General features: G+C 66.3%; 57 protein-coding genes, 1 tRNA gene, 1 pseudogene and 1 riboswitch (1 of these 60 cut by a window edge). Of the genes and pseudogenes, 34 read left to right on the top strand and 25 right to left on the bottom strand.

The features are described from left to right. Positions 1 to 95: 95 nt before the first annotated feature. The 4 genes from thiC to AX672_RS01965 form a co-directional block, all read right to left on the bottom strand. Positions 96 to 1,994 carry a phosphomethylpyrimidine synthase ThiC gene (gene thiC / locus AX672_RS01950; RefSeq protein ID WP_066647392.1) on the bottom strand — a complete coding sequence of 633 codons (1,899 nt, stop codon included), beginning with the start codon at positions 1,992 to 1,994 and terminating at the stop codon, positions 96 to 98. 43 nt (positions 1,995 to 2,037) lie between these two features. Next, positions 2,038 to 2,148, bottom strand: a riboswitch (TPP riboswitch). Positions 2,149 to 2,167: 19 nt separating this feature from the next. Then, a complete protein-coding gene (locus AX672_RS01955) occupies positions 2,168 to 3,061 on the bottom strand; it encodes a MipA/OmpV family protein (protein ID WP_231731121.1) in 894 nt (297 codons plus the stop codon). Between the two features lie 71 nt (positions 3,062 to 3,132). Beyond that, positions 3,133 to 3,558, bottom strand: coding sequence for a DUF2141 domain-containing protein (locus tag AX672_RS01960; RefSeq protein WP_066647397.1), 426 nt, complete (start codon positions 3,556 to 3,558; stop codon positions 3,133 to 3,135). Continuing rightward, positions 3,488 to 4,312, bottom strand: a complete 825-nt coding sequence (locus AX672_RS01965; protein WP_066647400.1) for a sterol desaturase family protein — start codon at positions 4,310 to 4,312, stop codon at positions 3,488 to 3,490. The genes AX672_RS01960 and AX672_RS01965 overlap by 71 nt, the downstream gene beginning before the upstream one ends. Before the next feature lie 142 nt (positions 4,313 to 4,454). On the opposite strand from AX672_RS01965, the gene crtY reads away from it, so the two are divergent. From crtY to AX672_RS01990, 5 genes are all read left to right on the top strand, one after another. Continuing rightward, positions 4,455 to 5,654 (top strand): lycopene beta-cyclase CrtY, encoded by a 1,200-nt coding sequence (gene crtY / locus AX672_RS01970; RefSeq protein WP_066647406.1) that lies wholly within the window; start codon positions 4,455 to 4,457, stop codon positions 5,652 to 5,654. Continuing rightward, positions 5,651 to 7,129, top strand: coding sequence for a phytoene desaturase (locus AX672_RS01975; protein ID WP_066647409.1), 1,479 nt, complete (start codon positions 5,651 to 5,653; stop codon positions 7,127 to 7,129). The genes crtY and AX672_RS01975 overlap by 4 nt, the downstream gene beginning before the upstream one ends. Continuing rightward, positions 7,126 to 7,707 (top strand): TIGR00730 family Rossman fold protein, encoded by a 582-nt coding sequence (locus AX672_RS01980; protein ID WP_066647412.1) that lies wholly within the window; start codon positions 7,126 to 7,128, stop codon positions 7,705 to 7,707. Before AX672_RS01975 ends, AX672_RS01980 begins: the two co-directional genes overlap by 4 nt. Next, on the top strand, positions 7,704 to 8,654 hold the full coding sequence (locus AX672_RS01985) for a phytoene/squalene synthase family protein (RefSeq protein ID WP_066647415.1): 951 nt from the start codon (positions 7,704 to 7,706) through the stop codon (positions 8,652 to 8,654). The genes AX672_RS01980 and AX672_RS01985 overlap by 4 nt, the downstream gene beginning before the upstream one ends. Positions 8,655 to 8,737: 83 nt before the next feature. Further along, positions 8,738 to 9,136: a hypothetical protein gene (locus tag AX672_RS01990; protein ID WP_168727290.1), complete on the top strand. Its 399-nt coding sequence runs from the start codon at positions 8,738 to 8,740 to the stop codon at positions 9,134 to 9,136. Positions 9,137 to 9,145: 9 nt separating this feature from the next. Here the strand turns inward: AX672_RS01990 and AX672_RS19165 are convergent, their stop codons facing one another. Then, positions 9,146 to 9,274, bottom strand: coding sequence for a hypothetical protein (locus tag AX672_RS19165; RefSeq protein ID WP_269454018.1), 129 nt, complete (start codon positions 9,272 to 9,274; stop codon positions 9,146 to 9,148). A gap of 212 nt (positions 9,275 to 9,486) precedes the next feature. Here AX672_RS19165 and AX672_RS02000 point away from each other — a divergent pair, with 212 nt between their 5' ends. Continuing rightward, entirely contained in the window at positions 9,487 to 11,310 is a 1,824-nt protein-coding gene (locus AX672_RS02000; protein ID WP_066647419.1) for an ABCB family ABC transporter ATP-binding protein/permease, read from the top strand. Positions 11,311 to 11,445: 135 nt separating this feature from the next. On the opposite strand, the gene AX672_RS02005 is transcribed toward AX672_RS02000, so the two are convergent. Further along, the gene (locus tag AX672_RS02005) at positions 11,446 to 12,336 is read right to left on the bottom strand and encodes a hypothetical protein (protein ID WP_168727291.1); all 891 of its coding nucleotides are present in this window, start codon (positions 12,334 to 12,336) and stop codon (positions 11,446 to 11,448) included. Between the two features lie 167 nt (positions 12,337 to 12,503). Between AX672_RS02005 and recQ the strand changes: the two genes are divergently transcribed. The 6 genes from recQ to AX672_RS02035 are packed head-to-tail and all read left to right on the top strand — an operon-like array spanning position 12,504 to position 17,795. Further along, positions 12,504 to 14,261, top strand: coding sequence for a DNA helicase RecQ (recQ, locus tag AX672_RS02010; protein ID WP_066647427.1), 1,758 nt, complete (start codon positions 12,504 to 12,506; stop codon positions 14,259 to 14,261). Positions 14,262 to 14,271: 10 nt separating this feature from the next. After that, positions 14,272 to 14,694, top strand: a complete 423-nt coding sequence (locus tag AX672_RS02015) for a TIGR01244 family sulfur transferase (protein ID WP_066647429.1) — start codon at positions 14,272 to 14,274, stop codon at positions 14,692 to 14,694. Between the two features lies 1 nt (position 14,695). Beyond that, the gene (locus AX672_RS02020; RefSeq protein ID WP_066647430.1) at positions 14,696 to 15,046 is read left to right on the top strand and encodes a hypothetical protein; all 351 of its coding nucleotides are present in this window, start codon (positions 14,696 to 14,698) and stop codon (positions 15,044 to 15,046) included. 21 nt (positions 15,047 to 15,067) lie between these two features. Continuing rightward, positions 15,068 to 16,042, top strand: a complete 975-nt coding sequence (locus tag AX672_RS02025) for a sterol desaturase family protein (protein ID WP_066647432.1) — start codon at positions 15,068 to 15,070, stop codon at positions 16,040 to 16,042. Beyond that, positions 15,976 to 17,562 (top strand): GMC family oxidoreductase, encoded by a 1,587-nt coding sequence (locus tag AX672_RS02030; RefSeq protein WP_066647435.1) that lies wholly within the window; start codon positions 15,976 to 15,978, stop codon positions 17,560 to 17,562. Before AX672_RS02025 ends, AX672_RS02030 begins: the two co-directional genes overlap by 67 nt. A 47-nt stretch (positions 17,563 to 17,609) precedes the next feature. Then, entirely contained in the window at positions 17,610 to 17,795 is a 186-nt protein-coding gene (locus AX672_RS02035; protein WP_066647437.1) for a hypothetical protein, read from the top strand. Positions 17,796 to 17,895: 100 nt separating this feature from the next. Here AX672_RS02035 and AX672_RS02040 read toward each other — a convergent pair whose 3' ends face one another. The 4 genes from AX672_RS02040 to AX672_RS02055 all read right to left on the bottom strand — a co-directional run bounded on the left by AX672_RS02040 (position 17,896) and on the right by AX672_RS02055 (position 20,628). Then, entirely contained in the window at positions 17,896 to 19,326 is a 1,431-nt protein-coding gene (locus AX672_RS02040) for an ammonium transporter (protein WP_066647440.1), read from the bottom strand. A gap of 44 nt (positions 19,327 to 19,370) precedes the next feature. Then, positions 19,371 to 19,709 (bottom strand): P-II family nitrogen regulator, encoded by a 339-nt coding sequence (locus tag AX672_RS02045; protein ID WP_066647772.1) that lies wholly within the window; start codon positions 19,707 to 19,709, stop codon positions 19,371 to 19,373. Positions 19,710 to 19,852: 143 nt separating this feature from the next. Continuing rightward, positions 19,853 to 20,068 carry a putative signal transducing protein gene (locus AX672_RS02050; RefSeq protein ID WP_066647443.1) on the bottom strand — a complete coding sequence of 72 codons (216 nt, stop codon included), beginning with the start codon at positions 20,066 to 20,068 and terminating at the stop codon, positions 19,853 to 19,855. Next, a complete protein-coding gene (locus AX672_RS02055) occupies positions 20,068 to 20,628 on the bottom strand; it encodes a pyridoxamine 5'-phosphate oxidase family protein (RefSeq protein ID WP_066647446.1) in 561 nt (186 codons plus the stop codon). Before AX672_RS02055 ends, AX672_RS02050 begins: the two co-directional genes overlap by 1 nt. Before the next feature lie 45 nt (positions 20,629 to 20,673). On the opposite strand from AX672_RS02055, the gene AX672_RS02060 reads away from it, so the two are divergent. Next, entirely contained in the window at positions 20,674 to 20,898 is a 225-nt protein-coding gene (locus AX672_RS02060; RefSeq protein WP_082730324.1) for a type II toxin-antitoxin system CcdA family antitoxin, read from the top strand. Between the two features lie 82 nt (positions 20,899 to 20,980). Here AX672_RS02060 and AX672_RS02065 read toward each other — a convergent pair whose 3' ends face one another. From AX672_RS02065 to AX672_RS02075, 3 genes are all read right to left on the bottom strand, one after another. After that, a complete protein-coding gene (locus AX672_RS02065) occupies positions 20,981 to 21,751 on the bottom strand; it encodes a hypothetical protein (protein ID WP_066647449.1) in 771 nt (256 codons plus the stop codon). Between the two features lie 16 nt (positions 21,752 to 21,767). Further along, a complete protein-coding gene (tldD, locus tag AX672_RS02070; protein ID WP_066647775.1) occupies positions 21,768 to 23,192 on the bottom strand; it encodes a metalloprotease TldD in 1,425 nt (474 codons plus the stop codon). Between the two features lie 93 nt (positions 23,193 to 23,285). Next, positions 23,286 to 23,516 carry a zinc-finger domain-containing protein gene (locus tag AX672_RS02075; protein WP_066647778.1) on the bottom strand — a complete coding sequence of 77 codons (231 nt, stop codon included), beginning with the start codon at positions 23,514 to 23,516 and terminating at the stop codon, positions 23,286 to 23,288. Between the two features lie 51 nt (positions 23,517 to 23,567). On the opposite strand from AX672_RS02075, the gene AX672_RS02080 reads away from it, so the two are divergent. The 8 genes from AX672_RS02080 (at position 23,568) to AX672_RS02115 (ending at position 33,289) form a co-directional block, all read left to right on the top strand. After that, the gene (locus AX672_RS02080; protein ID WP_066647451.1) at positions 23,568 to 24,137 is read left to right on the top strand and encodes a hypothetical protein; all 570 of its coding nucleotides are present in this window, start codon (positions 23,568 to 23,570) and stop codon (positions 24,135 to 24,137) included. Positions 24,138 to 24,188: 51 nt separating this feature from the next. Next, positions 24,189 to 25,112, top strand: a complete 924-nt coding sequence (locus AX672_RS02085; protein WP_066647453.1) for an ABC transporter ATP-binding protein — start codon at positions 24,189 to 24,191, stop codon at positions 25,110 to 25,112. A gap of 46 nt (positions 25,113 to 25,158) precedes the next feature. Then, positions 25,159 to 26,673, top strand: a complete 1,515-nt coding sequence (nadB, locus tag AX672_RS02090; RefSeq protein ID WP_082730325.1) for an L-aspartate oxidase — start codon at positions 25,159 to 25,161, stop codon at positions 26,671 to 26,673. A 146-nt stretch (positions 26,674 to 26,819) separates the two neighbouring features. Then, positions 26,820 to 27,905 carry a serine hydrolase gene (locus AX672_RS02095; protein WP_443026227.1) on the top strand — a complete coding sequence of 362 codons (1,086 nt, stop codon included), beginning with the start codon at positions 26,820 to 26,822 and terminating at the stop codon, positions 27,903 to 27,905. Positions 27,906 to 27,979: 74 nt separating this feature from the next. After that, positions 27,980 to 28,693, top strand: coding sequence for a 2OG-Fe(II) oxygenase (locus AX672_RS02100; RefSeq protein WP_082730326.1), 714 nt, complete (start codon positions 27,980 to 27,982; stop codon positions 28,691 to 28,693). Positions 28,694 to 28,751: 58 nt separating this feature from the next. Then, a complete protein-coding gene (gene polA / locus AX672_RS02105; RefSeq protein ID WP_066647784.1) occupies positions 28,752 to 31,505 on the top strand; it encodes a DNA polymerase I in 2,754 nt (917 codons plus the stop codon). Positions 31,506 to 31,515: 10 nt separating this feature from the next. Then, a complete protein-coding gene (locus AX672_RS02110; RefSeq protein ID WP_066647456.1) occupies positions 31,516 to 31,758 on the top strand; it encodes a hypothetical protein in 243 nt (80 codons plus the stop codon). A gap of 34 nt (positions 31,759 to 31,792) precedes the next feature. Beyond that, on the top strand, positions 31,793 to 33,289 hold the full coding sequence (locus AX672_RS02115; protein WP_066647458.1) for a lipopolysaccharide biosynthesis protein: 1,497 nt from the start codon (positions 31,793 to 31,795) through the stop codon (positions 33,287 to 33,289). Here AX672_RS02115 and purH read toward each other — a convergent pair. From purH to AX672_RS02135, 4 genes are read right to left on the bottom strand one after another with little or no spacing between them, the layout of a single operon-like run. Beyond that, the gene (purH, locus tag AX672_RS02120; RefSeq protein WP_066647460.1) at positions 33,286 to 34,857 is read right to left on the bottom strand and encodes a bifunctional phosphoribosylaminoimidazolecarboxamide formyltransferase/IMP cyclohydrolase; all 1,572 of its coding nucleotides are present in this window, start codon (positions 34,855 to 34,857) and stop codon (positions 33,286 to 33,288) included. The genes AX672_RS02115 and purH overlap by 4 nt on opposite strands. A 37-nt stretch (positions 34,858 to 34,894) precedes the next feature. Then, positions 34,895 to 36,631 carry a heparinase II/III family protein gene (locus tag AX672_RS02125; protein WP_231731122.1) on the bottom strand — a complete coding sequence of 579 codons (1,737 nt, stop codon included), beginning with the start codon at positions 36,629 to 36,631 and terminating at the stop codon, positions 34,895 to 34,897. Beyond that, positions 36,631 to 37,299 (bottom strand): ribulose-phosphate 3-epimerase, encoded by a 669-nt coding sequence (gene rpe, locus AX672_RS02130; RefSeq protein WP_066647482.1) that lies wholly within the window; start codon positions 37,297 to 37,299, stop codon positions 36,631 to 36,633. Before rpe ends, AX672_RS02125 begins: the two co-directional genes overlap by 1 nt. 44 nt (positions 37,300 to 37,343) lie before the next feature. Beyond that, positions 37,344 to 38,708, bottom strand: a complete 1,365-nt coding sequence (locus AX672_RS02135; RefSeq protein WP_082730327.1) for an RsmB/NOP family class I SAM-dependent RNA methyltransferase — start codon at positions 38,706 to 38,708, stop codon at positions 37,344 to 37,346. Between AX672_RS02135 and AX672_RS18105 the strand changes: the two genes are divergently transcribed. Beyond that, positions 38,688 to 38,855, top strand: a complete 168-nt coding sequence (locus tag AX672_RS18105; protein WP_082730336.1) for a DUF1674 domain-containing protein — start codon at positions 38,688 to 38,690, stop codon at positions 38,853 to 38,855. The genes AX672_RS02135 and AX672_RS18105 overlap by 21 nt on opposite strands. Before the next feature lie 21 nt (positions 38,856 to 38,876). On the opposite strand, the gene AX672_RS02140 is transcribed toward AX672_RS18105, so the two are convergent. Together AX672_RS02140 and tsaD are read right to left on the bottom strand one after the other, a co-directional pair. After that, positions 38,877 to 39,848 (bottom strand): NAD(P)H-dependent glycerol-3-phosphate dehydrogenase, encoded by a 972-nt coding sequence (locus tag AX672_RS02140; RefSeq protein ID WP_066647485.1) that lies wholly within the window; start codon positions 39,846 to 39,848, stop codon positions 38,877 to 38,879. After that, complete coding sequence (gene tsaD, locus AX672_RS02145) at positions 39,845 to 40,879, bottom strand: tRNA (adenosine(37)-N6)-threonylcarbamoyltransferase complex transferase subunit TsaD (protein ID WP_066647488.1); 1,035 nt, start codon at positions 40,877 to 40,879, stop codon at positions 39,845 to 39,847. The genes AX672_RS02140 and tsaD overlap by 4 nt, the downstream gene beginning before the upstream one ends. Positions 40,880 to 40,918: 39 nt before the next feature. Between tsaD and hemC the strand changes: the two genes are divergently transcribed. From hemC to AX672_RS02160, 3 genes are read left to right on the top strand one after another with little or no spacing between them, the layout of a single operon-like run. After that, positions 40,919 to 41,830 carry a hydroxymethylbilane synthase gene (hemC, locus tag AX672_RS02150; RefSeq protein WP_066647491.1) on the top strand — a complete coding sequence of 304 codons (912 nt, stop codon included), beginning with the start codon at positions 40,919 to 40,921 and terminating at the stop codon, positions 41,828 to 41,830. Beyond that, positions 41,827 to 42,501, top strand: a complete 675-nt coding sequence (locus AX672_RS02155; RefSeq protein ID WP_066647493.1) for a uroporphyrinogen-III synthase — start codon at positions 41,827 to 41,829, stop codon at positions 42,499 to 42,501. Before hemC ends, AX672_RS02155 begins: the two co-directional genes overlap by 4 nt. 30 nt (positions 42,502 to 42,531) lie before the next feature. After that, the gene (locus tag AX672_RS02160) at positions 42,532 to 43,458 is read left to right on the top strand and encodes a hypothetical protein (protein WP_066647495.1); all 927 of its coding nucleotides are present in this window, start codon (positions 42,532 to 42,534) and stop codon (positions 43,456 to 43,458) included. Here AX672_RS02160 and AX672_RS02165 read toward each other — a convergent pair. Next, positions 43,455 to 44,254: pseudogene (locus AX672_RS02165) on the bottom strand (DUF72 domain-containing protein). The gene AX672_RS02160 and the pseudogene AX672_RS02165 sit on opposite strands and share 4 nt — an antisense overlap. A gap of 150 nt (positions 44,255 to 44,404) precedes the next feature. Beyond that, positions 44,405 to 44,479 (bottom strand) — tRNA-Gly (locus tag AX672_RS02170). Between the two features lie 189 nt (positions 44,480 to 44,668). Here AX672_RS02170 and AX672_RS02175 point away from each other — a divergent pair. The 3 genes from AX672_RS02175 to AX672_RS02185 are packed head-to-tail and all read left to right on the top strand — an operon-like array spanning position 44,669 to position 46,391. Next, complete coding sequence (locus AX672_RS02175; protein ID WP_066647498.1) at positions 44,669 to 45,565, top strand: tetratricopeptide repeat protein; 897 nt, start codon at positions 44,669 to 44,671, stop codon at positions 45,563 to 45,565. After that, positions 45,562 to 46,188 (top strand): LON peptidase substrate-binding domain-containing protein, encoded by a 627-nt coding sequence (locus tag AX672_RS02180; RefSeq protein ID WP_066647499.1) that lies wholly within the window; start codon positions 45,562 to 45,564, stop codon positions 46,186 to 46,188. The genes AX672_RS02175 and AX672_RS02180 overlap by 4 nt, the downstream gene beginning before the upstream one ends. Positions 46,189 to 46,202: 14 nt before the next feature. Then, positions 46,203 to 46,391, top strand: a complete 189-nt coding sequence (locus AX672_RS02185; protein ID WP_082730337.1) for a Trm112 family protein — start codon at positions 46,203 to 46,205, stop codon at positions 46,389 to 46,391. Here the strand turns inward: AX672_RS02185 and AX672_RS02190 are convergent. Then, on the bottom strand, positions 46,371 to 47,588 hold the full coding sequence (locus AX672_RS02190) for a UbiH/UbiF/VisC/COQ6 family ubiquinone biosynthesis hydroxylase (protein ID WP_066647503.1): 1,218 nt from the start codon (positions 47,586 to 47,588) through the stop codon (positions 46,371 to 46,373). The genes AX672_RS02185 and AX672_RS02190 overlap by 21 nt on opposite strands. A 110-nt stretch (positions 47,589 to 47,698) precedes the next feature. Here AX672_RS02190 and AX672_RS02195 point away from each other — a divergent pair, with 110 nt between their 5' ends. The 4 genes from AX672_RS02195 (at position 47,699) to ribA (ending at position 52,735) form a co-directional block, all read left to right on the top strand. Beyond that, positions 47,699 to 49,987 carry an FtsK/SpoIIIE family DNA translocase gene (locus tag AX672_RS02195; protein ID WP_066647506.1) on the top strand — a complete coding sequence of 763 codons (2,289 nt, stop codon included), beginning with the start codon at positions 47,699 to 47,701 and terminating at the stop codon, positions 49,985 to 49,987. Between the two features lie 101 nt (positions 49,988 to 50,088). Next, positions 50,089 to 50,676, top strand: a complete 588-nt coding sequence (locus AX672_RS02200; protein ID WP_066647510.1) for a LolA family protein — start codon at positions 50,089 to 50,091, stop codon at positions 50,674 to 50,676. A gap of 194 nt (positions 50,677 to 50,870) precedes the next feature. Continuing rightward, the gene (locus AX672_RS02205) at positions 50,871 to 51,665 is read left to right on the top strand and encodes an exodeoxyribonuclease III (protein WP_202189209.1); all 795 of its coding nucleotides are present in this window, start codon (positions 50,871 to 50,873) and stop codon (positions 51,663 to 51,665) included. After that, complete coding sequence (gene ribA / locus AX672_RS02210) at positions 51,662 to 52,735, top strand: GTP cyclohydrolase II (protein ID WP_066647513.1); 1,074 nt, start codon at positions 51,662 to 51,664, stop codon at positions 52,733 to 52,735. The genes AX672_RS02205 and ribA overlap by 4 nt, the downstream gene beginning before the upstream one ends. On the opposite strand, the gene AX672_RS02215 is transcribed toward ribA, so the two are convergent. Together AX672_RS02215 and AX672_RS02220 are read right to left on the bottom strand one after the other, a co-directional pair. Next, entirely contained in the window at positions 52,732 to 53,394 is a 663-nt protein-coding gene (locus AX672_RS02215; protein ID WP_066647521.1) for an HAD family hydrolase, read from the bottom strand. The genes ribA and AX672_RS02215 overlap by 4 nt on opposite strands. Further along, the gene (locus AX672_RS02220; protein WP_066647531.1) at positions 53,391 to 54,059 is read right to left on the bottom strand and encodes a YggS family pyridoxal phosphate-dependent enzyme; all 669 of its coding nucleotides are present in this window, start codon (positions 54,057 to 54,059) and stop codon (positions 53,391 to 53,393) included. The genes AX672_RS02215 and AX672_RS02220 overlap by 4 nt, the downstream gene beginning before the upstream one ends. Positions 54,060 to 54,120: 61 nt before the next feature. Between AX672_RS02220 and AX672_RS02225 the strand changes: the two genes are divergently transcribed. Further along, positions 54,121 to 54,630 carry a thiamine phosphate synthase gene (locus tag AX672_RS02225; RefSeq protein ID WP_066647533.1) on the top strand — a complete coding sequence of 170 codons (510 nt, stop codon included), beginning with the start codon at positions 54,121 to 54,123 and terminating at the stop codon, positions 54,628 to 54,630. On the opposite strand, the gene AX672_RS02230 is transcribed toward AX672_RS02225, so the two are convergent. After that, positions 54,627 to 55,316 carry a hypothetical protein gene (locus AX672_RS02230; protein ID WP_168727292.1) on the bottom strand — a complete coding sequence of 230 codons (690 nt, stop codon included), beginning with the start codon at positions 55,314 to 55,316 and terminating at the stop codon, positions 54,627 to 54,629. The two genes, AX672_RS02225 and AX672_RS02230, sit on opposite strands and share 4 nt — an antisense overlap. Before the next feature lie 172 nt (positions 55,317 to 55,488). On the opposite strand from AX672_RS02230, the gene AX672_RS02235 reads away from it, so the two are divergent. Beyond that, positions 55,489 to 55,684 carry the 5' end (the start) of a DUF3576 domain-containing protein gene (locus AX672_RS02235; protein ID WP_066647541.1) on the top strand. Its footprint extends 239 nt past the window's final position, so only the first 196 of its 435 coding nucleotides appear in the window; it begins with the start codon at positions 55,489 to 55,491; its stop codon lies off the right edge, out of view.

Genomic DNA, 55,684 nt, shown 5'->3' on the forward strand with positions numbered 1-55,684 from the left:
ACAAATCATGCTCGGACGAACCCAGAGCGGTGGCCTCATGAATAGTGGGGTCTAGACAGACTCGTAGTCAGCGGCAGACGGCGAATCTGCCCATCTCAATCCCGCTCCCGACCCCCAGCCCCCATATACAACTCGCTCCCCGTTTCGCGGAACTTGGCGGCCATCTCCTCCATCCCCCTGATCGCCGCCGCCTTGCTCGCCGCCGCAGTCTCCGCGCCGGTCGGCCCCGTCGCGATGTAGCCCTCCACACCCTGGTTCTGCTTCCCCGCAAAATCCCGCACTTCCTGCGTGATCTTCATGCTGCAGAACTTCGGCCCGCACATCGAGCAGAAATGCGCGGTCTTGGCGCCCTCGGCAGGCAACGTCTGGTCGTGGTATTGCTCGGCCGTATCCGGGTCCAAAGACAGGTTGAACTGGTCCCTCCACCGGAATTCGAAGCGTGCGCGGCTGAGCGCGTCGTCGCGCAGGCGGGCCGCCGGGTGGCCCTTCGCCAGATCGGCCGCGTGGGCGGCGAGCTTGTAGGTCACCACGCCGACCTTCACATCGTCGCGGTCGGGCAGGCCGAGGTGCTCCTTGGGCGTCACGTAGCAAAGCATTGCTGTGCCGTACCAGCCGATCATCGCCGCCCCGATGCCGCTGGTGATATGGTCATATCCGGGCGCGATGTCGGTCGTCAGCGGCCCGAGCGTGTAGAAGGGTGCCTCGCCGCAGACCTCGAGCTGCTTGTCCATATTCTCCTTGATCTTGTGCATCGGCACATGGCCGGGGCCTTCGATCATCACCTGCACATCCTGCGCCCAGGCGCGGTGGGTGAGCTCGCCAAGCGTATAGAGCTCGCTGAACTGTGCTTCGTCATTGGCGTCGGCGATGCTGCCGGGGCGGAGGCCATCGCCGAGCGAATAGGCGATGTCATAGGCCTTCATGATCTCGGTAATCTCGTCGAAGCGTTCGTAGAGGAACGATTCGCGGTGATGCGCGAGGCACCATTTCGCCATGATCGAGCCGCCGCGCGAGACGATGCCGGTGACGCGCTTGGCGGTCATCGGGATGTAGGCGAGGCGCACGCCGGCGTGGATGGTGAAATAATCGACGCCCTGCTCGGCCTGCTCGATGAGGGTATCGCGGAAGATTTCCCAGGTCAGGTCTTCGGCCACGCCGCCGACCTTCTCCAGCGCCTGATAGATCGGCACGGTGCCGATCGGCACGGGCGAATTGCGGATGATCCATTCGCGCGTGTCGTGGATGTTGCGGCCGGTCGAGAGGTCCATCACCGTGTCGGCGCCCCAGCGGATCGACCAGACGAGCTTGTCGACTTCCTGCGCGACGTCGGAGGCGACGGCGCTGTTGCCGATATTGGCGTTGATCTTGACGAGGAAATTGCGCCCGATCGCCATTGGCTCCGATTCGGGGTGGTTGATGTTCGACGGGATGATCGCGCGGCCGCGGGCGACCTCATCGCGGACGAATTCGGGCGTGACGTAATCGGGGATGGCAGCACCGAAGCTTTCGCCGTCGCGGGCGATGGCCTCGCGCAGCATCTCGCGGCCGAGATTCTCGCGGGTCGCGACATATTCCATCTCGGGCGTGATGATGCCGCGCCGGGCATAATGCATCTGGCTGACGTTGGCGCCGGGCTTGGCGCGCAGCGGCCGCTTCACGACATGCGGGAATTGCGGGACGCCCGCCGAGCGATCGGGGCCGGACAGGCCATTGTCCTCAGGCCGGATCTCGCGCCCGTCATAGCTTTCGACATCGCCGCGCGCGACAATCCAGTCGCGGCGGATCGCGGGCAGGCCCGCAGAAATGTCGATCAGCGCGTTCGGGTCGGTATAGGGCCCGCTGGTGTCATAGACATTCAGCGGCGGCTCGCCCGAGCTGGGCTCAAGGTCGATCGCGCGCATCGCGACTTTCAGCGGGCCGACATGGATCTTGCGGCTGCCGCGAATGGGGCCAGTGGTGACGCCAATTTCGGCGCGGGCAGGGATGTCGGCCATCGTTCAATCGCTCCAAATAATGCGGAGCGAGGACGGATTTCGGGACTGAAAGCCGCTCCCTCCCTCCGCCCGTGCTAACGGGATCAGGTTCGGCGGGTCGCAGGCTCGTGCCTGCCTCTCAGGCGCCGTGTCAGCGCCGCCCCGGGGAATGAAGCCCTTCTAATCGCAGCCGATCAGAATGTATAGCCAAGCCCGATTGCGCCCACGAACTGGTTGGGGCTGCCCGCCACGCTGACGATCGGGCTGCGCGCGAAATCGCCCTGCAGCCGGCTGTAGCTGCCGACAACATACAGCCCCAGCCCGTGCCGCAGATCGCCGGTGAGCGAATAGGTGCCGAGCGCCGAGACATTGTAATTCTTGAACCCGCCGCGCGCGTTGGTGAACACCGGCAGGCCGCTGCGCAGCGATTCAGGCGCGCTGACGGTGAAATAGCTGCGCGCATAGCCATCGCCCGCCCAGGTGCCCGACAGCGAGACGCCGACATAGGCCTTGCGGCTGAGCGGGGTGCCGTAATTGACGGTCGGCGTAATGGTGTAGCTGTTGTGGATGCCGGTCGTATCGGCAAGCACGGTCACGCTCGCGCCGAGCGTGTCATAGGGGCTGGTGAACACGCCGGTCTTGGCGATGCCGAAATAGCCGCCCGCTTCGAAGGCGACCTTGCGCCCGTCGAGCTGCCGGACGCGTTGGTCGACGCGGCGCCCGACGCGGTTGAAGTTGACGTTGACCACCGGGCCGAACTGGATGTCGAGCCCGTGCGTCGACCGGTCGCGGAGCACATCGACGCTCAGCACCGTCCCGCGCGAGGCGAAGTTGAAGCCGGACACCCGGCCCCGGATCGCCGCTGCCGGTACGATCACATAATTGTTCGATCCTTCATAGCTTGGCACCACGGCAATGCCGCCGCCGATGGTAATGGTGTCGCGACCGGTATCGGCATTGGGATCGACAGGACCGGAAATCGCGGCGCGATTGCCACCGGCGCTCTGCGCCTGCGCAGGTGCTGCGCCCAGTCCAATCAACAACAAGGCGGGCAGAACGCAGGCACGCGGCGGGCAGTTAGGAATCACGGACGGTCTCCGGGCTGAAAATCAGTCACCACAACGCCGCGTCAGCGCCAAAGGCTCCGTGCCCGTTGCGATTACAGAAAATACCGCATTTCGATCGTTTGTGTGACGGGCGACGATTCGATACCGAACTCGGCGGATCGGAATCGCGGCGGCCCGAAATGGATCGCCGGGTTGCGCGAAAAGCCGAATCCTTCGCGCGGGATGCCCAGCAATGTGTCGAGCTTCGCATTGTTGTTCGCGTCGTGGATCACAGCGACGGCATATTGGCCATAGGGCAGTCCGGCGAAGTGCACGTCGCGCTCGCTTGCCGGCACCGAACGCGTGATGGCGTGCGCGTCATCGACGCAGCCCGGAAAATTCTTCGGGTCGGCGGTCAGGCAGATGCGCAGCACGCCCTTGGCCGAACGCAGCCGGTCGATCCGCACGTCAAGCGAGCCGGTCGGCGCGGCCCCCGTCGCCAGCGCGACCAGTGTGAGCGCTGCTCCCAGCCGCCGCATGAACACCGCCCCCCGCGGTGCGCCGTGCGGTTGCATCGAAGCTGCCGAGCCCTCGGTCGGTGCCGCAGAGCCGGTCCCAGAATCTGAAATATAGCCCATAATTCCCCCTATACTCCGTGTGATGGCGCTGATGATGACTGGCCGTGATCAACCATCTCCCCAATGGCCCGGTCCAGATGAACCTAGGGAAAATCTCCCATCCCATATGATTGGTGACGCCCATCACCGTCATCACCGTCAGCACGACGACCAGCGCGCTGACGTGGATGGGCACCGCGAGCACAAGCAGCGGAATGACGACCGCCCCGGTCAGTGCCTCGATCGGGTGGAACGCCATCGCGGCCCAAGCGGTCGGCGGGCGGCTGGCGTGATGGACGGCGTGGGCCAGCTTGAACAGCTTCGGCTGATGCATCCAGCGATGCGTCCAGTAGAACCAGCTGTCATGCGCGAACAGGTAAAGGAAAATCGAAACCGGCCAATACCATAGAGGCCATGCCGAAAGATCGGTGTAGATCGCCGTCCAGCCGCGATTCTGCCACCCCCAAGCCAGGATGCCGGCCGGAATGCCGTAAATGGCGGCACTGGCGAGGCTCCAGCCGATCTCTCGGCGGATCTGGCGGTCGAGCCCGGCATAAAGGCCGGGATGCCGCAACCGCGTCGCCGCCGCAAAGGCGCCACTGACGAGCAGATAGCGCGTGCCGACGATCGCAATCATCGCGACGGTGGATATGGCGACAGCGAGCAAAATCGACATTTTCACTTCTTATGCGCTCCGAGTCGCCGATGGAAGCACGACAAGGTGCCAATGGGCCGAATAGCGCGCCCATGCCCACCAAAGATCGTCGGCGCGACACGAAAGGGTTTCACACGGCCCCCGCATTGGTTAGGCCAAGCCGATGGCAGCCACGATCCAGTGCGATCTCGCGATTGTCGGCGGCGGGCTCGCCGGCGGGCTGATCGCGCTCGCGCTCGCCCGGAAGCACCCCGATCTCGATGTACGGCTTATCGAGGGCGGGCCGACGATCGGCGGCAACCATCTCTGGTCGTTCTTCGCGACCGACATCGCGCCAGGGGATCGCTGGATCGTCGAGCCGCTGATCTGCTACGACTGGGCATCCTACGACATCGCCTTCCCGGCGCATGGGCGGACGATCGCCGCGCACTATCATTCGATCGAGTCCGAGCGACTCGATGCGGTGGTGCGCGCGGCGCTGCCCGCGCACGCGGTGATGACGGGGCAGCGCGTGGCAGAAGTCGGCGCGACCGGCGTGCTGTTGGAGGGCGGCGACCGGATCGATGCCAAGGGCGTGATCGACGCACGCGGCGCCGGCGACTATGCCACGCTCGATCTCGGCTGGCAGAAATTCGTCGGCCGCGAATATGCGCTGCGCAAGCCCCATGACGTGGCGCGACCCGTGGTGATGGATGCAACGGTGCCGCAGATCGACGGCTATCGCTTTGTCTATGTCCTGCCATTTTCGGAAACGCGGCTGTTCGTCGAGGACACTTATTACAGCGACACCCCCGATCTCTATCGCCCCCAGCCGGGCGGGCAAAACAGTGACCCGATCGGGACGCGGCTCGACGATTATGTCGCCAAGGGCGGCTGGGACGTCGACCATGTCGTGCGCGAGGAACAAGGCGCGCTGCCGGTCGCGCTCGGCGGCGATTTCGAAGCCTATTGGCGCAGCGGCGGCAAGGGCGTTGCCAAGGCCGGGATGCGTGCGGCGCTGTTCCACCCGACCACCGGCTATTCGCTGCCCGATGCGGTGCGCACGGCCAGCCTGATCGCGCGCGCAACCGATCTGTCCGGCGCCGGGCTGCATGCGCTGACGCATGGCTTCGCCGCGCAGACATGGAAGGGGCGCGGCTTTTATCGCATGCTCGACAAAATGCTGTATCGCGCTGGCGAGCCCGAGGACCGATACCGCATCCTCGAACGCTTCTATCGGCTCAATCCCGCGTTGGTTGGGCGCTTTTACGCAGGACAAACCACCATGATCGACCAAGCACGCATCTTGCTGGGCAAGCCGCCCGTCAAGATATCCGCCGCGATTCGCGCGATTGCCAGTTCGCCGCGGAGTAGCAAGGCATGAAGTCGGCCGTCGTCATCGGCGCCGGTTTCGGTGGCCTCGCGCTCGCCATCCGCCTGCAATCGGCAGGCGTGCAGACCACGATCGTCGAAGCGCGCGACAAACCCGGCGGGCGCGCCTATGTGTGGGAAAAGGACGGCTTCGTGTTCGACGCCGGCCCCACCGTCATCACCGATCCGCCGTGCATGCAGGAGCTATGGGCGCTGTCGGGCCGGTCGATGGACGATGACGTGCAGCTCGCCCCCGTGATGCCCTTTTACCGGCTGAACTGGCCCGACGGCACCAATTTCGACTATTCGAACGACGAGCCGCAGCTGGCCGCCGAAATCGCCAAGCTCGATCCCGCCGATGTCGATGGCTATCGCCGGTTCCTCGAATATTCGTCGGGCGTCTATACCGAGGGTTATCGCAAACTCGGCCATGTCGCCTTCCTCGACTTCGCATCGATGGTGCAGGCAGCGCCCAGCCTGATGAAATATCAGGCATGGCGGTCGGTCTATTCGATCGTGTCGAGCTACGTCAAAAGCCCGAAGCTGCGCGAGGCGCTGTCGTTCCACACGCTGCTGGTCGGCGGCAATCCGATGACGACGAGCAGCATCTATGCGCTGATCCACAAGCTGGAAAAGGACGGCGGCGTCTGGTTCGCGATGGGCGGCACCAACAAGCTGATCGCAGGCATGGTCACCCATTTCGAGCGGCTGGGCGGCGTGCTGCGGCTGGCCGATCCGGTCGCGTCGATCGACACGCTCGGCGACCGGGCAACGGGTGTGACGACCAAAAGCGGCTGGTCGGTGCAGGCCGATGCGATCGCCAGCAACGCCGATGTCGTCCACAGCTACCGCGACCTGCTGAAGGGATCCCGCAGCGCCCAGCGCACCCGCGCAAGGCTCGAGCGCAAGAGCTATTCGCCGTCGCTGTTCGTCGTGCATTTCGGGCTGAAGGGCACATTCCCTGGCATCCCGCACCACATGATCCTGTTCGGGCCGCGCTATAAGGGGCTGCTCGACGACATTTATAACCACGGCGTGCTGGCCGAGGATTTCTCGCTCTATCTCCACCACCCGACCGTGACCGATCCGTCGATGGCGCCCGAGGGGCATTCGACATTCTACGCGCTGGCGCCGGTCCCGCATCAGGGCAAGTTCCCGGTCGACTGGGCCGAAATCGGCCCGATTCTCGAACACCGCATTCTCGACGAGATCGGCAAGCGGCTGATCCCCGACATCCACGATCGCATCGTCACGAAATTCCATTATGCGCCGAGCGATTTTTCGGCCGATCTCAACGCGCATCTGGGCAGCGCCTTCAGCCTTGAGCCGACGCTGCTGCAATCGGCCTATTTCCGCGTCCACAACCGTGACGACCATATCCCGAACTTGTATTTCGTCGGCGCGGGCACGCATCCGGGCGCGGGGATTCCCGGCGTGGTCGGGAGCGCAAAGGCGACGGCGAAACTGATGCTGGAGGAAGGGCGGTGAAACGCCTCGCCGTCTATTGCGGCTCCGCCTCACCTGCCGATCCGGTCTATATCGAGTCGGCCCGGGCCGTCGGCCGGTCGTTTGCCGAGCGCGGGATTGGCCTCGTCTATGGCGGCGGGCGGCTGGGGTTGATGGGGGCAGTCGCCGATGCGGCCCTCGAAGCCGGCGGCGACGTGATCGGCATTATCCCTCAGGCTTTGGTCGATGCCGAAGTCGCGCATCGTGGCCTCACCGAACTCCACGTCTGCCGCACGATGCACGAGCGCAAACAGGCGTTCACCGATCTGTCCGACGGCTTCGTCACGCTGCCTGGCGGCACCGGCACGATGGATGAGCTCTGGGAAGCGCTGAGCTGGGCGCAGCTCGGCTATCACGCCAAGCCGGTCGGCGTGCTCAATGTCGCGGGCTTTTATGACGGGCTGATCGCCTTTGCCGCGAAGATGGGCGAAGTCGGCTTCATTCGCCCGCAGCATCAGGGACTGATGATCGTCGACACCACGCTCGACGGCCTGCTCGCCAAGATGGCGAACGCTGCGCCGATCACTACCATCCAGCAGATCGGCGCCCGCGACCTGTGACTCGCGCCGAAGTCGTCGAGGCAGCGCGGGTATCGATCGCGCGCGGATCGCGCAGCTTTGCCGCTGCGAGCAAGCTGTTCGACAAACCGACGCGCGAACGGGCCTGGCTGCTCTATAGCTGGTGCCGCGCGTGCGACGATATCGCCGACGGGCAGGATCATGGTCATGGCATGACGATCGTCGATGATCCGCAGGCGCGGGTCGCGCGGCTGGGCGTGCTGACCGAACTGGCGCTGGCGGGCGAGGCGACCGGTGATCCGCCGTTCGAGGCACTGCGGCTGGTCGTCGCCGAAACTGGCCTGCCGCACGGGTTCGTGCGCGATCATATTGCGGGCTTCGCGCTCGATGCCGAAGGCTGGCGGCCAAGGACCGAGGACGATCTGCTGCGCTATTGCTACCATGTCGCCGGCGTGGTCGGCTGCATGATGGCGGTGGTGATGGGAGTCGATCCGGCCGACGACGCGACGCTCGACCGCGCATGCGACCTGGGGCTGGCGTTTCAACTCGCCAATATCGCCCGCGACATCGACGAGGATGCCAGCGTCGGTCGCTGTTATCTGCCGACCGACTGGTTGGCGGAAAAGGATATTCCCGTTGCCGAGCTGATGGCAGCGAAGCACCGGCCCGCGCTGACCGAGTTGGTCGCGCGGCTCACCGATCGCGCGGCGGCGTTCGAGCAGAGCGCGCGCGGCGGCACGCCGGCGCTTCGCTTTCGCTCGGCGTGGGCCGTGCTCGCAGCGGCCAAAATCTATGGCGATATCGGGCGCAAGGTGGCAGCGCTCGGCGGGCAGGCATGGGATGCGCGCGTCACCACCTCGGCGCGCGAGAAGCTCGGCGCGATTGCGCTGTCATGGCGTCAGGCGCGAGCGCGCGCGCAGCTTTACCGTGCAAGCCCGCGCGCTGCGCTCTGGCAGCGGCCCCGGCATCGGATCGAAGAACGCGCCTAACGCTGCGTCAACCGTGTATCGTCCGCATTCGGTGAGACTTGCCGGGCTAGAGCCAAGGGCCAAAGGGGTAAGGACGAATCGGCGTGTCGTTCAATGAAGCATCGTCAAGAATGCGGGTGCCGCGCCGGATCGCGATGACGCCGGTGCGCCCGACCGCGCTTGCCACGCTGCTTCGGCGGCGCGCGGTGGCAGCTTCGTCAGGACTCGACGATCTGGAATCGATGCTGCGGGAGCGGATTCTGGGGTCACTACCGACGCAGCTGGGTTCAGCTGCCGGCGACTGTGCCCCGCCACGTGCGGAACCGGCGGTAAAGATTATCACCATGGCGCCGCGAAAACCGGTCGTAGCCGCTCCGCAAAGAATTGACGGGATGCAGCGTGGCTGGGGAAGCGAGAACGATCCGACGCCGGCAAACGCAGGCGCCCGGACAGCCGCCGGTCAACCCGATCGCGCGCGCGGGCTGTCGCTCTTTTCCGACTGACCGATTGGTTCAGCTGCGGGCGCGGCGAATGGTGGCCGTGCGACGGTCGGCCATCCGCACCCCGGCTTCGCGACAGGACGCCGCAATCACCGGATAATCGATGTCGCTGTTGCGGACGATCGCGGTTGGCATCGCCATCTGGCACGCGTGATCGAGGGATAGCGGACCGGCACGATCCGCGCCTCGGCACAGGCCTGTTCGTCGTCTCCACACCCCAGGATTGCCATCACATAATAGAGCGGTCCCATCGTGCTGCTCCCATCTGGAGCCGATTCAATCGTTCAGACGCGGGCCGGGTTCCCTGCGGCGGAGCTTTCGCGCGCGGGCATCGCATCCTACATGCGGTGGAGATGCCACCCACCGCTTCCCCCCAAGGCAAGACCGCCGAGCCGCCGCTGTGGCCGATGCTGCGGCGCTTCCTGCCCTATCTCTGGCCCAAGGATCAGCCGGGGCTGCGCATCCGCATCATCCTGTCGCTGCTGCTGATCGTCGCGTCGAAGCTGGTACAGGTCTATGGCGCGCCCTTCGCGCTGCAGGGCGTCGTCAACGACATGGCGAAAGGCGATCGCGGCGCGACGACGCTGATCCTTGCGCTCGTCGTCGGCTATGCGGCGGCGCGGTTCGGGAGCGTGCTGTTCGACAATCTGCGCAACGCCGTGTTCGAGCGCGTCGGGCAGGACGCGACCCGGCGGCTGGCGGCGACGGTGTTCCGGCATCTGCACATGCTGTCGTTGCGCTTCCACCTCGAACGCCGCACCGGCGCGGTCACCAAGGTTGTGGAGCGCGGCACCAAGAGCATCGACACGATGCTCTATTTCCTGCTGTTCAACATCGCCCCGACGGTGCTCGAGCTGGTGCTCGTGCTCCAGATCTTTGGCTCGACCTTCGGGGCGTGGCTGGTGATCGGCACTTTGGTGATGGTCGGTGTGTACATCGCCTTCACCCGCATCGTCACCGACTGGCGCAACGCGCTGCGGGCGCAGATGAACGATCTAGACACTGGCGCCGTCGCGCATGCGGTCGATTCGCTGCTCAATTTCGAAACGGTCAAATATTTCGGCGCCGAGGAGCGCGAGGCGATCCGGTACGACAAGGCGATGGCCGCCTATGCCACGGCGGCGGTCAAGAACCAGAATTCGCTCGCGTGGCTCAACATCGGCCAGGCGCTGATCACCAATGTGATGATGGCGCTCGGCATGGGGCTGGTGGTCTGGGGTTGGTCGCAGGGCCGCTTCAACGCAGGCAATGTCGTGCTCGTCTCGACCCTGCTCGCGCAGCTGTTCCGCCCGCTCGACCTGCTCGGCATGGTCTATCGCACGATCCGGCAAGGCGTGGTCGACATGGCGGCGATGTTCGACCTGATCGACGCGCCCGCCGAAGTCATCGATGCGCCGGGCGCGCGCGATCTGGTGGTGACGTCGGGGCATGTCCGCTTCGAAAATGTCGTATTCGATTATGACCCCGAGCGGCGCATCCTGAAAGGCATCGATCTCGACATTCCGGCGGGCGGCACGCTGGCGGTGGTCGGCCCGTCGGGCGCGGGCAAGTCGACGCTCGCGCGGCTGCTCTATCGCTTCTATGATCTCACGAGCGGGCGGATCACGATCGACGGGCAGGATATCGCCAAGGTCACGCAGGCGAGCTTGCGCGCCGCGATCGGCATCGTCCCGCAGGATACGGTGCTGTTCAACGACACGATCGCCTACAACATCGCCTATGGCCGCGAAGGCGCGACCCAGGCCGAGATCGAGGCGGCTGCGCGGGGTGCTGCCATCGCCGATTTCATCGCCGCCCAGCCCGGCGGCTATGACGCGCGGGTCGGCGAGCGCGGGTTGAAGCTGTCGGGCGGCGAGAAGCAACGCGTGGCGATCGCGCGCACCCTGCTCAAGAACCCGCCGATCCTGATTCTCGACGAAGCCACCAGCGCGCTCGACAGCCGGACGGAGGGCGAGATTCAAGCGACGCTTGAGGCGATTTCGAAGCGCCAGACGACGATCGTCATCGCGCACCGGCTGTCGACCGTGGTCAACGCCGACGAGATCGTCGTGCTCGAGGCGGGGCAGGTCCGCGAGCGCGGGACGCACACCGCGCTGCTGCGCAAGGGCGGACTCTATGCGGAGATGTGGAACCGCCAGGCGCAGGAGCGGGCGGAGGAAACGCTGGCAGCGGAGTAGCGCATCAATCCATTCGGCCCAAACCGTTCGTGCTGAGCATGTCGAAGCACCGTCCTTCTTTTTCCCACCGACGGACAACAAGAACCGCCCTTCGACAAGCTCAGGGCGAACGGTGCGGGTGACGGTTCCTGATCGCTATGCGCAACTCAACCGGATCAGCTTCGCGCGCTTGTCGAACACGATCGACGAACAGCCCGCGAGCGCGTCGCGACCGATGATCAGCACGTCGCGGCGCTTGCCGCCGCCTTTGGCAGTGACCACCACTTCATCCGGATCGGCATCGGCATCGGCGATGCCGGCAACCGAGCCGCTGTCGCCGATCCGCACCGGCACGCTGTCGAAGCGGAGTGGTCCGATGGCCAGGGTGCGGGCGAGCTTCAGCGTGCGGATCGGGCGGTCGATGCCGAACGCGACTTCGGCCTTGCCGGTTGCCCCCACCAGCTGGCCGCCAAAATCGGCGGCGATCGCGCTGCCCGCACCTGCCGTCGCCAGCGTCTGGGCATGTTGCGGATCGAACAGGATGTTCACGTCGCGCCCCGCGACCTTGATCCGGCTATAGGTTGGCTGGAACGGGCGCTGGACCAGCGGCAATGTCGCGACCCGCTCGCCGGGGCGAGGATTGCGCAGTTCGAAGCGGATTACGTCGGCAGGCAGCCCGCCGGGTCCGACGGCACCTTCGCCCTGCGGTTCATAGCGGCGATCAAACCAGACCACGCGGCGGCGGAAGTTCATCGTGCCGAAATCAAATCGCGTGACGCTGGTCTGGCCGCCGACCTTGACCGGCCCGACCTTGACCGCAAAGCCGAACAACCCGCCCCGCAACCCGATCTGTTTTGCGAAATCGGGATTGAGCGTAGGTGCCGCCGGCGCCCAGGGCGTGATCCGGATACGCGCGGGGCTGCCGCCGACGGTTGCGTTGACGAGCCCGTCGCCGCGCACCACCAGCGGCTGCGCGGGCCTGGCCGCGCCGACCAGCCCGGTCAGCGCACAAGCGGCGAGCAGCATCTTCAGTCGACGTGTCGGCATCGCAGCTTCTCCCGGCGCGCCCGGCGCCCATTGCATGTCACCCGCGCATATCAGGCGCGCACCATGGCCAAAGCAAGGCCGCGCATCGACGCGGCTGGGCGGCCAATCGCCAATGTGGTTTCGATGCCGCTTGCGGGCCGGGGCGCTTCGCCGGTAGCGGGTCCGGCATGCCCTCCGCGCGCGCGATCCTGCAACAGACCTTCGGCTTTCCCGATTTTCGCGGCGTTCAACGCGCGGTAGTCGATCGGGTGATGGCGGGCGAGAATACGCTGGCGGTGATGCCGACCGGGGCGGGCAAGTCGTTGTGCTATCAATTGCCGGCCGTGGCGCTGCCGGGGACGTGCATCGTCGTGTCGCCGCTGATCGCGCTGATGCACGACCAGCTCCGTGCCGCCGAAGCCGTCGGCATCCGCGCTGCCACCTTGACGTCGGTCGACACCAATCAGGCCGAGACGATCGCGCGGTTTCGCGGCGGTCAGCTAGACCTGCTCTATGTCGCGCCCGAGCGTGCCTCCAACGACTCGTTCCGCAATCTGCTGACCCAGTCGAAGCTCAGCCTGTTCGCGATCGACGAAGCCCACTGCGTCAGCGAATGGGGGCATGATTTCCGCCCCGACTACCGGCTACTGCGGCCGTTGCTCGACCGGTTCGCGGATGTGCCCCGGCTCGCGCTGACCGCGACCGCCGACGCGCACACCCGCGCCGACATTCTCGAGCAGCTCGGCATTCCCGCCGACGGCCTTGTGATCGCGGGGTTCGACCGGCCCAACATCCGCTATGCGATCACCCCGCGCGACAATGTCGGCGCGCAGCTTGCAGCGCTTGCTCGCGCGGTGCCGGGGCCAGGGATCGTCTATGCGCCCACGCGCGCCGCGACCGAGCGGCTGGCCGCGCAACTCGTCCGCACCGGGCGGCCGACGCGCGCCTATCACGCCGGGCTCGACCCCGCCGTGCGCGCGCGCAACCAGGCCGATTTCGTGGCATCCGAAGACATGGTGATGTGCGCGACGATCGCCTTCGGCATGGGCATCGACAAGCCCGACGTCCGCTTCGTCGCCCATGCCGGGCTGCCCAAGTCGGTCGAGGCCTATTATCAGGAAACCGGCCGGGCGGGGCGCGACGGCGATCCGGCGCAGGCCCATCTGTTCTGGGGTGCCGAGGATTGGGCGCAGGCGTGGCGGCGCGTCGGCGAAATCGAGCCCGAACGGCAGGCAGCGGCGCGCGCGCAGCTGAACGCGCTGCAGGGCCTGATCGAGACGCCGGGATGCCGCCGCGCGGTGCTGCTGCGCCATTTCGGCGAGTCGCCGCCTGAGACTTGCGGCAATTGCGACAATTGCCTGTCGCAGCCGGTGCTGTTCGACGCGACCGAGCTCGCGCGCAAATTCCTGTCGGCCGTCTATCGCACCGGCCAGAGTTTCGGCCTTGGTCACATCGAGAAAGTCCTGACCGGCGCGACCGACGAGCGCGTCGAAAAGCTGGGCCATGATCAACTCAGCGTGTTTGGGATCGTCACGGGCGACGACGCCAAGCTGATCAAGCCCTTGTCGCGCGCGTTGCAGGCGCGCGGGCTGCTGACCCCGACCGAGCATGGCGGGCTGCAATTGAGCGGCAGCGCGCGTGCCGTGCTGAAAGGCGAACAGAGCGTCGAGATCGTCGCCCCGCCGCCGCCCCGCCGCCGTCGCCGCGACTCGGCCGACGCCCAGCCCGACGATCCGCTGTTCGACGCGTTGCGCGCCAAGCGCCGCGAACTGGCGCAGGCGGCCAATGTACCGCCCTATGTCATCTTTCACGATTCGGTGCTGCGCGAGATGGCGGCGCTCAAACCCGCGAGCCGGGCCGCGCTCGCGCAGATCAGCGGCATCGGCGCGCGCAAGATGGAAGCCTATGGCGACGCCTTCTTGTCGGTGATCCGCGAAGCAGGCTAGGCTTGCGCACATGATCATTCCGCTCGACCCGCAATTCGCCGTCGCTCCCCAGATTACGCCCGGCGACGTTGTTGACATTGCCCGCGCCGGCTATCGCGCGATCATCAACAACCGGCCCGAGGGTGAGGAGCCTGGCCAGCCCGAGGGTGCCGCAATTCGTCAGGCAGCCGAGGCGCTCGGGCTGGTCTATACCGAAATTCCGGTGACTCATGCGGGGTTCGCCCATCCGCAGCTTGATGCGACGACCGCAGTGATGGCCGATGGCCCAGTGCTCGCCTTTTGCAGGTCGGGGACGCGCAGTTGCATGCTCTGGGCGCTTGCAAGCGCCAAGGCCGGTGCGGAACCCGCCGATCTGTTCCGCAAGGCAGCGGCGGCGGGGTATGACCTGTCGCCGGTCGCGGGCATGATGCAGGCATTGGCGGGCGGGCACTGAAATGCCGGGCCTGTGGCTTCAGCTGGGTGGGTCGCTGGTCGCGATCCTGATGCTGGCGGGGCTGGCGGCGCTGCTCGGACTGGGGCGGACGCCACCGATTGCGAGCGAGGATTTTGCCAGGGCCGAGGCGGAAGCGATGCTGTCGGGCTTTGAAGCCGTCCGCGCGGTCGTCGCCGCCGATGGCCGGAGCGCGCTGGTCCACGGCCGCGACGGCAGCGTCGCGGTGCTCAAGCGCCACGGCGCCCATCTCGCCGCGCGCCGGGTGCGCCCCGATGCCGTCCGCGAAACTGCCGATGGCTGGCATATCGAGACCGGCGAAGCGCTGTTCGGCGCCGTCTTGGTTCGGCGCTGACACTGGTGTAAGCAAGCGGCCATGGCGCTTCCCAACCCCACCGATCTTGCCGTTCCTGGCTTTGTCGCGCTGGTGCTGATCGAAATGGTCGCGGTGAAGCTGACTCACCCTGAGCGCTACGAGCCGCGCGATACGCTGACCTCGCTCAGCCTGGGCCTCGGCAATGTCGTGTCGGGCGTGATCTTCGGCGGACTGCTAGGCGCCTTTGCGCTGTGGGTGTGGAACTACCGGCTCTTCGACATCGGTTGGCAATGGTATTGGTTCGTCATCGCCTTCGTCGTCGACGACTTCTTCTATTATCTGGTCCACCGCGCCGGGCATCGGATCCGCTGGCTTTGGGCCAGCCATGTCATCCACCATTCGAGCCAGCATTATAATCTGTCGACAGCGCTGCGGCAGACGTGGACCGGGCCGATTTCGCTCGGCATCGTGATCAAGATTCCGCTGTTCCTGATCGGCTTTCACCCGGCGATGCTGGCGTTCGTCGGCGGCCTCAACCTGATCTACCAATTCTGGATCCACACCGAGGCGATCGACAAGATGCCGCGCTGGTTCGAGGCAGTGATGAACACGCCGAGCCATCACCGGGTGCATCACGCGACCAACCCGCGTTATCTCGACAAGAATTATGCCGGTGTTTTCATCGTCTGGGACAAATGGCTCGGCACCTTCGAGCCCGAGCGCGCCGACGATCCACCGCGCTATGGCATCGTCAAGAATCTGGGCAGCTTCAACCTGCTCTGGGCAGCGTTCCATGAATGGATCGGCATCGCCAGAGACGTCTGGGCAGCGCCCACGCTCAAGGCCAAGCTCGGCTATATGGTGATGCCGCCGGGCTGGAGCCACGACGGAAGCCGCGACACGTCCGAGATCATCAAGGCACGCTGGCTGCAGCGGCAACAACAAGAACAGCAATTGGGGAGCGACGCGTGGAAGAAACCGACATCGTCGTCATCGGCGGGGGATCCGGCGGGAGTGCCGTCGCTGGGCGGCTGAGCGAAGGCGGCAAGTATAAGGTCACCTTGCTCGAAGCGGGGGGCAACAACACCGGTTACCGCACGCGCATTCCCGGCATGATCGCGTTCCAGACGCCCGCGACCAACTGGGCGTTCGAAACCGTGCCGCAGGTCGGGCTCAACGGGCGGCGAGGTTATCAGCCGCGCGGCAAGGGGCTCGGCGGGTCATCGGCGATCAATGCGATGATCTATATCCGCGGCAATGCCTGGGATTACGATAACTGGGCCGCAATGGGCTGCGACGGCTGGCGCTACGACGACGTCCTCCCCTACTTCAAGCGCGCCGAAAACAATGTCCGCGGCGCCGACGACTTCCACGGCGACGGCGGCCCGCTCCACGTCAGCGAACAGGTCTCGCCCAATCCCGGCACGATGGCGTTCATCGAAGCCGGTGCGAGCCTGCAGATCCCGCGCAACGACGATTTCAACGGCGCGCGGCAGGACGGCATCGGCCTCTATCAGGTCACGCAAAAGGGCGGCGAGCGCTGGAGCGCGGCGCGCGGCTACATCGAGCCCAATCGAGGTCGCCCCAACCTGCGCGTCGAGACCGGCGTCACCGTCGAGCGCGTGCTGTTCGACGAGGGGCGCGCCTGGGGCGTTGCCTATCTCCAGAATGGCGAAGCGAAGGAGCTGCGTGCGCGTCGTGCGGTCGTTTTGGCGGCGGGCGTGTTCGGCACGCCGCAGATTCTGATGCTGTCGGGGATCGGCCCGGCCGCGCATCTCGCTGAGCACGGCATTGCCGTCCGTATCGATCGCGGCGAGGTCGGCGGCAATCTCCAGGATCACCTCGATTATGTCGCGTCCTATGAATGCGACGACACGCGCTTCCTCGGCCAGACGCTGAAAGGGCAGCTCAATGGCCTCAAGTCCTTCTGGGACTGGTTCACCAAGCGGCAGGGCGCCATGACCACCCCCTATGCCGAGGGCGGGGCCTTCCTGAAGGTCGATCCCGATTCGCCCTGCCCCGACGTCCAGCTCCATTTCGTGATCGCGGCGCTCGAGGATCATGGCCGCACCAAGGTGAAGGCGCATGGTTTCTCCGGCCATGTCTGCGTGCTGCGGCCCGAGAGCAAGGGCACGGTGCGGCTCGCGTCGACCGATGCGCGCGCCGCGCCGCTGATCGATCCTGCCTTTCTGACCGATCCGCGCGACATCGCGCTGATGAAAAAGGGCGTGAAGGCGATGTATCGCATCCTCGAATCGCCGCCGATGACCGATTTCAAGGCGCGCGACCGCAATCCGATCGATCTGAACGATGACGACGCGCTCGACCGGCTGATCCGTGCGCGGGCCGACACCATCTATCATCCGGTCGGCACTGCGCGGATGGGGTCGGACGATGCGGCCGTCTGCGACCCGAAGCTGCGGGTACGCGGGGTCGAGGGATTCTATATTGCGGACGCCTCGATCATGCCCAAGCTCGTCAGCGGCAACACCAACGCGCCGTCGATCATGATTGGTGAACGCTGCGCTGATTTCGTCCGCGCCGATCTGGGGTGATGGGGCCTGGGCTTTCGCGCACGCCGCAAAGCCCCTAGGCAGAGCAGATGGCAAAGACCAACTGGCGCCGCATCGGGCTTGTCGCGACAATCCTGTTCGTGCCGGGCGGCTTCCTGCTCGGCGCGTCGATGGCCGCGCGGCGGATGCGCAAGGATGTGCCCGCGCCAGCGCCCCCACCATCTGCCGATTCCGATGGCGACCCGCCCGCCACCGATCCGGCCGCTGACCACTGACAAAAAAGGGGCCGGGGCGTTGCCGCTCCGGCCCTAGGGCGTCCGCAGGAGGAACCCCGGTTGGGCCGCGTCGCACCCCCGTGCGCGCGGCCCGATCTCGTCAATAATTATAGGCGCGCTCGCCATGTTCGTTGATATCGAGCCCTTCGGCTTCGACTTCGTCGCTCGGCCGCACGCCGACCGTGTATTTGAGCGCGAGGAACAGCACCGCGCTGACGGCGCCCGACCAGAGCAATGTGATCGCGACTGCCTGCAGCTGAACCAGCAGCTGCGCCGAGATGCTGTACGCCTCGGGCGTCACCGCGACGGCCGGGAAGACGGTGTAGTCGAAATAGCCCTGCCCGCCGAGCTTGGGATCGGCAACGATCGCGGTGCCAAGCGCGCCGACGATCCCGCCGACGCAGTGCACGCCGAACACGTCGAGCGAATCGTCATAGCCGAGGCGGTTCTTCACCGTGGTCACGAAGAAATAGCAGATCGGCGAGACGACGAAGCCGAGCACGATCGCCGTCATCGGCGCGGCATAGCCCGACGCCGGCGTGATCGCGACCAGCCCGGCGACTGCCCCGGTCACCGCGCCGAGCAGCGACGGCTTCTTGTGGACAAACTGCTCGATCAGCGCCCAGCTGACCGCCGCTGCCGCCGTTGCGACATAGGTGTTCACGAACGCGACGGCAGTGACGCCATTTGATTCGAGATTAGACCCTGCATTGAAGCCGAACCAGCCGACCCACAGCAAGCTGGCACCGATCATCGTCATCGTCAGCGAATGCGGCGGCATCGGCTCCGACTTATAGCCCTTGCGCTTGCCGATGATCAGGCAGCCAACGAGGCCCGCAATGCCGGCGTTAATATGAACGACCGTGCCGCCGGCGAAATCGAGCGCGCCCTTGCCGAACAGATAGCCGGAATCGGTAGGCGCATCGGGCAGGAAGTCGGGACCCGCCCAGTACCAGACCATATGCGCGATCGGGAAATAGACGAGCGTCATCCACAGCACCATGAAGATCATCAGCGGGGTGAACTTCACCCGTTCGGCAAAGGCGCCGACGATCAGCGCGGGCGTGATGCACGCGAAAGTCATCTGGAACACGAAATAGGCAAGTTCAGGAATGTAGACATTGTTCGAGAAAGTAGCAGCGTAGGTCGAGCCGGTGACGCCGCTCAGAAATGCCTTCGACAGCCCGCCGAAGAAGTGATTGTCGCCGCCGCTGGTGAACGCAATCGAATAGCCCCAGCCGCACCACACCAAGGTGGCGATGCTGACGATCATGAACACCTGCATCAGCACGCTGAGCATGTTCTTGGTGCGCACCAGCCCGCCATAGAAGAGCGCAAGCCCCGGCACCGACATCATCAGCACCAGTGCCGACGATACCAGCATCCACGTCGTGTCGCCCTTGTTGACCATGCCAGCCTGCGCTGCGGCGTCGGGCGCCTTGACGAGTGCGGTTTGCGCAAAGGCGGGCGCTGCCGCAGCAACGGCAGCGAGCGTGCCACCGGCGATCGCAATCTTCAGATATTTGTTCATAGTCCCCCTCACTGTCCCGCTGCCAGCTCGCGTCACCGACCGATTCACAGGGCCGTCTCGTCGGTTTCGCCGGTGCGGATGCGCACCGCCTGGTCGATGTCGAGAATGAAGATCTTGCCGTCGCCGATCGCCCCGGTCTGCGCCGCTACCTGGATCGTCTCGGCCACGCGCGGCGCCAGATCGGCGCTGCAGGCAATCTCGATCTTGATCTTGGGCACCATCGACGTGGTGTATTCAGCGCCGCGATAGATTTCGGTCTGCCCCTTCTGGCGACCGAAACCACGGACTTCGGTAACGGTCATGCCCGCGGCACCGATCGCGGTCAGCGCTTCGCGCACCTCGTCGAGCTTGAACGGTTTGATGATCGCGATGACTAGCTTCACATTGATCCCCCGGCTGTTGCCACGGAAGATCACTTCGCAATTTGCGTGCCAGACGTAACTTTACGTTAATCTCTACGAATTTGAATTAAGATCATGTCGTGACGCGGTGCATTTTTGTGCAACTGCGAACAATTGCCCAAATTTTAGGCAGCTGAGCCCCGTGCCGCCGCGACGATCGCCTGTGCGTCGGCCAGGTCGGTATCATCGACCATGACCCGCACCGGAATGAAATATTGGCTGCCGTCGGCGATGCTCGCGCCTTCGTCGAAGGCGATGGCAGGAATGCCCTGCGCGTCGAGCGCACCGATCAGGATATTGGCCTCGTTCTTCGAAAAGCGGCCAAGTTCGGCAAGCGCCATCAGTCGGCCCAGCCGGGGATCACGGTCTGCACCGTCACCGGCAGGCCATCGATGCTCTTCGTCCGCTCGGCGATCCGCGCGAGGCGTTCGACGGGGTCCTGCTGGGCATGATATTTGACCAGCGTGCGGCGCTCGCCGTCGAGCGTCATGCGCGGTACGCCCCAGCCACAGCTTTCCTGCACGCTGTCGACGCTGATGTCGAAGATCTGCCGCGCGCCAGGCAGGCGCGGGAAGTTTTCGGCAAGCTGGTCATACTCAGGCGTTCCCGCCACCACCGCGCGCCCGCGACCATAAAGCCGCAGGATCAGCGCAGGATTGTCGAACGCGCAGAACATGATCGTGATACGGCCATCGGCGGCGAGATGCGCGTGCGTCTCATTCCCCGATCCGCCGAGATCGAGATAGCCGACGCGATTGTCGCCCAGCACGCGAAACGCATCCATGCCTTTGGGGCTGAGGTTGATCCGCGCGCCCTCGGCTGCGGTCGCGACGAAGAAGATCGGCTGCCGCGCAATGAAGGCGCGGTGATCGTCGTTCAGGGCAGTGAAGAACTCGGACATCGTTGCCTCGCTTGTTTCCAGCGCGACCTAGCTTATTCTCCGTCCATGTCGATCGCCAATCCACCCCGTATGCCCGTCACGTTTGAAGCCAAAGTGATGACGGTGGAACTCGCCGCAGAACTTGGGATCGACGTTCAAGCAGTCTGCGAAGCCGCGCTTCGTGCCGAGGTTGCTCGCCGTTTCGCGGAAGAAAATCGCGATGCGATCGAAAGCATGAACCAATGGCTGGACGTGCACGGCTTGCCGCTGGAAAAATATCGCATGTTCTGATCGCCGATCGCAATGCTGATCCTGGCGGTCGGCCTAGCTATCTTGGGGCTCGCCGCGACCTGAACCTCCATGCCGCCCACCCTCAGCCGTCAATCCGCTCGGCTGGCAAAGCCCCACAGTGAAATGCGACTTCGCGCATTTCCGATATCAGCGGTTTGCGGCCCGCAGCCGCCACATATTCCATCCGCACAAGGTGATGCGGACGCGCAACCGTAACATAGCCGATGATCGAAAAACTGCCGTCAACCGGCGCAAGATTGGTTCGGAACGTCTCGTGACGGCCCGTCAGCGTGTCGAGGATCGCGCGTCCCTCGACAACCCAGCTTACCGCCCGGTTGCGCGTGGCGCCCGTGCCCCGCCAGCGATCGAGCATCGCGCCGCTCATCCGCAACCCATCGCGCCACGGCACGGCCTGCACAATAATCTCGAGGCCCGGCCCTTCAGGTATCGCGACACCGGAAAGCGCTATCTCTTCCTGAACGCTGCCGTCGGGGGCCAGCTTGACTGCCGAAGGGCCGTCGAACCGGAAATGCACCGGCGGCACGGGCCCGCTATGCTGCGTCTCGACCGGATGGAGCGTTGCTGCATCGACAAGGAACTGATCATCGCCCGTCGGTGACGTCATCACGCCGCGATGCAACGCCTGGATCAGCGTGCGACCGCGATACTCGATCCGCTCGATATTGACGTTGGTGACGCTGGCCTGTGGGCGCCCCAGCCCAATAATCCAACTGCCCGACATGCGGCAGACATCGCTCGGACGAGCCACCGTCCAAAACGGGCTTGGTGGCATGGTGGCAGCTCCCGCCGCCTGGAGCAGCGCCGCGATCATCACATTGGCGAGCGGTCCCATTTATCCTTTCCGCCCCTCAAACCGCCGTGCCGCCCACCGTCAGCCCGTCGACTAGCAGGGTCGGTTGCCCCACACCCGCGGGCACGCTCTGGCCGCCCTTGCCGCACATGCCGACGCCTTCGTCGAGCGCGAAATCGTCGCCGATTCCGATCACGCGGGTGAGCACGCTGGGCCCGTCGCCGATTAGGGTCGCGCCCTTGATCGGAGCGCCAATCTTCCCGTTTTCGACGCGGTAAGCCTCGGTGCAGCTGAACACGAACTTGCCCGACACGATATCGACCTGCCCGCCGCCGAAGCTCTTGGCGAAAATGCCCTTTTTCACACGCGATAGCAGCTCGGCGGGGTTGTCGCGCCCGGCTTTCATGAACGTGTTGGTCATGCGCGGCATCGGCGCGTGCGCGAAGCTTTCACGGCGGCCATTGCCGGTCGGCGCGACGCCCATCAGCCGCGCATTGAGCCGGTCCTGGATATAGCCTTTCAGGATCCCGTCCTCGATCAGCGTCGTTTCCTGCGTCGGCGTGCCTTCGTCGTCGATCGACAGCGACCCGCGCCGGTCGTTGAGCGACCCGTCGTCGACCACCGTCACGCCGGCGGCGGCGACGCGTTCGCCGATGCGGCCCGAAAAGGCGCTCGTGCCCTTGCGGTTGAAATCGCCTTCCAGCCCATGACCGATCGCTTCGTGAAGCAGGATGCCTGGCCAGCCGGGGCCGAGCAGCACGGTCATTTCACCGGCTGGCGCATCGACCGAGTCGAGGTTCACCAGCGCCTGCGCGAGCGCTTCGTCGATTGCACGGTTCCACACCTCGGGCGACGTCACCTGATCGTAGAGATAGCGCCCGCCGATGCCGAAGGTGCCGGTCTCGCGGCGGCCATTCTGCTCGACAACGATCGAGACGTTGAGCCGCACCAGCGGGCGGACGTCGGTCGCGACGAAGCCGTCGGCGCGGACGATCTCGACGACGCTCCACGATCCCGACAGCGAAACCGATACCTGCGCCACCCGGGGATCGCGGGCGCGCGCGGCGGCGTCGATCGTCTGGCACAGATTGACCTTGTCGGCGAACGGCATCAGGTCGAGCGGATCGGCGCCGGTGTAGAGATGGCGATTGGTGCCCGGCGGCGGCGGTGCCTTGGGGCCGGTTGCGGGATCGATCAGCGCCATCGTCTCGGCCGCGCGCTTGATCGCTGCACCACTCAGCTCGCTCGAATGGGCGAACGCCGTGGTCTCGCCCGACACCGCGCGCAGGCCAAAGCCCGCGTGCGAATCATAGCTCGCCGTCTTCAGCCGACCATCGTCGAATCCGAAAGCCTCGGCCTTGCGATATTGGAGATAGAGCTCACCGTCATCGGCACGGGCGAGCGCTTCGGCGGTCAGGCGCCGGGCTTCGGCCGGGTCAAGCGATGCATAGAGGAAGGCGCGGGGATCAGGCAGGTCGGTCATCGCGCCAAGGTAGGGCGCGCGCGGCACAAGTAAACCTGGGGCGGCATCGTCGCGGCAAAATCGGGTTGGTGGCCGCTTCCACCAAGTCGCTCGTCAGTGACTGGCGCCCGCGGGGATATCAGCCAGCGTTGCCGGATCGATGCCATCCGCAGGACCGCCGATCAGGATGAAACGCCGGTCGCAATAGCCGCAATCGACATAGCCCCGTTCGTCGATTTCAAGGAAGACGCGCGGATGGCCAAGCGCGGCCGGAATGCCGGCATGCGCGCCGTCGCAGGATACGCGGGGTGCGGCAACGCGCGTGGTTTCAGGTGGCGGGACCATCATCGACGCGATAGCAACGACGGCGGACCGCAGCAACACAGGATCGCGCGCATGGCATCGAAGCCTTTCAGCTTTATCGTTGCAGCGTTGGCGGCGATCGCACCGATCGCACAGGCGCAGGGCGAGCCCAATCCCGTGACGCTGACGTCGATCCGTGCCGGATTGGCGGGCAGCTGGAAAGGGCAGCTCGAATATCGCGATTATCAGGCCGATCGCTGGTTCGGGTTGCCGGTTCAGGTGCGGATCGAGATCATGCGCGACGGTCTGACGCTGATCCGCCATGCCGATTTCGACGATGGGCCGAAGACCGGGATTGTCACCATCACCAGCATTGCCTTGCTCGACCCCGCGACGAATCGCGAGCAAAGCGTGAGCTTTCGCAAGGGGCGCGATGCCGAGCTGGGCACCGCCACGCTGCGGCTGACGCGGGCCGAGGCCGCCGATCGCTGGACGATCGAGGAAGTGCAGGATGGCCGCGACGATGACCGCCCCGCGCGCATCCGCGAAACCACCAAACGCGACGGCGCGACGATGGTGACGCTGAAGGAAGTCGATTTCCTCGACGACCAGACCGAGACGTGGCTGACGCGCAACCGCACCACGCTGACGCGGGTGTCCTGACGCACGACGAAATTATTTGGCGCGGCTGGCCGGGCGGCTTAAGCGACAGCGATGACCGACGCCGCCATTTCGATCGACCGCCTCTCCAAAACCTATGCCGGCGGCAAGCGCGCGCTCGACGAAGTGTCGTTCGAGGTTCCGCGCGGGCAAATTTTCGGGCTGCTCGGGCCGAATGGGGCGGGCAAGTCGACCCTCATCAACATCCTCGCCGGCCTCGTCAACAAAACCAGCGGCAGTGCGTCGATCTGGGGCTTTGACATCGACGCGCACCCGCGCAATGCCAAGGCCTCGATCGGGATCGTCAATCAGGAAATCCTGTTCGACCCGTTCTTCACGCCGTTCGAAACGCTTGAAATCCAGGCCGGGCTTTACGGCGTGCCCAAGGCCAAGCGGCGGTCGATGGAACTGCTGCGCGCGGTGCATCTGGAGGACAAGGCCAAGGCCTATTCGCGCACTTTGTCGGGGGGCATGAAGCGGCGGCTGATGGTGGCGAAGGCGATGGTGCATGCGCCGCCCGTGCTGGTGCTCGACGAGCCGACCGCGGGGGTCGATATCGAACTGCGCCAGCAGCTCTGGGCTTATGTCCGCGAACTCAATGCGGGCGGCGTCACGGTGGTGCTGACGACGCATTATCTGGAGGAAGCCGAAGAGCTTTGCGACCGGATCGCGATCATCAACCACGGCAAGCTCATCGCCAATGAACCTACGCGCGCCTTGGTGGGTATGGCGACCGAGAAGCTCGTCGAAGTGACGGTCGACCGCGACGTTACGGCGGCGCCCGCGCACGCCGCCTTCCACAAGATCGAGCTGAAGGGCGAGCGGGTGCTGTCGATAACCTATCAGAAGGACCGCGTGAACGCGGGGCAGGTGCTCGCGGCGGTGCAGGCGAACGGCTATGGCATCGTCGACGTCTCAACCCGTGAGGCCGATCTGGAGGATGTGTTCCTCAATCTGACGCGGGCGTCGAACGCGTGAGCGGGGGGCCGAGCCACACCACCGACGTTCTCATCATCGGCTCTGTATAAGAGACAGGTTCAAGGTCACCGTGCTCGCCAAGGGTCGGCTCAACGAAGGGTCGACCGCCTGGGCGCAGGGCGGGATCGCGGCGGTGCTGGAGGAAGGCGATACCTTCGACAGCCATATCGAGGACACGATGGTCGCGGGCGCAGGCCTCAACGACCGCGCGACCGTCGAATTCGTGGTCGAAGGCGCGCCGCGCGCGATTGCGCGGCTGGTCGAACTGGGCGTGCCGTTCAACATGGACGGCAACACGCTCCACCTGACCCGCGAAGGCGGACACAGCCACCGCCGCATCGTCCATGTCAACGATGCGACCGGGTGGGCGGTGCAGGAAGCGCTCCAGCACGCCGCCGAAATCCACCCCAACATCACGCTCGTCCCCGACATGGTCGCGATCGATCTGGCGACCGGCAAACATGAGGAACGCTATTCGGGATCGGGGCACGTCTGGGGCGTCTATGCCGTCAACCGAACCACGGGCCGGGTCGAGCTGTTCACGGCGCGCGCGACGATGCTTGCGACGGGGGGCGCCGGGCGGACCTATCTTTACTCGACGGCGCCGCGCGGCGCGACGGGTGACGGCATCGCGATGGCGTGGCGGGCGGGGGCACGCGTCGCCAACATGGAATTCATGCAATTCCACCCGACCTGCCTCTATAATCTTGAGGTCAAGAATTTTCTGATCACGGAGGCGGTTCGCGGCGAGGGTGGCCAGTTGCTGCTGCCGGACAGCGGCTACCGCTTCATGCCCGATTTCGATCCGCGCGCCGAACTCGCCCCGCGCGATATCGTCGCGCGCGCGATCGATCATGAGATCAAGCGGCTCGGGCTCGACTATGTCCATCTCGACATCAGCCATAAGGGCCCTGATTTCGTCCGCGAACACTTCCCGACGATCCACGAAAAGCTGCTTGGGCTCGGCATCGACATGACCGTCGATCCGATCCCGGTCGTCCCTGCCCAGCATTATACCTGCGGCGGCATCGTCATCGATCGCGACGGGCGCACCGACCTGCCCGGCCTCTATGCCGCGGGCGAATGCAGCGAAAGCGGATTGCACGGTGCCAATCGCCTGGCGTCCAATTCGCTGCTCGAGTGTTTTGTCATCGGCGAAAGTGCCGCGCGCCACATCGCCGCCAATTGGGACGACCTGCCGCCGCCGCCGTCGATCCGCGCGTGGGACGAAAGCCGCGTGACCGACAGCGACGAAGAAGTGGTGATCAAGCAGAACTGGACCGAAATCCGCCGCTTCATGTGGAATTATGTCGGCATCGTGCGCACCTCCAAACGGCTCGAACGCGCGCAACACCGCATCCGCATGCTGACCGACGAGATCGGCGATTATTACGGCCATTTCCGCGTCACGCCCGACCTGATCGAGCTGCGTAACCTGCTCCAGACCGCCGAGCTGATCGTCCGCTGCGCGCTGGCACGCAAGGAAAGCCGGGGGCTGCACTATACGCTCGACTATCCGGAGCTGTTGCCGGAAGCGGCCGACACCATCCTGATCCCCTGAAGCGACAGGGACCGCATCGCTTCGTCGCTGAAAAAGTGCGATTCGACGCGTTAACCGCGTGCCAGTGATATCGTCGAAACCACGGCCGCGTCATGACAACGCTCGACATGGATCGCATCTCTCTGAATCTTAACCATAACCGGAGCTTGCCGCATCCGCGCGCGCTGCTTGGCGCCGCGCTTGCGATTGTCATTCTTGCGGGATGCCAGACGACTGAAGTCGCCCGAGTCGCCGTGGCCGCGCCGCCGGTGCCGATTCCGGTGGCAATCAAGCCTGCGCCCGTACCGCCTGCGAAGCCGCTACCCCCGCCGGCGCCGGCCGCGCTGATCGCCGCAGTCGGCACGATTGCGCGCGGCTTCGACGGCAAGGTCGGCATCGCCGTGCGCAGCGTCGATCGCGACTGGATGGTGTCGGCGAATGGCGATCTGCCGCTGCCCCAGCAGAGCGTGAGCAAATTATGGGTGGCGATGGCCGTGCTCGATGCACGCGACCAGGGTCGGCTGACGCTCGACGATCCAGTGACGGTCACGCGCGAGGACCTGACGCTGTTCCACCAGCCGATCGCCGCGATGGTGCGCGGCGACGGCTATAAAACCACCGTCGGCGATCTGCTCCAGCGTGCGCTGACCGAAAGCGACAACACCGCCAATGACCGGCTGTTGCGCCTGATCGGCGGGCCCGACGCCGTGCGCGCGTTCATCGCCCGCAAGGATCTGGGGACAATCAAATTCGGCCCCGGCGAGCGGCTGCTGCAAAGCCAGACTGCCGGCCTTGAATGGAAATCAGATTTCGCGACCGGCAACCGCTTTATCCGCGCGCGGGCCGAGCTGCCGATCGAGACGCGCATCAAAGCCTACCAAGCCTATGTCGCCGATCCGCCCGACGGCGCCGCACCGATCGCGATTGCCGGGGCGCTCGCGAAGCTGAAGCGCGGGGCGCTGCTCTCGCCCGGATCGACGCAATATCTGATCGGCACGATGGAATCGTCGAAAACCGGTCGTCAGCGGCTGCGTGGCGCGGTACCCATTGGCTGGAGCTTTGGCCACAAGACCGGCACCGGTCAGGATCTCTTCGGGCGGACGGCGGGCTATAACGACGTCGGCATACTGACGGCACCCGATGGCCGATCCTATGCGCTGGCGGTCATGATCGGCGACACCCCGCGCCCGATCGCCGAGCGGCAGGCACTGATGCAGTCCGTGGTGGCAGCGGTCGTCGCCAACCATTTCTAAGGCGGTCGCGCGCCGCGCGGTTCGAGCGCAAGGCCCGGGATGAGCGCGATGCAGCCTTGCGCCATGCTGTCCGCATGAATCAGCACGCGATCGAAACCCGCCGGCACGACGACTGGGATGCCATCGCAGCCACGCTCGATGCACAGGGCTGGGCGGTGCTGCCCGCGCTGGTCACGCCCGAACAGGCACAGGCCATGGCGGCGTTGTTCGACGACGATGCGCAGTTTCGCAGTCGCATCGTGATGGCCCGCCACGGCTTCGGGCGCGGCCATTATGGCTATTTCGCGCATCCACTACCGGCGCTTGTGGCGCAGCTACGCGATCAGCTTTACCCGCCGCTCGCCGCGACCGCCAATCGCTGGCAGGCGCGGCTGGGAAGCGAAATGCGCTTCCCCGATGCGTATGCCGACTTCCTCAAACGCTGCCATAATGCGGGGCAGACACGCCCAACGCCGTTGCTGCTGCAATACGGGCCGGGCGACTATAACTGCCTGCATCAGGATCTGTACGGCGCGCATGTATTTCCGCTGCAGGTCGCGATCCTGCTGTCGCAGCCCGGCCGCGACTTCACCGGCGGCGATTTCGTTCTGACCGAGCAGCGCCCGCGCATGCAGTCGCGCGCCGAAGTCGTGCCGCTGATGCAGGGCGATGCCGTGGTGTTCGCGGTGAACCAGCGACCGGTGCGCGGCGCGCGGGGCGACTATCGCGTCACGATGCGCCACGGCGTGGCCACGGTGCGCAGCGGCCAACGCCACACGCTCGGCATCATCTTTCACGACGCTGCCTGAGCAACGACGCTCGCGCGAAACTGTTGGTACGACGCGACGGTTGGGCTATCGCACGGCGATGCCCCATCTCTATCTGGTCGACGGCTCCGGCTATATTTTCCGCGCCTATCACCGGCTGCCGCCGCTGACCAACAAGCATGGCGAGCCGGTCGGCGCGGTCTATGGCTATACGACGATGCTGTGGAAGCTCGCCGACGAACTCCACAAGGCCGATGGCCCGACGCACATGGCGGTGGTGCTCGACAAGGGCAGCCATACCTTCCGCAACGACCTGTACGACAAATACAAGGCGCAGCGCCCGCCGCCGCCCGAAGACCTGATCCCGCAATTCCCGATGATCCGCGACGCGACGCGCGCGTTCAGCCTGCCGTGCATCGAGGAAGAAGGGCTGGAAGCCGACGACATCATCGCCAGCTATGCCAAGGCGGCCCTCGCGCAGGGCTGGGCGGTGACGATCGTGTCGTCGGACAAGGATCTGATGCAGCTGATCGAGCCCGGGCTCGACCTGTACGACACGATGAACAACCGGCGGCTGGGCCCCGAGCATGTCGCCGAAAAATTCGGCGTCGGGCCCGAGCAGCTGGGCGACGTGCTCGCGCTGATGGGCGACAGCGTCGACAACGTCCCCGGCGTCCCCGGCGTCGGCCCGAAGACCGCGGCCAAGCTGATCCTCGAACATGGCAATCTGGAAGGGGTGCTGGCAGCGGCACCGACGATGAAGCCCGGCAAGCTGCGCGACAATCTGATCGAACATGCCGAAATGGCGCGGCTGAGCCGCGTGCTGGTGACGTTGAAGGACGACGCCCCGCTTGCCGAGCCGCTCGAGTCGCTCGAGCTGCAGGGCATTCCCGACGCGCCGTTGCGCGCCTTCCTCGAGCATCACGGCTTTCGCTCGCTGCTCGCCAAGCTCTCCGCCGTCGCCGACGCGCCGGTCGCGACGCCGAAAACGGTCGAGCAGGAGGAAGACCCGCCCTGCAAGCACGACGAGTATGAAACCGTCGTCGATGAAGCCGCGCTAGGTCGCTGGATCTCCGCCGCGCAGCATCAGGGCTGGATCGCGGTCGATACCGAGACCACCGGCATCGATGCGACACAGGCCGAACTGGTCGGGGTAAGCCTTGCGCTTCACCCCAATCTCGCCTGCTATATCCCGCTCGCGCATGGCGGCACCGACATGTTCGCCGAAAAGCCTGATCAGCTCGACACGGGCGTCGCGCTCGCAAAGCTCAAGCCGCTGCTCGAGGATCCGAGCGTGCTCAAGATCGGCCATAACCTCAAATACGACATGATCGTGCTCGGGCGGCTCGGCATCGACGTGGCGCCGTTCGACGACACGATTCTGATGAGCTTCGATCTCGACGCCGGCTTGCACGGCCACGGCATGGACGAACTGGCGGCGACGCATCTGTCGCACCAGTGCATCGCGTTCAAGGACGTCGTCGGCACCGGCAAGAACCAGCGCGGCTTCGCCGAAATCGACTTGAAGACCGCGACCCATTATGCTGCCGAGGACGCCGATGTGACGCTGCGGCTGTGGCGGCGTTTCAAGCCGCGGCTGGCGGCCGAAGGCGCGACGCGGGTGTATGAGATGGTCGATCGCCCGCTCGCGCCGGTGATCGCGCAGATGGAGCGCCACGGCATCAAGGTCGACCGCGACCGGCTCGCCGCGCTGTCGAGCGAATTCGCCGGGCAGATGGCGACGCTCGAAGCCGAAATCCACGAGCTTGCCGGCGGTCCGTTCACGATCGGCTCGCCCAAGCAGCTCGGCGACGTGCTGTTCGAGCGGATGGGCATCAAGGGCGGGCGCAAGGGCAAGTCGGGCGTCTATTCGACCGACGTCACCGAGCTGGAAAAGATCGCCGCCGACAAGGCATCGCCGGGCGCGGTGATTGCCGCACGCGTGCTTGACTGGCGCCAGCTGTCGAAGCTGAAATCGACCTATACCGATGCGTTGCAGGCACAGATCAACCCGCTGACGGGGCGCGTCCACACGAGCTACAGCCTTACCGGCGCGCAGACCGGGCGGCTGTCGTCGACCGACCCGAACCTGCAGAACATCCCGATCCGCACCGAAATCGGCCGCCAGATCCGCGACGCCTTTGTGGCGGAACCCGGCAATGTCCTGCTCGCCGCCGACTATTCGCAGATCGAGCTACGGCTGGCAGCGCACATGGCCGATGTGCCAGCGCTGCGCGATGCCTTCGCGAGCGGCGCCGACATCCACAGCATGACCGCGCAGGAGCTGTTCGGCGAAGTCAATCGCGACACGCGCGGGCGGGCGAAGACGATCAATTTCGCGATTCTCTATGGCATCAGCCGCTGGGGGCTTGCCGGGCGGCTCGATGTGAGCGCCGACGAAGCGCGGGCGATGATCGACCGCTATTTCGAACGCTTCCCCGGCATCAACCGCTATATCGCCGAGACCACGCAAAGCGCGCGCGAGCGCGGCTATACGGAAACGCTGTTCGGCCGCAAATGCTGGTTCCCGCGCCTCAAATCCTCGGTCCAGCACGAGCGGCAAGGCGCCGAGCGCGCGGCGATCAATGCGCCGATCCAGGGCACCAGCGCCGACATCATCAAGCGCGCGATGGTGCGGATGGGGCCTGCGCTCGCTAATGCCGGCCTGCATGACGTCAAGATGCTGCTGCAGGTGCACGACGAACTGGTGTTCGAATTGCCCGAAGGCGATGTCGCGGTCGCCAAGCCGGTCATCGAACACGTGATGGCAACCGCCGCCGAGCCCGCAGTCACGCTGTCGGTGCCGCTCGGCGTCGAGATCGGCACCGGCCCCAGCTGGGGCGCGGCGCATTAATGGAGGCGTAATGTACCGCGAACGGTTGCAATTGTGGGTGCGCGAGGCGCTCGCCGAGTTGGGTGGCGCCGCCTCGGTCAACGATGTCGCGCGTCAGATTTGGCTAAATCATGAAGCTGACCTTAGAAACGAAGGTGAGCATTTCTATTCTTGGCAGTATGATATTCGCTGGGCAGCTCAAAAGCTCCGCGAAACTGGTAAGGCAGGTCTGCGCAAGCAAGGGTCCAAGAGCATTTGGTATTTGAAGCAATGAAGGCTCTCTATCGAATTAGTAAAGGCGCTGCGCATTGAGCCAGGCTGAGGCCGCGCCGTCCGACGATATCGCCGCGCTGGCCAAGGGAGGGCGGACCAATGTGTTCGGCTTCGGGCTGCGGCTGCTGGCCCGCGTGCCCTTTCTGTTTGTGGCGGGACGGCTTTACGGTCCCGAGACTGTCGGCAAGTTCGCGCTGGCGGTGGTCGCGGTCGAGCTCGCCGCGCTGGTCGCCACGCTCGGCATGAAGCGCGGCCTTGCGCAGGCGCTGTCGACGACGGACCGCCCGCATGCGCATGTCGCCTGGGATGCCCTCGCGGTCGGGTTGTTCGCGTCGATTGCCGCCAGCGCGCTGCTGTTCGCCTTTCCGCAGATCATGTACCGCGCCGCGCCGCCGCAGGGTGTCGCGCACTGGCTGCCCGCAATCATCGTTGCGATTGCGTGGTCGGACATCAGCCTCGCCGCGCTCGCCTATCGCCGCGATCTGCGCGCGACCGTCACCGCACGCGCGATCATCGAACCCTGGACGATCAGCATCTCCGCAGTGCCCTTATGGTATGTCAGCCCGCGCGACGGGCTCGAGATTGCCTATATGCTGTCGATGATCGCGGCGGTGGTGGCCTCGCTGATCCCGTTCATGCGCAGCTATGGCGTGCCGATCGGCTGGAAGCCGCGGCTGGGAACGATCCTTGGCCTCGCCTGGGCGAATGTGCCGCTTGCGGGGGCCGATGCGATCGAATGGGCAACGCGCAACATCGATCGCTTCATTCTGGGCCAGTTGTTCCCGCCAGCGATCGTCGGCATTTATTATATGGCGCAGCAGATCGCATCGCTGCCTGGGCGGCTCAAGACCAGCTTCGATCCGATCCTCGGCCCAGTAATCACGCAGAGCCTTGCGGCCGGCGATCGTGCCGCCGTCGCGGCGCAGGTCCGGCAGGTCGGGTTCTGGATCATCGCCGCGCAAGGGTGTCTGGCGCTGATGGGCACGATTCCCGGCAAAGCCGTGATGGGCACGATCGGCCCGCAATTTGTTTATGGCACGGCGGCGCTGGCGTTTCTGCTCGCCGCCGAAGTGCTCGCCGCGACCGGCTCGACCTGCGAAAGCGCGCTTGTCTATGTCGCGCGGCACTGGAACCTGCTGATTTCCGGCGTGATGCTGGCAGTGCAGATCGCGCTCAGCTTTGGCCTGATCTTCCTGATGCGCGACTGGGGCTGGCCCGACAATTATCAGGCGGCAGGTCCGGCGATCGCGCTGATGGCGTCGCTCGGCATGACTTCGCTGGTCAAGGCGTGGCTGCTGCGGCGGCTGCTGGGGGCGCCTGTTTCGGGCTGGCGCTGGCAATTGGCGGTTGCGGCAGGGACGGCGATTGTGCTGGGCGGCGGCTTCACGCTGTTGCCGCACCGCTTCGAATGGACGCAATTGGTGATCGGCTTGCCAGTGATTGCGGCCAGCTATCTGTTCGTGATCTGGCGCGTCGCGTTCAAGGCCGAAGACCGCGCGCTGTTCAAGCGGATGCCGACGCCCGCCGCCTAGTGCCGGAAATGGCGCATGCCGGTAAACAGCATTGCCAGCCCGGCTTCGTCGGCCGCGGCGATCACCTCTTCGTCGCGGATCGAGCCGCCGGGCTGGATGACGCACGTCGCACCCGCCTCGACCGCTGCCAACAGCCCGTCGGCGAAGGGGAAGAAGGCGTCGGACGCCACTGCCGAGCCGACCGTGCGCGGCGTCGCCCAACCCGCCTTGTCGGCAGCGTCGCGCGCTTTCCATGCCGCAATCCGCGCCGATTCGAGCCGGTTCATCTGCCCCGCGCCGATGCCTGCCGTTGCACCATCCTTGGCATAGACGATGGCGTTCGACTTGACGTGCTTGGCGACCGTCCAGGCGAACAGCGCGTCGCGCAGCTCCCGATCGGTCGGCGCGCGCTTGGTCACCAGCTTGAGGTCGTCGGCTTGCACCGCGCCATTGTCGCGGCTCTGCACCAGCCAGCCGCCGGTAATCGCGCGCACTTCGAGCCCCGGACGCGTCGGCTCAGGCAAGTCACCGCTCAGCAGCAGCCGCAGATTTTTCTTGGCAGCAAAGATCGCCAGCGCATCGGCATCGGCACCCGGCGCCACCACGACTTCGGTGAAGATGCCGCTGATCGCTTCCGCCGTCGCGCGGTCGAGCGCGCGATTGACTGCGATGATGCCGCCGAAGGCCGACACGCTGTCGCATGCCAGCGCATCGGCATAGGCGGCGGCGATCGTGGGCGCCGTTGCCACGCCGCACGGATTGGCGTGCTTGACGATCACGCAGGTCGGATCGGCATGCTTGAATTCGCTGACCAGCGCGAGCGCGGCGTCGGCGTCGTTATAGTTATTGTAGCTGAGTTCCTTGCCCTGCACTTGCCGCGCATCACCGATCCCGCGCGCGGCCGGGCCACGGTGGTGGTAGAAAGCGGCATGCTGGTGCGGATTTTCGCCGTAGCGCAGCGCCACCGGGCGTTCGAGGATGAACGGCAGTGTGGCGGGGAAGCGCTCGCCCTGATCGGCGAAGGCGAACCAACTCGCGATCATGGCGTCATAAGTTGCGGTCGCGGCAAACGCTTTGGCTGCGAGCATCTTGCGGTCGTCGAGCGTCGTCTCGCCGCTCATCACCAGCGCGTAGTCGGCCGGATCGGTGACGACCGCGACATAAGCGTGGTTCTTCGCCGCCGATCGCACCATCGACGGCCCGCCGATGTCGATATTCTCGATCACCTCGTCGCGCGCGGCGCCCTTCGCCACGGTCGCCTCGAACGGATAAAGATTGACCACGACCAGATCGATCGGGCCGATATCATGCTCGGCCATCGCTGCGGCATGCGCCGGATCGTCGCGCACCGCGAGCAGGCCGCCATGGACCTTGGGGTGGAGCGTCTTGACCCGCCCGTCCATCATTTCAGGGAATTGCGTAAGCTCGCTGATGTCGCGCACGGCGAGCCCGGCATCGCGCAGTGCCTTTGCCGTGCCGCCAGTCGAGACGAGTTCGACGCCCTGCTTCGCCAGTGCCTGCCCGAGTTCGACGATCCCGGTCTTGTCGGAAACCGACAGCAGCGCGCGGGTGATCTTGATGCGGGTCATGAACGGCTCCGGGAAAGCGATGGCGCTCCCTGCCCGCTCACCGGGCGCGCTTCAAGACCCAGCTGACGCTCGCGCCGCCAGCGGGCGCGTCGCCGGTGATGACGAGCTGCTTGGTCGGCTGCGGCACGCCGTCACCGTCGATCCACAGGCTGTCGTCGATCGTGAGCATGCCGCCGCGGCAGCGGAATTGCCACAGCGCGCCGCCGGGCACGCGCAGCAGCGCCGCCATTCCGTCCGATGTCGGCGTCGCCTCGACCCCGACGCCGAGGTGGAAGCGAACGGCAAAGGGCGTGTCGGCGCGGCGCGGCTTGCGCCCGCTCGGCAACAGCATGTCGTCACCGCGCAGATCGCGGCCGTCGCTGGTCAGCACCAGCTGGCGGCGGTGGACGAAGCCGAAACGCCGCGCATAGCCGTCGTGGCTCGCTTCGATCCGGCTCGACGTTTCGCTTTCCTGGCGGCTGAGCTCGACTTCACTCACTCCCTTGCCGAGCGTGCCGTCGGCATGAATCGCAGTCGAATTGCTGTCGCCGACGACCAAAGTCGAATGCGCCGCGGTGGTGCGAAGCCCCTCGGCAAGCTTGGCGGGCAGCTTGGCGACGACCGCGCGCGCGCCGCCGCAATTGACGATCAGCCGCTGCGGCCCGTCCGAGAATTCGAAGGCAAGCGTCGAGCCGCAGCCGCCTTCGATCAGCCGCGCGACCGGCGGTGGGGCGGCATCCATGATCAGTACGCTGGTACCCGCACTGATCCGCTGATAGCCCCATTCGCGCGCCTGACGCAGCGGGCGGGTCCGCACGCCCGATGCCTCGATAACGGCAGCGATCATGTCAGCAGTGAGCGGCCCGCCGCCTTGCCAGCTCGACAGGGCGCGGTCGCCGTGCATCAGCCCCAGCAGCGCCGGGACCAGTTTCGCCAGCGTGTCGGCGATGAACGCCGGCTGCTCGATCCGCCGCGCGGCATAGCCTTCGCGCAAGGTGGTCAGCAGCGCGATCAGGTCGAGCTGGGCAATGCCCGACCGCTGGACACTGCCACCATCGGCGAAGACCGATGCCGCCAGCGCGCGCTGCAAGCCCGCTTCGCCGCCCTTCTGGCGCGGCTCGCCACCCGCCATCATCAGCCCGGCCATCGTCACGCCGCACCAGCCCGCGACCCGACCAGTGCCCGGCGGCAGTTTCTCAACCGCGCGATCGAGATGACGCGCGCCACGCGCCATCGCGTTGAGCACGGCCGAGCGATAGACGAGATCGGCGCTCGACAGGATCAGCGGCGCATGCGCCGACCAGAACATGATCCGTCGCCCGAGCAGATCGGCGCGCCACGCCGGCACCGAAACATGTTCGCCGTGCTGGGCGAGCCAGGCGCGCATCAGCGCTTCGGCGATCGGCGCCCCGCGCGCTCGCGTCGCCACGCTCGACAAGTCGCGCAGCCACGCAAAGCTGTGAAGATACTCCGCCATCGCCGGAGACGCATCGAGCCGGGCGAAGTCGATCGCGGCGAGGGGCAGCAACTCGCCGCGCAAATCGACCCAGCCCTCTAGCAGCGCCGCGCCGCGCGAAACATCGCCGAAAATCGGATCGTCGGGCACCGCGACCAGCTTGAGCGGGTGCCGACCGTTCAGCCGCATCCCGTGGATCGGCGTGCGCCACGCCAGCCGGTTGAAGCGCTCGGCCAGCCGCTCGGCGAGCGACAGCCCCTTGTCGCCGCCTTGCCGGATCAGGCGGCGGCCCTGCTCGATCGTATCGCCGAGCGTGTCGCGGGGATCGTGATCGGCCACTATCCCCTCAATGCGGCGATGTTGGCGGCATAATGGTCTGCCCCGCCGCGGAACACGGCGGTGCCCGCGACCAGCGCATCGGCACCGGCGTCGATACAGGCCTTTGCGGTCGCCGGATCGACGCCGCCATCGACTTCAAGGTCGATCGGCTTGCCGAGCTTGTCGATCATCGTCCGGATTGCCGCGATCTTGCGCAGCTGCGACGTGATGAAGCTCTGCCCGCCGAAACCGGGGTTGACGCTCATCACCAGCACCAGATCGACTTCCTCGAGCACATAGTCGAGCATCTTGGCGGGCGTCGCCGGATTGAGCACCACGCCGGCGCGCTTGTCGAGCGCCTTGATCCGCTGAAGCGTGCGGTGAAGATGGGGGCCTGCTTCCGGGTGCACAGTGATCGTGTCGGCGCCCGCCTCGGCAAAGGCATCGAGCAACGGATCGACCGGCGAGATCATCAGATGCACGTCGAACGGCTTGGCCGTGTGAGGGCGTAGCGCCTTGATCACGGCAGGGCCGATCGTGATGTTGGGCACGAAATGGCCGTCCATCACGTCGACATGGATCCAGTCGGCGCCGGCAGCATCGACGGCGCGCACTTCCTCCCCCAGCCGGGCGAAATCGGCGGACAGAATCGACGGCGCGATGCGGACGGGGCGAACAGACTGTTGCATGGCCGATTCTGTAGCACGCCCGACTCTGCCCGCAAGCCGGTTGGTCAGCCGATCCGCATCATTCGTGCGATGAAAAAACCGTCGCAGCCGCCGTCACCGGCAAGCGTCCCTGGCAGCGTCCGCAGCCAGCCCTGCGGCGCCGCGACGACGCCCGTCGGCAGCTCGTCGGGCAGCACGCGGTCGATCGCATAATCGAGCCGCGTCGACAGGAAGCGGCCGATCTGCTCCTCGCCTTCCTCGGGCTCGAGCGAACAGGTCGCATAGACGAGGTAACCGCCGGGCCGCACCCAGTCGGCCGCGCGTGCGAGCAGCCGTTCCTGCAGCGCGGCCATTTCGGCGATCAACGGCGCGCGCACGCGGTGGAGCACATCGGGGTGGCGGCGGAAAATGCCGGTCGCGCTGCACGGCGCGTCGAGCAACAGCGCATCCGCAGCAACAGCGGGCGCCCAGTCGAGTGCATCCGTCGTCACCACGTCCGCCGACAGCCCGGTGCGCGCCAGGTTTTCGCGAAGTCGCGCCACGCGACTTTGGGCAATGTCGATTGCTGTGACCTGCCACCCGGCGGCAGCGAGCTGGAGCGTCTTGCCGCCCGGCGCCGCGCACAGGTCGATCACGCTGCCCTGGCCCATCGCCGCCGGTCGTCCGATCAGCCGCGCGAGCAGCGAGGCGGCCAGATCCTGCACCCACCAGCGCCCCTCGCCAAAGCCTTCGATATCGGGGACGGCACCGCGCTCGGCGAGGCGGAGATGGCCCGGCATCAGGCTGACGCCGCCGAGCGCCGCCGCCATTGCATCGGTCTCGCCCGCATCGGCAAGCGTCAAGTCGAGCGCGGGCGGCTTTGCAAGCGCGCGCGCCGCATGGTCGAGCATCGCCGTACCCCAGGCCTGCTGCCAGCGTTCGGCGGTCGCGGGCGGCAGCGACGGCAGTTCAGGCAACGCCGCGCCTTGCCGCATCAGCGTACCGAACACGCCGTGGACCAGCTTCCGCGGTCCGCCGTCCACCAGCGGCAGCACCGTCGAGATCGCCGCATGGCCGGGCGTGCCGAGCGCAAGCGCCTGCACGAGCGCGATCCGCAGCGCCATCCGCGCCTTGGCGTCATCGGGCAGCGGCTTGCGGGTCGCCGAATCGATCAGCGCGTCGAGATCGCCGAGCCGCCGCAGCACTTCCGCCACAATGGCATGAACCAGCGCGCGGTCGTCGGCGCGGGAAATGCCGCGCGTCGCCGCCGGCAGACCCGCCTCGAGCGGCTGGCCGCGCCGCAGCACGGCATCGAGCAGCTTCAGCGCCGCCAGCCGCGCCGCTACGCCCGCCCCCAGCCCGTCCTTTGGCCCCTCTTGCGCGTCGCTGTTGGAAATCCGATTTCTCCACTTGTCAAAGGAGCCAAGACGATGGGCCAGCGCCCCGACCATGTGAAGCCACCCGCGCATCTGTCACCCAGCCCGCCGCTGCCGCAGCCTGCGCCGACGAGCGACGAGCCCAAGGCGGACGATCCGCTCGGGCTCAATCCGGTGCGCTATGGCGATTGGGAACTCAAGGGCATCGCGATCGATTTCTAGACTGACGTCGGCTGCCGCCCATTAATGCTCGGCGCGCAAGGGGCGTGCGAGCAGCGCCCCGATTACCTCGCCGACCGGCGCCCCGCCAAGCAGCGCGCAGACCGCATCGACCACCGGCATCTCGACACGCGCATCGCGCGCGGCCGTTTGCAGCACCGGCGCAGTGAAGGCACCCTCGGCGACGCTGCGCTTCCCCGCCAGCAAGACTTGGGCGGATTGCCCCTGACCAATGCCAACCCCAAGCGCAAAATTGCGCGAACTGGTCGACGAGCAGGTCAGCACGAGATCGCCAAGGCCCGACAGCCCGGTCAGCGTCGCTGCTCGCGCGCCGCGCGCGAGGCCAAAGCGCGTCATCTCGGCAAAGCCACGCGCGATCAGCGCCGCCCGCGCATTCTGGCCCAGCCCGGCGCCTTCGACGACACCACAGGCAATCGCGAGGACGTTCTTGACCGCCCCGCCGATTTCAGCGCCGACGATATCATCGCTGAGGTAAGGGCGGAAGGCAGGTCCCGCCAATCGATCCCCGAGCTTGGCGCCCAGCATCGGGTCGCGGCAGGCGAGCGTGACCGCAGTCGGCAGCCCGCGCGCAACCTCATGCGCAAAGGTCGGGCCGGAAAGCACTGCGATCGGCGCCGCAGGAGCCACTTCCGCCGCGACTTCGCCGACGAGCAGCTTGGTACCCGCCTCGATCCCCTTGGCGCAAAGGATCAGCGGCTTATCGCCTACCATCGCTTCGGCCAGCACGTCGCGTACATGCTGTGCCGGGGCCACCACGAGCAGCGCATCACAATCGGCCAACGCACCGAGACTGGCAGTCGCACGGATCGCTGGCGATAGGCCAATGTCCGGCAGGAACAGCGGATTGATGTGATCGCGGTTGATCGCCGTCACCACGTCCTGTTCGCGTGCCCAGAGCGTTACCGGGCCGCCACGCGCCGCAACTTGCGCCAGCGCCGTGCCCCAGGCGCCGCCACCGATGACGCCGATCTTCACGCCTTCACGCCTGCGCCGCGCACGGCCTCGGCATCGGGATCGAGCGGCCAGCGTGGTCGCGCCGCCGTGTCGAGCGGGTCAGTGAAGCCCGCAGCAAAGCGCTCTGCACCGGCCCAGCCGATCATCGCGGCATTATCGGTGCACAGCCAAAGCGGTGGTGCGACGAAGCGCAGGTCATGCGCCGTCGCCAGGTCGGTGAGCGCGCCGCGTACCGCCTGATTGGCGGCAACCCCGCCCGCAACCACCAGTGCCGTCGCACCCCGGCTGCACGCGATCGCGGCCAATGTCCGGTCAACGAGGCAGTCGACGACGGCCGCCTGAAACGATGCCGCAATATCCTCGGTGCGATATTGCCCGCTGTCGGCCGCCCGTGCGACCGCGCTCTTCAGCCCGGCGAAGGAGAAGTGCGGCTCGGCCGACCCTTTCAGCGGACGCGGCAGCGGCACCGCCATGGCGTCACCCCCCAAGGCCGCGCGCTCGACCGCGGGCCCGCCGGGAAAGCCGAGGCCGAGCAATTTCGCGGTCTTGTCGAACGCTTCGCCTGCGGCATCATCGATCGTCGTCGCCAGCCGCCGGTATCGGCCAACGCCTTCGACGAACAGCAATTGGCAATGCCCGCCCGACACCAGCAGCAGCAGATAGGGAAAGGCAAGGTCGGGATCGGACAGCCGCGGGCTGAGCGCATGCCCTTCGAGGTGGTTCACCGCGACGAGCGGTTTGCCTGCCGCATGCGCCAGCGCTTTGCCCGTCACGAGGCCGACCATCACGCCGCCGATCAACCCCGGTCCGGCTGTTGCCGCCACCGCATCGATTTGCGGCAGCGTAACGCCTGCCTCGTCCAGTGCCGCCTCGACCAGCGGCATCAGCATTTCGACATGCGCGCGCGCGGCGATTTCAGGCACGACTCCGCCATAGGGCCGGTGCGCGGCCTCCTGCCCGGCGAGCTTGTGCGCCAGCACCTGACGCCCGGACGTGACGAGCGCCGCCGCTGTTTCATCGCAGCTTGATTCAAGGCCGAGGATCAGGGCCACGGCTTCCCTCTAGCCGGAAGGCGCGTTAGCACAAGGGCGATGACACGCTTTCGCCTTGGCACGCGCGGCTCGCCGCTCGCTCTCACTCAGGCGCGGATGGTCCGCGCCGCGCTCGCGACCGCCCATGACTGGGCCGAGAACGAGATCGAGATCGTCATCATCAAGACTACCGGCGACATCGTGCAGGACCGCGCGCTTGCTGAAATCGGCGGCAAGGCGCTGTGGACCAAGGAACTCGACCGGGCGCTGCTGGCCGGCGAAATCGACTGCGCGGTCCATTCGATGAAGGACGTCGAGACCATCCGGCCGGACGCGATCTCAATCGCGGCGATGCTGCCGCGCGCGGATGTGCGCGACCGGCTGATCGGCGCCGACTCGATCGAGGCGCTGCGCGAGGGAGCGGTGATCGGCACCAGCTCGCCACGGCGATCGGCGCAATTGCGTCGCCTGCGCCCCGACCTGCAGATCGTGCTGCTGCGCGGCAATGTCGACACGCGGCTGGCGAAAGTCGCCGCGGGAGAGATCGACGCGACCTTGCTGGCGGCGGCAGGGCTCGACCGGCTGGGCCGTCCGGAAGTGGGCGCGGCCATTTCGGTTGACGTCATGCTGCCCGCACCGGCGCAAGGCGCGGTTGGTATCGAGGCGCTTGCCGGGAGCGAGGCCGCTCGCGCGGTCGCCGCAATCGGCGACGCGGCCACCATGACCTGTGTCTTGGCCGAGCGCGCGCTGCTGGCGGCACTGACCGCCGATTGTCATTCGCCGCTGGCCGCGCTTGCGACCCTCGACGGCGACCAGATCACGCTGCGCGGCGAGTTATTCGCCAGCGATGGCAGCGCGCATGTGGCGGGCGACACAAGTGGCGCCGCCGCCGACGCCACCTTGCCCGCCGCGCTTGCGGCCACGCTGCTGGCCCGCGCGCCTGCCGAAGTGCGCGCGCTGTTCGGCGGGTGACGCGCCGCTTCGCGGTCCTGCGGCCCGAGCCCGGCAATGCGGCGACCTGTGCGCGACTGCGCGCGGGCGGGCATGATGCGATCGCGCTGTCGCTGTTCGAGATCGTAGGATTGCCCTGGACGCCGCCCGACCCAGCGGATTTCGACGCGCTGGTCCTGACCAGCGCCAATGCTGTCCGCGCTGCGGGTCCATCACTGGCGGCATTTATGCAGCTCCCCACTTTCGCCGTCGGAGCAGCGACCGCGCGGGCTGCGACTGCCGCCGGAATGACGCTTGCCGCTACCGGTGATGACGATGCCGAGGCACTGATTGCCGCCGCCGCGCGGGCCGGCGTGGCGCGCGCGCTTCACCTTGGCGGGCGAGAGACGCGAGTTGTCGCCACCGGTATCGTCGCGGCATCGATCGCCGTTTATGCTAGCGATCCACTCCCGGTCGACCACGCGGCATTGGCGGCGATCATCGGCGCGACGGCGCTGGTTCATTCACCCCGCGCGGCCGAGCGGTTGCGCGCGCTGGTCGATGAGCACGGGCTTGGTCGGGGCGCGATCGCGATTGCCGCGCTCAGCCCGGCAGTCGCCCAAGCTGCCGGGTCCGGCTGGGCGCGGGTCAGCATCGCCCGCCAGCCAAGCGATGCAGCGCTGATCGAAGCCGCGGTCGCCGCGAGCGATTGACCCACCGCACGCGCGCGCGGATAAGGAGCCATGACCGACGACCCGCCGCTCGCGCCTGCCCGGCATCGTACCGGCCTGCGCACGATCCTGCTGATCGTGCTGATCGCCTTTGCAACCGGCATTGCCGCAACTGCATTGTTCCTGCGCCAGTATCGGATGTGGCAGCCGACGGCCACGCAAATGCCGGTGGCGAATGTGGAATCGGCAACCGCCGCGCCGAGCGTGCCGTTCATGCCGCCGCCCGAAGTCGGCCCCGGTGCGCCGACCGCCGACGACCGGATTGTCGCGATGCGGATGGCGACGCTCGCGGCTCAGCTCGCCGCCCTCGAAGCGCGCGCCAATAGCATCGACCGCGATTCGCGCGGCGCCGCGGCCAATGCCGGCCGGGCCGAGGCAATGCTGACGGTGTTCGCCGCGCGGCGCGCACTCGATCGCGGGCTGGCGCTCGGTTATGTCGAAGGCCTGCTCCGGACGCGCTTCGCCACTAGCCAGCCGCGCGAAGTCGCCGCGATCGTCGCTGCGAGCCAGGCGCCGGTGACGATCGCCGATTTGCGGATCGGGCTCGATGCGATCGCGCCCGATCTGGCGACCGGCACGACCAAGGATGGCTGGTGGGCCGGTTTCCAGCGCGAGCTGTCGGGGTTGATCGTGCTTCACCGCGACAATCTGCCGTCGCCGCGCCCCGCCGACCGGCTCGCGCGCGCGCGCCAGAGTCTTGAGGCTGGGCAGGTCGAGGCCGCGCTGCTCGAAGTGTCGCGCCTGCCGGGGGCATCGACCGCGATGGCTTGGACTGCCGCGGCCCGGCGCTACATCGACGCGCGCCACGCGCTCGATACGCTCGAAGCGGCAGCGTTGCAGGGCACGGGCGCCGCGCCCGCCATTGCCGCACCAGCACCCGTGCCGAGCCCGACTCCGGCCCCGGCTGGCGCCACCCCCAACGGCACTGCGCCGCGCTAACGACCGACGCGGTCGATCAGCGTCATGGCACCGGCGGGTGCGCGAACCTTGGCGCCGTTGATGAAGAAAACGAATGTATCGCGCGGAGTCGGCGCGGGCGCCCCGGTCTCCACATAGGGCAGGCCCGAAGGTTGCCCGCCGCTCGCCCAGATCTGCGCGGCAGAAGCCCAGCGATCGAGCGCCTCGTCATCATAGCCGGTCAGAACCGCCTCCTGCGCATTTTCGAGCCGGACATAGACGAAATCAGCGGTCACATCGGCAATCGCGGGATAATCAGCCGAATCGGCGAACACGATTGCCACACCGGCGGCGCGGGCAAGTGTAATGAACTCGGGGCAAGCAAAGCTTTCGTGGCGCACTTGGACCGCGTGACGCAGCGCGACACCCGCATGGCTTGCAGGCAGCAGCTTCAGGAACGCGCCGAAATCATCGGCATCGAATTTCTTGGTCGCCATGAATTGCCACAGGATCGGCCCGAGCCGGTCGCCGAGCTCGACGATACCCTGCCCCACGAAGCGCTCGATCGATTCGCCAGCCTCGGCCAGCACCTTGCGGTTAGTGCAGAAGCGCGAGGCCTTGACCGTAAACACGAAGCCATCGGGAACCGCCTTGGCCCAGCTGGCGAAGGTCGCGGGCTTTTGTGAACTGTAATAGGTGCCTTGATCTCGATCGCGGTCAGCTTCGACGCGGCATAATCGAGCTCGCGCTTGTGCGGCGTGCCGGGCGGATAGAAGACCCCGCGCCACGGCTCATAGGTCCAGCCGCCGATACCGACGCGAATCAGGGAGTTGGTCATCTCGCGAGAGTAGCGGAGCGGCGGGAGGTGCGCTTCCCGTTTCTGACGAGAAAAGCGTCGCGGCGAAGGCGCACTGTCAACCGTGGCCAGACGACGTCGACCGAGCCGCCGCATGATCGACCTTAGCTGCGCTAAATTTCGTGCCGCGGCTGGAGCGGGCGAAGGGATTCGAACCCTCGACCCCGACCTTGGCAAGGTCGTGCTCTACCCCTGAGCTACGCCCGCTCTGGCGCCTGACGTCCTGCGCTTGCAGGACCCGGGTAAGGCGGCGGCTGTTAGCACCCGATTCCCGTACCCGCAAGCCCCGGCGTTGCTTTTGCAAAAAGCCTTGGCTTCATCGCCCGAGCGCCCACATAAGGGCGTGGAACGAACTGCCGAACGGGCTTTGGGAGCGAGAAATTGGCTAGTCTGGGGATGAGCACCGCCGAACGCGACGCGGTCGCCGCCTTCCGCCGCGACGTTGTCGAGCCGTCGATGACGAAGCTCGTCATCATTGATTTCTGGGCCGAATGGTGCGGGCCGTGCAAGGCACTGACACCGGTGCTGGAAAAGGTCGCGGCGGCCTATGCCGACAAGGGCGTGGTGCTCGCCAAGATCGACACCGACAAGAACCAGTTCATCGCCGCGCAATTCCAGATCCGCTCGATCCCGACAGTCTATGCGATGTTCCAGGGTCAGCTGGTCGCCGACCTGACGCCCGCGCGCACCGAATCGGCGCTGAAGACGATGCTCGACCAGATTCTGCGCCAGTTGCCGGTCGAAAGCGATGCGGCGTCGGCCGAAGCCGAGATCGAGCCGCTGATCGCGATGGGCGAACAAGTGCTGGCCGACGGCGACGGCGCGCGCGCGGCGGGCATTTTCCGGCAACTGGCCGAGATGGCGCCCGATCATACCGCGGTCCACGCCGGCCTGATTCGTGCGCTGGTGGCGGCGGGTAACCTCGACGAAGCCAATGCGCACGCCGCGGCGCTGCCGCCTGAACTTGCCAAACTGCCGGAAATCGAGCGCGCCCGCGCCGCGCTGGCGCTGGCCCGGGACGCCAAGCCGGTCGATGATCTGGCCGGGCTCGCTGCCGAAGTCGCCGCCAATCCCGAGGACCACGCAAAGCGCTTTGCACTTGCCGGCGGCCAGATGGCGGCGGGCGACCGCGATGCGGCCGCCGCGACATTGCTGGCGATGATCGCCGACGATCGCAGCTGGAATGAAGGCGCAGCCAAGGCGCAGCTGCTGAAGCTGTTCGAAGTCGTCGGCCTCGAAGATCCCTGGGTCTCGGCCCAGCGGCGCAAATTGTCGGCGATCCTGTTCGGATGAGCGACGCGCGCGCCACCACGCGGCTGTCGGTGTTTCCGCTCGCGGGCGCGCTGCTGTTCCCGCGCATGCACTTGCCGCTTCACCTGTTCGAACCGCGCTACCGCGCGATGATCAGCGATGCGCTCGTGCGCGACCGCCGGATCGGCATGATCCAGCCGCGCGGCGATGGCGCGCACCCGACGCTGTTCAAGATCGGCTGCGTCGGCAAGATCGCGCAGTTCGAAGCGCTCGATGACGGCCGCTACAATGTCGTGCTCGAAGGGCTGTCGCTGTTCCGGATCGTCCGTGAACTCGACGTCACGACCGCCTTCCGGCAAGTCGAGGCCGAATTGCTGCCGGTCGCCGCCGAGCCCGAAGTGCTGTCGAGCGCCAGCCGGTCATCGCTCGAGAGCGAATCGCGCCGCTTTGCCGACAGTCAGGGCTATGCGGTCGATTGGGATGCAGTCGCCCGGCTCGATGACGAATCGCTGGTGAATGGCGTCGCCCAGATCGCACCGTTCGACGTGGCGGCAAAACAGGCGCTGCTCGAATCGCCTTGTCTTGAGGATCGCGCCGAGCTGCTCGTTCAACTGATGCAGTTCTTCGGCCGCCACGACGGCGAGGATTCGGTGACGCTGCAGTGAGCGCGCCGGCGAACGTGGCCGGGGGCATTGATCCGTGGCTGCTCGAGCGGCTCGTGTGCCCGCTGACGCGCACGCCGCTCCGCTTTGATGCGGATGCCGGCGAACTGATCAGCGATGCCGCCGGACTTGCCTATCCGATCCGCGACGGCGTCCCGGTGATGCTGGTGGAGGAAGCGCGGCGGCTAGGCCGGGAAACCCTGTAGCAATTTCGGCAGGTCGCCGCTTTCGCCGCGGGCCTCGGCCATGAAGCGCGCCTTGAGCGGCGGCAGTGCCTGTACCGCGCTCAGCCCGATACGGCGCACTGCGCTCGCGGTCTTGCCGGGGACCGAGAATATCCGGTTGAGCGTGTCGGTCGCGACCGCCACCGACAGCGTGTCGAACCCGCGCCAGCGCTCATAGCGAGGGAGCAGCGCCGGGTCGCCGAGATCGAGTCCCAACCGCTTGCCGTCGACGAGCACTTCGGTGAGCGTCGCGACATCGCGCAGACCCAGATTGAGGCCCTGCCCCGCGATCGGATGGATGCCGTGGCCCGCATCGCCGACCAGCGCGAGCCGCTCCGCCGTCACCTTGGCCGCATGATGGAAGCCGAGCGGATAGGTGGATCGCGGTGCGAGATTGCTCAGGCGCCCGAGGAAACCCCCCATGCCCTTCTCGGCTTCGGCCAGGAACGCGCGATCCGAAATCTTGAGCATGCCGGCCGCATCGGCGGCGCTGACGGTCCACACCAGCGCCGAGCGATGCCGCCCCTCAACATCGTTGAGCGGCAGAATCGCGAACGGCCCGGCGGGGTAGAAAATCTCGAACGCGCAATTCTCATGGCTGTGTTCATGATCGAACGCCGTGATGATGGCATTGTGATTGTATGACCAGCGCGCGATCTTGATGCCTGCGGCCTCCCGCGTCGGCGAATTGCGGCCCTCAGCTGCGATCAGCAGCGGCGCGCGGACCGTCGAGCCGTCGCTGAGCGTTGCGGTGACCCCCGCCGCGCCGCGATCGACCGACGTGGCGCGGGTCAGCATCCTGAGGTTAATGCCGGCAGCCGCCTGCGCCGCTTCGTTGAGCACAATCCGCAGCGCGCGGTTTTCATACATCACGCCGAGCGCGCCATCATCAGCGTCGGGTTCGAAATCAAGCGCGCCGGGTTCGAGCCCGTCGCTCACCCGAATCGAAGCGATCGGGCAACCCAGCCCTTCGAGCCGCCCACCCAATCCGATCGCGGCAAGCATCCGCCCGCTCGCACTCGCGATCGCCGAAGCGCGGCCATCGAAGCCGGGCGACAGTGTCACAGCCGGGTCGGCGGGGTCGACGACGATGCTGGTCAGGCCATGCGCATCGAGCGCGAGCGCGAGCGTGCAACCGACGAGGCCGCCGCCGAGAATGAGGACATCTGCTTGTTCCATGGTCATGCTTTAGGGGCTGGCGGCGGTGCTGCCAACGGCTGCTTGACGCGGGACTCGGCAAGAGCGATGGTCCTCGACCGGAACATCCAGAGCATTTTTGGGGAACGAAGATGGCGAGCGCGCATCCGCCGCTTTGGCGCGAAACCGTACGGCATGGCGCGCGGCGCAGCGGGGCGTTGATCGGCGCGTTGCTGATCACCCTAATTGCCGCCGCGCTGGCGCTGGCGCTGGCGAGCTATCACCCCGCCGACCCCTCGCTGTCGACGGCGGCTGGCGGACCGGCCGCCAACCTGCTCGGCGTCCCCGGCGCCGTCGTCGCTGATGCGGTGCTGGCGCTGCTGGGCTGGCCGGCGGCGCTGCTCGTCCCTTTCATCTTTCTGTTCGCGACCCGATTGTGGCGTGATGTGCCCGTCGGTGCTTGGCGGCGGATGTCGGCCAAGGCCGTGGTCGGTATCGTTCTGATCGGCACGGCCTTCGCGCTGCTCAGCGTTGGCGCGGTCAGCACCCTGCCGGCGGGTTTCGGCGGCGCAGTGGGCCTTGCGATCGGCGGGCTGGCCCAATGGGGGATCGGACAGCTCGGCGATCCGGCGGCAATCCTGTGGACGACACGCGGGGTCGCGGCGCTGGCGGCGCTCGGCGGTGTGATCGTCTATGCGTTCGGTTTCGAGATCGAGTCAGGCAGCAGCAACTGGAAATTGGCGCTGCCGAGCTGGCCCGCGCGTCCCGCTGACGCAACGACGGATGAAACCGATATTGCCGAACCTGCGCCGCCCAAGCCCGCGCCGCGCCCGCTCGCATCGGCCGATCCCCGGCCCGCACCGGTAATCGCCGAGCGCCCGGCCAAGCCAGCCGCTGCCCCCGCCAAGCCGCCGCGTCAGGCTTCGTTCGATCTCGGCGACGCGAGCAGCCTGCCGTCGGTCGAATTGCTCAAACCCGCGCCGCCGACGCCCGGCACCGCGATCGACAAGGTGTCGCTCGAGCGCAACGCGCGCCTCCTCGAATCAGTGCTCGACGATTTCCACGTCAAGGGATCGATCGTGAACGTCCGCCCCGGCCCGGTGGTGACGATGTACGAACTCGAACCTGCAAGCGGCATCAAGGCGAGCCGGGTGATCCAGCTTGCCGACGATATCGCACGCAACATGTCGGCGGTGTCGGCGCGCGTCGCGACGATCCCGGGGCGCACCGTGATCGGCATCGAATTACCCAACGCCCGGCGCGAGATGGTGTCATTGCGCGAGCTGATCGAATCGCTCGATGATCAGCCGGGGTCGCTGCCGATCATTCTCGGCAAGAATATCGCGGGCGACGCCGTGATCGCCGATCTTGCGCCGATGCCGCACCTGCTCGTCGCAGGCACCACCGGCTCGGGCAAGTCGGTGGGGCTCAACTGCATGATCCTGTCGCTGCTCTACCGGCTGCGCCCCGACCAGTGCCGGATGATCATGATCGACCCGAAGATGCTCGAACTGAGCATGTACGACGACATCCCGCACCTGCTCTCCCCCGTCGTCACCGATCCCGCCAAGGCCGTGCGAGCGCTCAAATGGGCGGTCGAGCAGATGGAGGACCGCTATCGGCAGATGTCGTCGGTCGGCGTGCGCAGTCTGGCGAGCTTCAATGACAAGGTGCGCGCGGCCAAGGCCAAGGGCCAGTCGCTCGGGCGGCGAGTACAGTGCGGCTATACCGACACAGGCCAGCCGATCTACGAAGAGGAAACACTCGACTATCAGGTGCTGCCGCAGATCGTCGTGATCGTCGACGAACTCGCCGACCTGATGATGACGGCGGGCAAGGAAGTCGAATTCCTGATTCAGCGGCTCGCGCAGAAAGCGCGCGCGGCCGGCATCCACCTGATCATGGCAACGCAGCGCCCCTCGGTCGACGTCATCACCGGCGTGATCAAGGCGAACCTGCCGACACGGATCAGTTTCCACGTCACGTCGAAAATCGATTCGCGCACGATCCTGGGCGAACAGGGCGCCGAACAGCTGCTCGGCAAGGGCGACATGCTCTATATGCCCGGCGGCAAGGGCATCGTGCGCGTCCACGGCCCGTTCGTGAGCGACGACGAGGTCCGTGCGGTCGCCGATCACTGGCGGGGGCAAGGCCGCCCCGACTATATCCAGTCGGTGACCGAGGAGCCCGAGGAAAGCTTCGCGCTCGACGGCGCGCCTGACGGCGAGGACAGCCCCGAGGACCAGCAATATCGCGCCGCCGTCCAGCTTGTCGTCGAGAGCCAGAAGGCATCGACGTCATGGCTGCAGCGCCAGATGCGCATCGGCTATAACAGCGCCGCGCGGCTGATCGAGCGGATGGAAAAGGACGGCATTGTCGGCAAGCCCGACCATGTCGGCCGTCGCGAAGTGCTGCGCGACCGCGACGGCAACCCGATCTGATCTGCGCAGCCCCGCCTGCGCGGGTTCACGACCGGTTCAATCGTCCCCATCTAGCGGAGGCGTCTGAACTTTGCTGGAGATCCGGTTTGCGTAGCCCTGTCATGATTGCCCTGCTCGCCGCGCCTCTGGTGGCAGCGGCCCCGATCGACGGCCTGCCGCTCGTCAAGGCGCATCTGGCCGCGGTCGACACGATGACTGCCGATTTTGTGCAGACCGACCGGGCCGGCAAGAGCGTCACTGGCGTGCTGACGCTCAAAAAGCCCGGCAAGATTCGCTTCCAATATGAAAAGGGCGTGCCGATCCTTGTCGTCGCCGACGGCAAGTCTTTGTGGTTCCTTGACTATCAGGTCGGCCAAAAACAGCGTTGGCCGATCGCCAATGCCCCGCTGGGCGTGCTGCTCGACCCGTCGAAGGATGCGACGCGCTACGCCAAGGTGGTCCCTGGCGTCGATCCGCGCGTCCTGTCGGTCGAAGCGAATGATCCGCGCCACCCCGAATATGGCAAGATCACGATGATTTTTGCCCGCAACGGCAGCGCGCCCGGCGGGCTGATGCTGCAGGGCTGGGTGGCGCTCGATGCGCAAAACAACCGGACGATGGTTCGGCTGAGCAATCAGAAGTTCAATGTCGCGGTCGCCGACAACGCGTTCCGCTTCAACGATCCGCAGCGCAACGTTCGCAGGAATTAATCTGGCCTCCTCGTCCGTTCATATTGGCGACAGCTTTGCTTCGCTAAAACAGTAACTGCGAACGGCGCATCGGGTTTTCCCCCTGTTACCCTCACACGCCGTTCTGCCTGCGTGACGAACGCGAGGTCGGCCCTCGTTCCATGCCCCCGGAGCGAGGGCCTTTCCCTGTCAGGCAACGGGCCCTACATCGCGCCATGGCCGATACGATCCGCATCGCTTCCTGGAACATCAACTCGGTGCGCTTCCGCATCGCGATCGTCGAACATTTCCTGCGTACCGCGGCGCCTGACATCCTCTGTCTTCAGGAAACCAAGACGATCGACGGCGAGTTTCCGGTCGCTGCCTTTCACGCGCTCGGCTATCGCCACATCGTGCTGCACGGCCAGCGGATGCATCACGGCGTCGCGATCGTCTCGAAGCTACCGCTGGTCGAGGACGACCGTTTCGATTGGCAAGCGAATCAGGAAGCACGCCACATCGGCGTGCGATTGCCGAACGGGCTGCGGCTCGAAAATGTCTATGTGCCCGCTGGCGGCGATATCCCGGATCGCGAAGCCAATCCCAAGTTCGGCCAGAAGCTCGACTTTATCGAGCGGATGACGCGCTGGTCCGAAGGATTGAGCGGCCCGACCCTGCTGGTCGGCGACTTCAACATCGCCCCGCTCGAATCGGACGTATGGAATCACAAGGCACTGCTCGACGTCGTCAGCCACACGCCCGTCGAAGTCGAAGCGCTCGAAGGGTTGCAGGCGTCGAATGACTGGGTCGATCTTGGCCGCCGGTTCGTGCCCGCGCCCGAGCGGCTCTATACTTGGTGGAGCTACCGCGCGAAGGACTGGCTCGCCTCGGATCGCGGGCGGCGGCTCGACCATATGTGGGCCAGCCCCGACGTCGCCAAAGTGGCGATACGGCACGAGGTGTTCGAGGATTGTCGAAGCTGGATCAAACCGTCGGATCACATTCCGCTGATGACCGAGTTCGCGCTGTGAGCGATCGCGAGGCCGAACCCCGCCGCGTCGCGCGGGCAATCGATGCGCTGCGGCGCGGCTGGCCGGTTTTGCTCGAAACACGCGCGGGTCCGCTGGCGTTGCTACCGATCGAGACCGCCGACGCCAACCGGCTCGCGGCTTTCGATCCGGCCGGAGTCGCGCCGGTGCTGCTGTCGGCGGGGCGCGCGGCGACACTCAAGCTCGCCAATCAGCGCGCCGCCGCTGCGCCCGATTGCCCGGTGCTGGTCGAACGCGTGCCATGGCTCGATTTCGACGCGGCGACCGCGCTCGCCGATCCGCAGTTCGACTTGCGCACCCCGCTCAAAGGCCCGTTCCGCGCGATCGAGCTCGATGATCCCAATGGCGCACGCTGGGCGCTCAAGCTGGCGACGATCGCGGGGATGCTACCGGCCTTTTTCGTGATTCGCGGCGGCGATGCCGAGGTCCGCATCGGCCCCGACGACATCGCTGCGCATGAGGATGCGACGCGACTGGTGATCGCCGCACGCGCACGGCTGCCGGTGGCGGCGGCCGAATCGGCCGAGATCGTCGCGTTCCGGACGCCCGAAATGCCCGGCGAGCATATCGCGCTCCTGATCGGCAGTCCCGATGGCGCGCCGCCGCTGGTACGACTGCACAGCGAATGCCTGACCGGTGACGTGCTCGGCAGCCTGAAATGCGATTGCGGGCCGCAGCTTGACGCCGCGATCGCCGCGATCGCCGCGCATGGGTGGGGCATCCTGCTCTACTTGCGGCAGGAAGGGCGCGGGATCGGTCTGATCAACAAGCTGCGCGCCTATGCGCTGCAGGACCAAGGGTTCGACACCGTCGATGCCAATACCCGGCTCGGCTTCGCGGTCGATTCGCGTGATTTTCGCGTGGCGGCGCGGATGCTGGCGCTGCTGGGGCAACACCGTGTGCGGCTGCTCACCAACAATCCCGACAAGGTTGCGCAGCTCGAAGCCGCCGGGATCGCGGTGGCCGAACGCGTGCCGCATCGCCTGCCGGCCAATCCGCACAACGAACGTTATCTGGCGACCAAGCGCGACCGCACCGGCCACGAATTCTAGGCAAGCAGCCGCGCGACTGTCGTGAAATCATGCGCGATAGCTGTCACGCCGAGCGCACGCAGCGCGGCTTCATGGTCAGGTCCACAGTGATTGCCAGCGCAAAGCCCGATCACGAACGCGCCTGAGGCAACCGCGCCGGTCGCGCCGACCGGCGAATCCTCGATGATCGCGCAATCGGCGATCGGTACGCCGATGGCTTCGGCCGCGTGCCAGTAAAGGTCGGGCGCGGGCTTGCCGCGCGTGACATGCTCCTTGCCGCTATAGAGATGCTCGCCGAACGCCGCGCGCAGGCCGATATGGTCGAGGTGACGCGCGATCCAGCGCGTCGAGCTCGACGACGCGATTGCCCGTGGCAGCTCGGGTGGCAGTCTGTTGACGAAGGCAACCGCGCCGGCGACTTCATCAATCCCTTCACGCATGATTCGCGCATCTTCTTCGGCACGGGCGGCGGAGAAATTCTCGGGCAGCGGCCGGCCGATCCAGCGCTCGATCGCCGCGATGAAATTGGCGCCCGACAGGCCCATGAAGCGCGCCATCGCTTGTTCCGGCGTGGTCGGATAACCGGCAGCGGTCAGAAACTCGGCGACGTGGCGGTTGCCGACGAATTCGCTGTCGATCAGCACGCCGTCGAAGTCGAAAATGATGCCCTTGACCTTCATGCGCGCGCCCCAAACAGCGCCGTGCCAACCCGAACATGCGTGGCGCCAATCGTGACGGCGGTTTCGTAATCGCTCGACATCCCCATGCTGAGCTGGGGCAATCCGTGATCCCCCGCCAGCTTGGCGAGCAGCGCAAAATAAGGCGCGGGCTCCAGATCAGCCGGCGGCAGGCACATCAGCCCCGCGACCGGCAGCGCTGCGGTCCGCGCGGCGGCCAGCAATTCCGCCAGTCCGGCGGTCGGGACGCCGCCCTTTTGGGGTTCGTCGCCAATATTGACCTGGATGAAGCACGCGGGGCGACGCCCGGTCTTGTCCATGGCGCGCGCGATCGCCGTGACCAGCGACAGCCGGTCGACCGAATGGATCGCGTCGAACAGCGCGACTGCCTCATCGGCTTTGTTCGACTGAAGCTGGCCGATCAGATGGAGCCCGATATCGGGACTCGCATCGCGCAGCGCAGGCCATTTCGCTTGCGCTTCCTGAACGCGGTTCTCGCCGAAAACCCGGTGACCGGCGGCGATCAGCGGCATGATCGCGTCTGCGGATTGCGTTTTCGACACCGCGATCAGCGCGATTTCTGACGGGTCGCGGCTTGCCAGCCGGGCAGCGGCGGCAATGCGGGCCTGGACAGCGGCCAGTCGATCAGCGGGTTCCGGGGATTGCATCGGCGCTGCTATAGGCAGCGTCGTGCGCCGCCACCACCCCGCTTGCCCGACTTTATGGCTGATGACCGATGAGCGGCAGGGCGATGGGCTGTGGCAAGCGCTCGAGCGATTGCCGCGCGGCGCGGGTGTGATCTTCCGCCATTATTCGCGACCGCTCGCTGAGCGCAGGGCGCTGTTTGCTGCCATTGCGCGAGTCTGTCGGCGGCGCGGGCTGGTGCTCGTGCGCGCAGGGGATGCCAGGATGCCGGGCGAGCAGGGCGTGCACGGGCGCACCAACAAATGGATGAAGGGCTTGCGCACCTGGCCTGCGCACAATTTGCGCGAGGTCGTGGCCGGGCGACGGATGGGAGCCGATGCGATCCTGATTTCGCCGATATTCCCGACCCGCTCGCACCCCGGCGAGCAGTCACTTGGCACGGTCCGCGCAGGTCGGCTTGCGCAGGCAGCGGGCGGACGCGCGATTGCACTCGGCGGCGTTAATCAACGGTCGTTTGCACGCTTGCGCGGTGCAGGATTCATCGGCTGGGCCGCGATCGACGGATTGAGCGGCGCGAAAGCGCCGAAGTCTTAGAAGCGCAGCGCAGTGCCGATGTAGACGGCCTGACTGTCGCGGCGATCATCGCCGACGCGGTCGAGCCGGTAGTTTTCGGACTTGGCGCGCGAGCCGCCGGTCAGGTCGACATTACGGGTCAGGCGGAACGCATTGGTCGAGTCGAGCAGCGGGCCCGAACGATCATCCGCCGACGCCTTCACCCCGACAGTGGGCGCCTCGGGCAGAGGCCGCAGTCGAGCGGGGCGGGTTGCCGAGGGTGTCGCGCCCAGATCGAAGCTGCGCGCCGAGCCGACTGTATCGAGGTGCGCCGTATCGGTGGTAGCGACCAGCTTCTTCCAGCCAACCGACACGCCGAGATTATAGGTGATCGGCGCAACTTTCACCGAATCGCCGACGGGCGCCGTTGCGAGATCGCTCGCGCCGCGCGCAATCGTCTTGGCGACAAACGCAGCGGGTGCGGTCGAGCGGCGCGCTTCTGCGGGTGTGAACTGATAGTCGCGACCGCCCAACCGGGCCTTGCCGACGATCGCTGCCAGCCGCCGGTCGGCAAACGCCGGGGTGAAGCCATCGATGCCGTTGAAATTCTTGTTAAGCGAGGGACGCGATCCGCGCAGCGCTACGTCAGGCGCGCCGAACGCAGGCGCGACAAGCGCCGCGGCCAGCGCAACGCCCGCTACCGTTCCTGCCAACACGCGACGTTGCACCAACACACCCTCACTTTCACCGGCGCCCTAACATGATTCGAACATGCCGCGCCACTGTTCGAACGTTTTTATGGTTCAACTGTTGCATTCCGCCCACAGCAAGCGCGTGCTTGCGGCGGCGGTCGGACGATCTATAGAGTGGCTTTCGCCGGTTTTGTTCAGGATTCACGCCATGCCCCGCCGTTTGCGCACCGCCTTGCTGCTCTCGCTGCTGCTGCCCGTCACTGCGTGCGGTGGCGGCAAGGACCGGCCGAAGGGTGATCTTGCAGCGGCACGAGTCACGACGATCGGCGTCAATGCCTATCTGTGGCGCGCCTCGCTCGACACGCTGAGCTTCATGCCGCTGCTCCAGACCGACTCGTCGGGCG

This window comes from Sphingomonas sp. CCH10-B3 (assembly GCF_001556185.1).
GTDB classification, from domain to species: Bacteria; Pseudomonadota; Alphaproteobacteria; order Sphingomonadales; family Sphingomonadaceae; genus Sphingomonas; species Sphingomonas aquatica.

Bases quoted from the DNA above. Each gene is read 5' to 3' on its own strand.
- thiC (WP_066647392.1), bottom strand. From the start codon at position 1,994: ATGGCCGACATCCCTGCCCGCGCCGAAATTGGCGTCACCACTGGCCCC.
- AX672_RS01960 (WP_066647397.1), bottom strand. From the start codon at position 3,558: ATGCGGCGGCTGGGAGCAGCGCTCACACTGGTCGCGCTGGCGACGGGG.
- AX672_RS01965 (WP_066647400.1), bottom strand. From the start codon at position 4,312: ATGTCGATTTTGCTCGCTGTCGCCATATCCACCGTCGCGATGATTGCG.
- crtY (WP_066647406.1), top strand. From the start codon at position 4,455: ATGGCAGCCACGATCCAGTGCGATCTCGCGATTGTCGGCGGCGGGCTC.
- AX672_RS01975 (WP_066647409.1), top strand. From the start codon at position 5,651: ATGAAGTCGGCCGTCGTCATCGGCGCCGGTTTCGGTGGCCTCGCGCTC.
- AX672_RS19165 (WP_269454018.1), bottom strand. From the start codon at position 9,274: ATGGCGATGCCAACCGCGATCGTCCGCAACAGCGACATCGATTATCCG.
- AX672_RS02000 (WP_066647419.1), top strand. From the start codon at position 9,487: ATGCCACCCACCGCTTCCCCCCAAGGCAAGACCGCCGAGCCGCCGCTG.
- AX672_RS02005 (WP_168727291.1), bottom strand. From the start codon at position 12,336: ATGCCGACACGTCGACTGAAGATGCTGCTCGCCGCTTGTGCGCTGACC.
- recQ (WP_066647427.1), top strand. From the start codon at position 12,504: ATGCCCTCCGCGCGCGCGATCCTGCAACAGACCTTCGGCTTTCCCGAT.
- AX672_RS02015 (WP_066647429.1), top strand. From the start codon at position 14,272: ATGATCATTCCGCTCGACCCGCAATTCGCCGTCGCTCCCCAGATTACG.
- AX672_RS02020 (WP_066647430.1), top strand. From the start codon at position 14,696: ATGCCGGGCCTGTGGCTTCAGCTGGGTGGGTCGCTGGTCGCGATCCTG.
- AX672_RS02025 (WP_066647432.1), top strand. From the start codon at position 15,068: ATGGCGCTTCCCAACCCCACCGATCTTGCCGTTCCTGGCTTTGTCGCG.
- AX672_RS02035 (WP_066647437.1), top strand. From the start codon at position 17,610: ATGGCAAAGACCAACTGGCGCCGCATCGGGCTTGTCGCGACAATCCTG.
- AX672_RS02040 (WP_066647440.1), bottom strand. From the start codon at position 19,326: ATGAACAAATATCTGAAGATTGCGATCGCCGGTGGCACGCTCGCTGCC.
- AX672_RS02050 (WP_066647443.1), bottom strand. From the start codon at position 20,068: ATGGCGCTTGCCGAACTTGGCCGCTTTTCGAAGAACGAGGCCAATATC.
- AX672_RS02055 (WP_066647446.1), bottom strand. From the start codon at position 20,628: ATGTCCGAGTTCTTCACTGCCCTGAACGACGATCACCGCGCCTTCATT.
- AX672_RS02060 (WP_082730324.1), top strand. From the start codon at position 20,674: ATGTCGATCGCCAATCCACCCCGTATGCCCGTCACGTTTGAAGCCAAA.
- AX672_RS02065 (WP_066647449.1), bottom strand. From the start codon at position 21,751: ATGGGACCGCTCGCCAATGTGATGATCGCGGCGCTGCTCCAGGCGGCG.
- tldD (WP_066647775.1), bottom strand. From the start codon at position 23,192: ATGACCGACCTGCCTGATCCCCGCGCCTTCCTCTATGCATCGCTTGAC.
- AX672_RS02075 (WP_066647778.1), bottom strand. From the start codon at position 23,516: ATGGTCCCGCCACCTGAAACCACGCGCGTTGCCGCACCCCGCGTATCC.
- AX672_RS02080 (WP_066647451.1), top strand. From the start codon at position 23,568: ATGGCATCGAAGCCTTTCAGCTTTATCGTTGCAGCGTTGGCGGCGATC.
- AX672_RS02085 (WP_066647453.1), top strand. From the start codon at position 24,189: ATGACCGACGCCGCCATTTCGATCGACCGCCTCTCCAAAACCTATGCC.
- AX672_RS02100 (WP_082730326.1), top strand. From the start codon at position 27,980: ATGAATCAGCACGCGATCGAAACCCGCCGGCACGACGACTGGGATGCC.
- polA (WP_066647784.1), top strand. From the start codon at position 28,752: ATGCCCCATCTCTATCTGGTCGACGGCTCCGGCTATATTTTCCGCGCC.
- AX672_RS02110 (WP_066647456.1), top strand. From the start codon at position 31,516: ATGTACCGCGAACGGTTGCAATTGTGGGTGCGCGAGGCGCTCGCCGAG.
- purH (WP_066647460.1), bottom strand. From the start codon at position 34,857: ATGACCCGCATCAAGATCACCCGCGCGCTGCTGTCGGTTTCCGACAAG.
- rpe (WP_066647482.1), bottom strand. From the start codon at position 37,299: ATGCAACAGTCTGTTCGCCCCGTCCGCATCGCGCCGTCGATTCTGTCC.
- AX672_RS18105 (WP_082730336.1), top strand. From the start codon at position 38,688: ATGGGCCAGCGCCCCGACCATGTGAAGCCACCCGCGCATCTGTCACCC.
- AX672_RS02135 (WP_082730327.1), bottom strand. From the start codon at position 38,708: ATGGTCGGGGCGCTGGCCCATCGTCTTGGCTCCTTTGACAAGTGGAGA.
- hemC (WP_066647491.1), top strand. From the start codon at position 40,919: ATGACACGCTTTCGCCTTGGCACGCGCGGCTCGCCGCTCGCTCTCACT.
- AX672_RS02160 (WP_066647495.1), top strand. From the start codon at position 42,532: ATGACCGACGACCCGCCGCTCGCGCCTGCCCGGCATCGTACCGGCCTG.
- AX672_RS02175 (WP_066647498.1), top strand. From the start codon at position 44,669: ATGAGCACCGCCGAACGCGACGCGGTCGCCGCCTTCCGCCGCGACGTT.
- AX672_RS02180 (WP_066647499.1), top strand. From the start codon at position 45,562: ATGAGCGACGCGCGCGCCACCACGCGGCTGTCGGTGTTTCCGCTCGCG.
- AX672_RS02190 (WP_066647503.1), bottom strand. From the start codon at position 47,588: ATGGAACAAGCAGATGTCCTCATTCTCGGCGGCGGCCTCGTCGGTTGC.
- AX672_RS02195 (WP_066647506.1), top strand. From the start codon at position 47,699: ATGGCGAGCGCGCATCCGCCGCTTTGGCGCGAAACCGTACGGCATGGC.
- AX672_RS02200 (WP_066647510.1), top strand. From the start codon at position 50,089: ATGATTGCCCTGCTCGCCGCGCCTCTGGTGGCAGCGGCCCCGATCGAC.
- AX672_RS02205 (WP_202189209.1), top strand. From the start codon at position 50,871: ATGGCCGATACGATCCGCATCGCTTCCTGGAACATCAACTCGGTGCGC.
- AX672_RS02215 (WP_066647521.1), bottom strand. From the start codon at position 53,394: ATGAAGGTCAAGGGCATCATTTTCGACTTCGACGGCGTGCTGATCGAC.
- AX672_RS02220 (WP_066647531.1), bottom strand. From the start codon at position 54,059: ATGCAATCCCCGGAACCCGCTGATCGACTGGCCGCTGTCCAGGCCCGC.
- AX672_RS02225 (WP_066647533.1), top strand. From the start codon at position 54,121: ATGACCGATGAGCGGCAGGGCGATGGGCTGTGGCAAGCGCTCGAGCGA.